This window comes from Actinomycetota bacterium (genome assembly GCA_016700055.1).
Lineage (GTDB): Bacteria > Actinomycetota > Acidimicrobiia > Acidimicrobiales > Ilumatobacteraceae > Kalu-18.
The window spans coordinates 3017423-3074593 of the sequence record CP064997.1 but is presented as its reverse complement, the minus strand read 5'-3'; the positions used below and the strand labels follow the sequence as shown (position 1 = coordinate 3074593).

General features: G+C 68.8%; 54 protein-coding genes, 1 tRNA gene and 1 pseudogene (2 of these 56 only partly in view). 17 read left to right on the top strand and 39 right to left on the bottom strand.

All coding sequences use genetic code 11. From position 1 onward, the window contains the following. The 6 genes in view from IPM43_14885 to IPM43_14860 are tightly spaced (at most 50 nt apart) and all read right to left on the bottom strand, a layout consistent with a single transcriptional unit that may run on beyond the window. Positions 1-1636 carry the 5' portion of a cobalamin-dependent protein gene (locus IPM43_14885; protein ID QQS24658.1) on the bottom strand. It extends 575 nt beyond the left edge of the window, so 1636 of the gene's 2211 nt are visible here — the first part of the coding sequence; it begins with the start codon at positions 1634-1636; its stop codon lies off the left edge, out of view. Continuing rightward, the gene (locus tag IPM43_14880) at positions 1633-1986 is read right to left on the bottom strand and encodes an ornithine aminomutase (protein QQS24657.1); all 354 of its coding nucleotides are present in this window, start codon (positions 1984-1986) and stop codon (positions 1633-1635) included. The genes IPM43_14885 and IPM43_14880 overlap by 4 nt, the downstream gene beginning before the upstream one ends. Continuing rightward, positions 1961-3376, bottom strand: a complete 1416-nt coding sequence (locus IPM43_14875; GenBank protein QQS24656.1) for a PLP-dependent lyase/thiolase — start codon at positions 3374-3376, stop codon at positions 1961-1963. The genes IPM43_14880 and IPM43_14875 overlap by 26 nt, the downstream gene beginning before the upstream one ends. Then, entirely contained in the window at positions 3373-3684 is a 312-nt protein-coding gene (locus IPM43_14870) for a 2-amino-4-ketopentanoate thiolase (protein ID QQS24655.1), read from the bottom strand. The genes IPM43_14875 and IPM43_14870 overlap by 4 nt, the downstream gene beginning before the upstream one ends. Continuing rightward, positions 3677-4759, bottom strand: coding sequence for an NADP-binding protein (locus IPM43_14865; GenBank protein QQS24654.1), 1083 nt, complete (start codon positions 4757-4759; stop codon positions 3677-3679). The genes IPM43_14870 and IPM43_14865 overlap by 8 nt, the downstream gene beginning before the upstream one ends. A 50-nt stretch (positions 4760-4809) precedes the next feature. Then, positions 4810-5052, bottom strand: coding sequence for a hypothetical protein (locus IPM43_14860; GenBank protein QQS24653.1), 243 nt, complete (start codon positions 5050-5052; stop codon positions 4810-4812). A 107-nt stretch (positions 5053-5159) separates the two neighbouring features. Between IPM43_14860 and IPM43_14855 the strand changes: the two are divergent. Next, positions 5160-6805, top strand: a pseudogene (locus tag IPM43_14855) (isovaleryl-CoA dehydrogenase). A 9-nt stretch (positions 6806-6814) separates the two neighbouring features. On the opposite strand, the gene IPM43_14850 reads toward IPM43_14855, so the two are convergent. Together IPM43_14850 and IPM43_14845 are read right to left on the bottom strand one after the other, a co-directional pair. After that, entirely contained in the window at positions 6815-8437 is a 1623-nt protein-coding gene (locus IPM43_14850; protein QQS24652.1) for a DUF1298 domain-containing protein, read from the bottom strand. A gap of 28 nt (positions 8438-8465) precedes the next feature. After that, on the bottom strand, positions 8466-9377 hold the full coding sequence (locus IPM43_14845) for a Dyp-type peroxidase (protein ID QQS24651.1): 912 nt from the start codon (positions 9375-9377) through the stop codon (positions 8466-8468). A gap of 84 nt (positions 9378-9461) precedes the next feature. Between IPM43_14845 and IPM43_14840 the strand changes: the two genes are divergently transcribed. The 8 genes from IPM43_14840 (at position 9462) to IPM43_14805 (ending at position 18554) form a co-directional block, all read left to right on the top strand. Continuing rightward, positions 9462-10034 carry a YdeI/OmpD-associated family protein gene (locus IPM43_14840; protein QQS24650.1) on the top strand — a complete coding sequence of 191 codons (573 nt, stop codon included), beginning with the start codon at positions 9462-9464 and terminating at the stop codon, positions 10032-10034. Positions 10035-10143: 109 nt separating this feature from the next. Further along, positions 10144-11397 (top strand): N-formylglutamate amidohydrolase, encoded by a 1254-nt coding sequence (locus tag IPM43_14835; GenBank protein ID QQS24649.1) that lies wholly within the window; start codon positions 10144-10146, stop codon positions 11395-11397. Beyond that, positions 11394-11840, top strand: coding sequence for a hypothetical protein (locus IPM43_14830; GenBank protein QQS24648.1), 447 nt, complete (start codon positions 11394-11396; stop codon positions 11838-11840). Before IPM43_14835 ends, IPM43_14830 begins: the two co-directional genes overlap by 4 nt. Beyond that, positions 11837-13177, top strand: a complete 1341-nt coding sequence (locus IPM43_14825) for an anaerobic C4-dicarboxylate transporter family protein (GenBank protein QQS24647.1) — start codon at positions 11837-11839, stop codon at positions 13175-13177. Before IPM43_14830 ends, IPM43_14825 begins: the two co-directional genes overlap by 4 nt. 4 nt (positions 13178-13181) lie before the next feature. Then, positions 13182-14279 carry a transporter substrate-binding domain-containing protein gene (locus IPM43_14820; GenBank protein QQS24646.1) on the top strand — a complete coding sequence of 366 codons (1098 nt, stop codon included), beginning with the start codon at positions 13182-13184 and terminating at the stop codon, positions 14277-14279. 38 nt (positions 14280-14317) lie between these two features. Further along, positions 14318-15754 (top strand): M20/M25/M40 family metallo-hydrolase, encoded by a 1437-nt coding sequence (locus tag IPM43_14815; GenBank protein QQS24645.1) that lies wholly within the window; start codon positions 14318-14320, stop codon positions 15752-15754. Positions 15755-15799: 45 nt separating this feature from the next. Further along, positions 15800-17761 (top strand): hypothetical protein, encoded by a 1962-nt coding sequence (locus IPM43_14810; protein ID QQS24644.1) that lies wholly within the window; start codon positions 15800-15802, stop codon positions 17759-17761. 37 nt (positions 17762-17798) lie between these two features. Next, positions 17799-18554: an MBL fold metallo-hydrolase gene (locus IPM43_14805; GenBank protein QQS24643.1), complete on the top strand. Its 756-nt coding sequence runs from the start codon at positions 17799-17801 to the stop codon at positions 18552-18554. Here IPM43_14805 and IPM43_14800 read toward each other — a convergent pair. Together IPM43_14800 and IPM43_14795 are read right to left on the bottom strand one after the other, a co-directional pair. Continuing rightward, the gene (locus tag IPM43_14800; GenBank protein QQS24642.1) at positions 18541-18921 is read right to left on the bottom strand and encodes a cupredoxin domain-containing protein; all 381 of its coding nucleotides are present in this window, start codon (positions 18919-18921) and stop codon (positions 18541-18543) included. The genes IPM43_14805 and IPM43_14800 overlap by 14 nt on opposite strands. Positions 18922-19049: 128 nt before the next feature. After that, positions 19050-20408 (bottom strand): copper amine oxidase, encoded by a 1359-nt coding sequence (locus tag IPM43_14795; protein ID QQS24641.1) that lies wholly within the window; start codon positions 20406-20408, stop codon positions 19050-19052. Between the two features lie 207 nt (positions 20409-20615). Here IPM43_14795 and IPM43_14790 point away from each other — a divergent pair, with 207 nt between their 5' ends. Both IPM43_14790 and IPM43_14785 read left to right on the top strand, forming a co-directional pair. Beyond that, positions 20616-21194 carry a sigma-70 family RNA polymerase sigma factor gene (locus tag IPM43_14790; protein QQS24640.1) on the top strand — a complete coding sequence of 193 codons (579 nt, stop codon included), beginning with the start codon at positions 20616-20618 and terminating at the stop codon, positions 21192-21194. Beyond that, a complete protein-coding gene (locus tag IPM43_14785; protein QQS26480.1) occupies positions 21191-21925 on the top strand; it encodes an anti-sigma factor in 735 nt (244 codons plus the stop codon). The genes IPM43_14790 and IPM43_14785 overlap by 4 nt, the downstream gene beginning before the upstream one ends. A gap of 30 nt (positions 21926-21955) precedes the next feature. Here the strand turns inward: IPM43_14785 and IPM43_14780 are convergent, their stop codons facing one another. Further along, positions 21956-23605: an MFS transporter gene (locus IPM43_14780; GenBank protein ID QQS24639.1), complete on the bottom strand. Its 1650-nt coding sequence runs from the start codon at positions 23603-23605 to the stop codon at positions 21956-21958. 107 nt (positions 23606-23712) lie between these two features. Between IPM43_14780 and IPM43_14775 the strand changes: the two genes are divergently transcribed. Both IPM43_14775 and IPM43_14770 read left to right on the top strand, forming a co-directional pair. Beyond that, positions 23713-25209, top strand: coding sequence for a leucyl aminopeptidase (locus IPM43_14775; protein QQS24638.1), 1497 nt, complete (start codon positions 23713-23715; stop codon positions 25207-25209). Positions 25210-25245: 36 nt separating this feature from the next. Next, the gene (locus IPM43_14770; GenBank protein ID QQS24637.1) at positions 25246-25593 is read left to right on the top strand and encodes a nuclear transport factor 2 family protein; all 348 of its coding nucleotides are present in this window, start codon (positions 25246-25248) and stop codon (positions 25591-25593) included. A 2-nt stretch (positions 25594-25595) separates the two neighbouring features. On the opposite strand, the gene IPM43_14765 is transcribed toward IPM43_14770, so the two are convergent. The 5 genes from IPM43_14765 to IPM43_14745 form a co-directional block, all read right to left on the bottom strand. Next, on the bottom strand, positions 25596-25892 hold the full coding sequence (locus IPM43_14765) for an antibiotic biosynthesis monooxygenase (protein QQS24636.1): 297 nt from the start codon (positions 25890-25892) through the stop codon (positions 25596-25598). 14 nt (positions 25893-25906) lie between these two features. Next, the gene (locus IPM43_14760; GenBank protein QQS24635.1) at positions 25907-26221 is read right to left on the bottom strand and encodes a type II toxin-antitoxin system PemK/MazF family toxin; all 315 of its coding nucleotides are present in this window, start codon (positions 26219-26221) and stop codon (positions 25907-25909) included. Beyond that, positions 26211-26441 carry a hypothetical protein gene (locus tag IPM43_14755; protein ID QQS24634.1) on the bottom strand — a complete coding sequence of 77 codons (231 nt, stop codon included), beginning with the start codon at positions 26439-26441 and terminating at the stop codon, positions 26211-26213. The genes IPM43_14760 and IPM43_14755 overlap by 11 nt, the downstream gene beginning before the upstream one ends. A gap of 50 nt (positions 26442-26491) precedes the next feature. After that, the gene (locus tag IPM43_14750; protein ID QQS24633.1) at positions 26492-27133 is read right to left on the bottom strand and encodes a dihydrofolate reductase family protein; all 642 of its coding nucleotides are present in this window, start codon (positions 27131-27133) and stop codon (positions 26492-26494) included. An 82-nt stretch (positions 27134-27215) separates the two neighbouring features. Beyond that, positions 27216-28682 (bottom strand): CotH kinase family protein, encoded by a 1467-nt coding sequence (locus IPM43_14745; protein ID QQS24632.1) that lies wholly within the window; start codon positions 28680-28682, stop codon positions 27216-27218. A gap of 287 nt (positions 28683-28969) precedes the next feature. On the opposite strand from IPM43_14745, the gene IPM43_14740 reads away from it, so the two are divergent. Continuing rightward, positions 28970-29281, top strand: a complete 312-nt coding sequence (locus tag IPM43_14740; GenBank protein ID QQS24631.1) for a hypothetical protein — start codon at positions 28970-28972, stop codon at positions 29279-29281. A 60-nt stretch (positions 29282-29341) separates the two neighbouring features. On the opposite strand, the gene IPM43_14735 is transcribed toward IPM43_14740, so the two are convergent. The 5 genes from IPM43_14735 to IPM43_14715 form a co-directional block, all read right to left on the bottom strand. Then, complete coding sequence (locus tag IPM43_14735) at positions 29342-30595, bottom strand: hypothetical protein (protein QQS24630.1); 1254 nt, start codon at positions 30593-30595, stop codon at positions 29342-29344. Between the two features lie 310 nt (positions 30596-30905). Further along, positions 30906-31361: a sigma-70 family RNA polymerase sigma factor gene (locus IPM43_14730; GenBank protein QQS24629.1), complete on the bottom strand. Its 456-nt coding sequence runs from the start codon at positions 31359-31361 to the stop codon at positions 30906-30908. 687 nt (positions 31362-32048) lie between these two features. After that, a complete protein-coding gene (locus IPM43_14725) occupies positions 32049-32810 on the bottom strand; it encodes an ABC transporter permease (GenBank protein QQS24628.1) in 762 nt (253 codons plus the stop codon). Then, on the bottom strand, positions 32807-33811 hold the full coding sequence (locus IPM43_14720; GenBank protein QQS24627.1) for an ATP-binding cassette domain-containing protein: 1005 nt from the start codon (positions 33809-33811) through the stop codon (positions 32807-32809). The genes IPM43_14725 and IPM43_14720 overlap by 4 nt, the downstream gene beginning before the upstream one ends. A gap of 18 nt (positions 33812-33829) precedes the next feature. Further along, positions 33830-34519, bottom strand: coding sequence for a hypothetical protein (locus IPM43_14715; GenBank protein QQS24626.1), 690 nt, complete (start codon positions 34517-34519; stop codon positions 33830-33832). Between the two features lie 157 nt (positions 34520-34676). Between IPM43_14715 and IPM43_14710 the strand changes: the two genes are divergently transcribed. The 3 genes from IPM43_14710 (at position 34677) to IPM43_14700 (ending at position 37937) form a co-directional block, all read left to right on the top strand. Next, entirely contained in the window at positions 34677-36713 is a 2037-nt protein-coding gene (locus IPM43_14710) for a hypothetical protein (protein QQS24625.1), read from the top strand. Next, complete coding sequence (locus IPM43_14705) at positions 36637-37284, top strand: response regulator transcription factor (protein ID QQS24624.1); 648 nt, start codon at positions 36637-36639, stop codon at positions 37282-37284. The genes IPM43_14710 and IPM43_14705 overlap by 77 nt, the downstream gene beginning before the upstream one ends. Positions 37285-37508: 224 nt before the next feature. Next, entirely contained in the window at positions 37509-37937 is a 429-nt protein-coding gene (locus tag IPM43_14700; protein ID QQS24623.1) for an amidohydrolase family protein, read from the top strand. Positions 37938-38117: 180 nt separating this feature from the next. On the opposite strand, the gene IPM43_14695 is transcribed toward IPM43_14700, so the two are convergent. From IPM43_14695 to uvrA, 18 genes are all read right to left on the bottom strand, one after another. Next, on the bottom strand, positions 38118-38846 hold the full coding sequence (locus tag IPM43_14695) for a hypothetical protein (GenBank protein ID QQS24622.1): 729 nt from the start codon (positions 38844-38846) through the stop codon (positions 38118-38120). Next, positions 38839-39447, bottom strand: a complete 609-nt coding sequence (locus tag IPM43_14690) for a helix-turn-helix domain-containing protein (GenBank protein ID QQS24621.1) — start codon at positions 39445-39447, stop codon at positions 38839-38841. Before IPM43_14690 ends, IPM43_14695 begins: the two co-directional genes overlap by 8 nt. Positions 39448-39741: 294 nt before the next feature. Then, a tRNA-Leu gene (locus tag IPM43_14685) sits at positions 39742-39826 on the bottom strand. Between the two features lie 34 nt (positions 39827-39860). Further along, positions 39861-40139, bottom strand: a complete 279-nt coding sequence (secG, locus tag IPM43_14680) for a preprotein translocase subunit SecG (GenBank protein ID QQS24620.1) — start codon at positions 40137-40139, stop codon at positions 39861-39863. After that, complete coding sequence (locus IPM43_14675) at positions 40112-40660, bottom strand: hypothetical protein (GenBank protein ID QQS24619.1); 549 nt, start codon at positions 40658-40660, stop codon at positions 40112-40114. Before IPM43_14675 ends, secG begins: the two co-directional genes overlap by 28 nt. 5 nt (positions 40661-40665) lie before the next feature. Beyond that, positions 40666-41766 (bottom strand): dipeptide ABC transporter ATP-binding protein, encoded by a 1101-nt coding sequence (locus IPM43_14670; GenBank protein QQS24618.1) that lies wholly within the window; start codon positions 41764-41766, stop codon positions 40666-40668. Further along, positions 41763-42770 (bottom strand): ABC transporter ATP-binding protein, encoded by a 1008-nt coding sequence (locus tag IPM43_14665; protein QQS24617.1) that lies wholly within the window; start codon positions 42768-42770, stop codon positions 41763-41765. Before IPM43_14665 ends, IPM43_14670 begins: the two co-directional genes overlap by 4 nt. Next, complete coding sequence (locus IPM43_14660) at positions 42770-43711, bottom strand: ABC transporter permease (protein ID QQS24616.1); 942 nt, start codon at positions 43709-43711, stop codon at positions 42770-42772. Before IPM43_14660 ends, IPM43_14665 begins: the two co-directional genes overlap by 1 nt. Next, entirely contained in the window at positions 43704-44660 is a 957-nt protein-coding gene (locus IPM43_14655) for an ABC transporter permease (GenBank protein QQS24615.1), read from the bottom strand. The genes IPM43_14660 and IPM43_14655 overlap by 8 nt, the downstream gene beginning before the upstream one ends. Before the next feature lie 92 nt (positions 44661-44752). Then, positions 44753-46678, bottom strand: a complete 1926-nt coding sequence (locus IPM43_14650) for a hypothetical protein (protein ID QQS24614.1) — start codon at positions 46676-46678, stop codon at positions 44753-44755. Between the two features lie 256 nt (positions 46679-46934). Further along, positions 46935-47723, bottom strand: a complete 789-nt coding sequence (locus IPM43_14645) for a triose-phosphate isomerase (protein QQS24613.1) — start codon at positions 47721-47723, stop codon at positions 46935-46937. Then, the gene (locus IPM43_14640) at positions 47713-48816 is read right to left on the bottom strand and encodes a phosphoglycerate kinase (protein ID QQS24612.1); all 1104 of its coding nucleotides are present in this window, start codon (positions 48814-48816) and stop codon (positions 47713-47715) included. The genes IPM43_14645 and IPM43_14640 overlap by 11 nt, the downstream gene beginning before the upstream one ends. A gap of 7 nt (positions 48817-48823) precedes the next feature. Then, the gene (gap, locus tag IPM43_14635; GenBank protein ID QQS24611.1) at positions 48824-49840 is read right to left on the bottom strand and encodes a type I glyceraldehyde-3-phosphate dehydrogenase; all 1017 of its coding nucleotides are present in this window, start codon (positions 49838-49840) and stop codon (positions 48824-48826) included. 73 nt (positions 49841-49913) lie between these two features. Beyond that, the gene (rapZ, locus tag IPM43_14630; protein ID QQS24610.1) at positions 49914-50759 is read right to left on the bottom strand and encodes an RNase adapter RapZ; all 846 of its coding nucleotides are present in this window, start codon (positions 50757-50759) and stop codon (positions 49914-49916) included. An 11-nt stretch (positions 50760-50770) separates the two neighbouring features. Further along, a complete protein-coding gene (locus IPM43_14625) occupies positions 50771-51508 on the bottom strand; it encodes a class I SAM-dependent methyltransferase (GenBank protein QQS24609.1) in 738 nt (245 codons plus the stop codon). Further along, positions 51505-53394 (bottom strand): excinuclease ABC subunit UvrC, encoded by a 1890-nt coding sequence (gene uvrC / locus IPM43_14620; protein QQS24608.1) that lies wholly within the window; start codon positions 53392-53394, stop codon positions 51505-51507. The genes IPM43_14625 and uvrC overlap by 4 nt, the downstream gene beginning before the upstream one ends. Continuing rightward, positions 53394-54653 (bottom strand): MFS transporter, encoded by a 1260-nt coding sequence (locus tag IPM43_14615; protein ID QQS24607.1) that lies wholly within the window; start codon positions 54651-54653, stop codon positions 53394-53396. Before IPM43_14615 ends, uvrC begins: the two co-directional genes overlap by 1 nt. A gap of 8 nt (positions 54654-54661) precedes the next feature. Further along, positions 54662-57171 carry the 3' portion of an excinuclease ABC subunit UvrA gene (uvrA, locus tag IPM43_14610; GenBank protein QQS24606.1) on the bottom strand. 346 nt of this gene lie beyond the right edge of the window, so 2510 of the gene's 2856 nt are visible here — the last part of the coding sequence; its start codon lies off the right edge, out of view; it ends in the stop codon at positions 54662-54664.

Sequence of the window (57171 nt, the reverse complement as noted above, 5' to 3'; positions counted from 1 at the left end):
GCGGCTCGTGCAGCCCGAGATGCCGGGCCATCTCCAGCGCCGCCGCCTCGGCCAGCTCCCGCGGCGCAGGCACGAAAACGGTCACGCACACGATGCCGTCCCCCGCTTGCTCCACCTCGGGACGCAGGATGCCCGCCGCACGCTCGGCGAGGGGTGCGGTGAGGCGATGTTCGACGTTGTCGTCGGGGTCGAGCTCGTCGACGTACACGATCTTCGTGTCGTCGCACAGGGTGCAGCCGCCGATCGCAGCACACGGACGACCGGGCGCGTGGTCGCCCGACTCGGCGTACACGTTGTCGCCGAAGTGGCTGCACACCGGCGCTCCGTAGCCGGGCTCTCGGCACACCACCGTCGCCGCGCCGACGCCGGCATGCTGGTCGCGCACGATGCCGTCGCCGGCGCGTTCGGGGAAGAGCCCGGCGTCCACGAAGTATCCGGCCTCGACCGCGGCGAAGTACCCGCCGATCTCGACGATCTCCTCCAGGAACAGCACCGCGCGCTCGACGATCTCCCGCACCTGTTCGCGCAGTGGGCCGTCGGTGCGGAGCTGCACCAGGTCGTGCAGCCCGTCGAGCCCGATCAGCGTCTGGCGAGCGGTCTCCACACCGGCGACGTTGTTGTAGTGCCACGGGCAGTTGCGGCCCTCGTCGGGGGTGATCGTGCTCTGCACGTCGGCCGACGTGAGCGCGGAGATCAGCGTGTCGAGCACGTGGGTGACCGTCGCCTCGCGGGTGTCGGACTCGATGTAGCGGGTGTTCTGCTGGGCGCGGAAGCGGCACCCGGCGAACACCTCGCGCAGCGCCACGGCATAGGGCAGGTCGAGGCGCAGCTTCGGTGCCGGAGGGGCGGTCGGCGGCACGGTCGACAGACCGATCTGCGCCGACGGCATGCCCACCGCCCGGCTGTACGCGGTGTTCACCGCATGCTGCACGAGCAGCTCCGGGGTCACCTTCCAGGCCTGCTTGGCAGTCGCGTTCGCGTTGTGGGCGCCGTCGATCTGGAAGATCCCGGCGTCGGCGAGCACACGCTTGGCCTCGGCGGCGTCGACGAACGAGCGGTGCATGTTGATCCCCCGGTACAACACGTTGTACTGCGGGTCCTGGTGCGCGCCGTTCACCCCCTCTTCCGCATACAGCACTGCCATCTCCGGGCCGGCGAGGCCGCTGACGTACGAGTGGAAGTTGATCGGGCGGCCGACCTCGTCTTCGATCGCGTCGAGGGCCTTGCGGGTCGCGCGGAGCTGCTTGCGGGTGATCGGGATGCCGCCGACGCCCTCGGGAGTGCCCTCGATCAGCCCGTCGATGTGGGATTGGCCGGTGGTGCGGATCACCATGATGTGGTCCGCCCCGTGCCATGCCGCCATCCGCATTCGGCGCAGGTCGTCCTCGAAGCGGCCCGACGCGATCTCGGTCGTGATCACCGGCGCCGGCTGAGGGTCGATGTCGCCGAAGTAGCGCGCGGCGGGCAGCGGGACCGAGCGGTCGACCCCCAGCGACATGTCGGCATACTCGAACGGCCCGATGCGCTGGCCGGGCACCGGCGTGCGCCATGTCCACCCGCGCCGTCGGGGGCGGTAGTGCTCCAGGTCGGCGAGCACCTCGCGCATGTCGAGAGGGCGGTCCGGTTCGAGCTTCACGGCTGCACCTCCTCCCACCAGCGGCCCTCCAGCAGCGCATGCGCGGCCTCGCGCGGGGTCACGGCGCGACGGGCGGCCAGCTGGGCGAGTAGCCGTCCGGCGCCGTGGCCGAGCAGCTTCGCTTCGGCCATGCGTTCGACGAGAGCCTTCGATTCGACGCTCGACAGCCCCATGCGCAACAGCACGGAGCGCTCGATGGCGGGCGTGGTGTGGGTGCGGGCCTCGGCCACGAGCGGGGCCACGATCCGGTCGGCCAGCGCCCAGAACCGGGCGCGAAGCTCCTCGTCGTCGAGCGTGGCCAGGTGCGCCCTTCTCGCCTCGAAGTCATCGGGTCGCGGTGAGACTCGCATCGATCTCCTCCTGGACGCGGGCCGCGCTCCAACGTGTCTCCTCGGCGAGGAAGGCGACGTCGGCTTCGGCCGGGGTGGTGCCCTCGGGCAGGGAGGCAAGGGCGTTGCGAACGTACGACGCCCGGACTCGCTCCAGGTCGACGTCGACGACGTGGAGCTGCGCCGGATGCTCGGGGATCACGATCACCTCGCCGGGGCTGTCGTCGGCAGGGTCGCCGCGCACGACGCGAATCCCCTCCTGCCGAGCCCGGTCGAGCTGGGCCAGCGGGTGCTTGCCGGCACCGGTGTATTCGGTCTCTTGCACCACCACCACCTGGTCGCGGCGTAGCTCGCGAGCGATCGCCATCGCCGCCGCGAGCGACGTGTTGCCGGCCGGGCCGCGCTCCAAGCCCTCGAGCTGGGCGAGGGCCTCGGTCACGTAGAACACCTCGCCCTGGGTGACGGTGACGAAGCGGTCGAGGTAGCGCAGCGGACGGGCCGCGTTGCGCGGCACGTCGGCCCTGTCGGGCCAGGTGGTGAACGGCAGCGAGAAGCCGGTGTGGCCCGTGGTGAACGACTTGCGGTTGAAGTCTCGGTCAGACGCCATGTGCAGGCCGCTCAGGTCGACGCTCGCGCCGACCACCTCGGTGGCACGCGCTCCAGCCCGGCGCAGTCCACGAGCGGTGCCGGTGACGTTTCCCCCTCCGGCGTGCGTCACGACGACCACGTCGGGGAACCGCCCGGTGCGCTCGAGGGAGTTCTCGGCCACCTCGAATCCGAGCGTCTCGATCCCCACCACCGAGTACGGGGTGTACAGCGAGGCGTCGAAGAACCCGGTCTCCTCGAGCACGGTCAAGAAGACCGAGAACAGCTCTGGCCCGACGGAGAGCCTCAGCACCTCGGCACCGAAGGCCTCACATGCGCGCGTCTTCTCGGCGATCTCGGGCTGCACCACTCCCCTGCTGTCGAAGGCCTCCTGCACGACGATGCACGCGAGGCCGGCCTTGGCGGCCTGCGACGCGACAGCCGCGCCGTAGTTCCCGCTCGTCGCCGCCGCGACTCCCGGATAGCCCTGGCGCGCCGCTTCGTACACCGACAGCGAGGCGCGCCGGTCCTTGAACGACCCGGAGGGATTCGCCGCCTCGTCCTTCACGAACAGCCTGGCGCCCATGCCGGGTGCCGCGATCCGCCTCACCACCTCTGTCAGGCGGTGCAACTCGACGAACGGCGTGCCTCCCACCCCGGTGGCGATCTGCACCTGCCTCGCGGCGTCGAGGTCGAAACCCGTGTCCGCCAGCAGGCGCTCGTAGTCGAACGCGAGGGCGCCGGTCTCATAGAGGGTGTAGTCGATGCCGACAGCGCGCTGCACGATTCCCGCACGCCGCTCCATCACCCGCGAGTAGGTGTTCATCGCGGGGCTTCCTCACGGAGCAGTTCGCGCAGTTCGTCCCCGATCACCGAGATCTCGGGAACCGACGGCCCGAAGGTGTGCGTGTGGCCGGGTCCGACGATCACGAGGGTCCCCGCCAGCCTTCGCCCGGCAGCCGTGCGCACCTCGGCCTCGTCTCCGAGGCGGGCAGGTTCGACCAGCCAGCCGCGCACGCGTTGCTCGAGCGGCACTGCCTGGGTCTCGGCCGGAACCTGGCTCGCGCGTGCGCCGGCCGTCAGCACCACGCGGTGCAGCTCCACCCAGGTGCCCGAAGCGACGGCGTCATCCACGACGGACTCCCCGCGCCGCGAGGAGCTGTCGCACGTCGCCTTGGATGGCGGCCGGCACCGGGAGATCGGCCATCGTCAGCAGTCCGGCTGGGGCGGCCACCACGCGCGGGATCATGTTGACGGCGAGCGCGGCGGTGGCGACACCGCCGGGGATCTCCGGCGAGCCGGCCAGCTTCACGCCGGGGGTGCCGGCGATCTCGATCGTGTCGCCGGTGTCGATGCCCTCGGCCTCCGGGTGCACCTGCTGGGGGTGGACGAGGGTGATCACCGCCAGCCCGCCGCAGTAGGCGGTGGCGGTGTGCCGGCAACCCGCCACAGCACCGGGTTCGACCACCACGAAGGGCGTCTCGCGCCGCACCGCGGACACGATCGGTTCCCGCGTCTGCTCGACCCGTTCGATCTCCCAGCCGAGCGCGCTCGCGATCATGGCGATCGACTCGGGGAAGCCGAAGTGCCCCACCACGGATCCGTCGGCGACGCCTTGCGCGAACGCCTGCGGTGACAGACCCACACCCTGGGTGCGCAGCACCGAGGGCCCGTAGGGCGCGAGGTCGTTGACCCGTGTCGCGGTGATTGAGCGCACGTCGGCGCACACCCCGGTGAGCGCGATCACGAGCAGGTCGAGGACGAACCCCGGGTTCACGCCGGTGCCCAGCACCGTCACCTCGTGCTCGCGGGCCAGCGCATCGACCGCCGAGGCCCAATCGGGCGATCCGGCTGCCGGGAACGCGAGCTCCTCGGCGATCGAGATCACGTCAACACCGTGTTCGATGCAGCAGCGCACGTCGGCGTCCGCGTCGACGACGCGTGAGCACGTCATGTGCAGCGCCACGTCGGGACGCTCCCGCTTCAGCACGGCGGCGAGGTGCGGCTCCATCAACACGCCGCTCGGCCCGCCGAGTCCGAGCACGATGCCGGCGTCCTCTCCCTCGTGCTCGACGCGGTGAGGCACCACACCGACGAGGCGCAGACCGGCCTTACCGTGCAGGATCCGCGCCGCCGCAGCACCCATCTGCCCGGTTCCGATCAGCACCACGCGCACCGGCTCTGCGGCCGCACGCACGAACGCCGTCATCACGGTTCACGATCGCGCAAGCGCTGCCCGGTGGGCAGGGCCAAGGGTCCCTAACGGCGCGTGACCTGGCGCAGCAGCGCCCACGCCTCGTCGACGGTGTCGGCGGTGGCCGACGCCACCACCAGCCGACGCCTGACCCGCTCGGCTTCGGCCTTCCACGACGCGCGCACCTCCAGCAGGGTGCCGTCGTCACGGCGGACGTGGTTCTCCCGGTATTCCAGCATCGTGCGCCACCCGGCGCGCTCGAGCGCCCGCCGGTCCGGTTGGTCGAGCATCATGCGCGTCCCCGTCATGTGCGTCACTTTGACCCATCGGTCCTGTGGATCGTCAGTGCCAACTGCCTGTGGGCGCGCTGTGGAAACTCCGACCCGTACCTACTTAGCCTTCAGCCATGACGACGGTGCTGCGTACCCACGAGGTCGAAAACCAAGTTCCCCTGCTCGCCGGCTACGACGTGTTCGGCGCCGACGTCGCCCTGACCGAAGCGGTCGAGCGAGAGAAGGCGCGGCATGGGCAACCGACGACCTGCATCAGCTCGGTCGCCTGGCCGGCACTGAGTCCGCGCAGGAGCTCGGCCGCCTGGCCGAGGCCAACCGGCCGGTGCTGCAGACCCACGACCGGTCCGGCAACCGCATCGACGTCGTCGAGTACCACCCCGCCTATCACGAGCTGATGTCGACTGCGATCGCCAACGGCCTGCATGCCGCCCCGTGGGGCGACGCGCGCGACGGCGCGCACGTCGCCCGAGCGGCGAAGGTGATCACCTGGTACCAGGTGGACGCCGGCCACATCTGCCCGATCTCGATGACGTACTCGGTGGTGCCCACCCTGCGCCACAACTCCGCGCTCGCGAACGAGTGGGAGCCGCGCATCTGCTCCAGCTCCTACGACCCGCGCAACCTTCCGGGCGAGCAGAAGTCGGGGATCACCTGCGGCATGGCGTTGACCGAGAAGCAGGGCGGCTCCGACGTCCGCGCCAACACCACCACCGCGCGCCCGCTCGCGGGCAGCGGCGAGTTCGCGCTCACCGGACACAAGTGGTTCTGCTCGGCGCCGATGTCGGACGGCTTCTTGATGACCGCCCAGGCCCCACGAGGGCTGTCGTGCTTCTGGGTGCCGCGCTGGTTGCCCGACGGCAGTCGCAACCTGATCGCGATCCAGCGGCTGAAGGACAAGCTCGGCGACCGCACCAACGCGTCGAGCGAGATCGAGCTGCTCGACACGTGGGGGGTCCTCGTCGGCGAAGAGGGCCGTGGCGTGCGGACGATCATCGAGATGATCAGCCACACCCGCCTCGACTGCACGCTCGGCTCCACCGCGATCATGCGTCATGGCGTGGCCCAAGCGGTGTGGCATGCGAGCCATCGCCGCGCATTCGGGAATCTGCTGGACGACCAGCCGCTGATGCGCAACGTGCTGGCCGACCTCGCCGTCGAGTCGGAGGCCGCGACCGCCGCCGCACTGCGCCTGGCGCGGGCGTACGACGCCGACCCCGCCGACGAGCACGAGTCCGCCCTGGCACGCCTGGTGACGCCCGTCGTCAAGTACTGGACGTGCAAGCGGGCTCCCCAGCATGCCGCTGAGGCGCTCGAGTGCCTCGGCGGCGCCGGCTTCGTCGAGGAGTCCGGCATGCCGCGCCTCTTCCGGCAAAGCCCGGTCAACGGGGTGTGGGAGGGATCGGGCAACGTGATCTGCCTCGACGTGCTGCGCGCCCTTGCTCGCGCTCCCGAGACCTTGGACGCCTACTGGGCCGAGGTGGAGCAGGCTTGCGGTGCGGACCCTCGCTTCGACCGAGCAGTTGTCGAGCTGCGCCGCGAGCTCGGCGACGAGCTCACCGACCTGGAGGCGCGGGCACGCCGGTTGGTGGAGCAGATGGCGCTCGTCTTCCAGGGCTCGCTGCTGCTGCGCCACGCGCCGGCCGCGGTCTCCGACGCGTTCTGCGCGTCTCGCCTCGCCGGCGACAAGGGGCACGCGTTCGGCACGCTGCCAGCAGGCCTCGACCTGCGCTCGATCGTCGACCGCGCCCGCCCGCTTCCTCTCAGCTGATCCGACCGGTCAGTGGGTGGCGACGGAGAGGCGGTGGAAGGCAGGCGCGAAGCCGTCGACGATCTGCTCGTGATCCGGCACGAGATCCATGTCGCAAGCAATGCCGACAAACACCATGTTGTTGTAGCTGTAGATCGTGAAGCACATCGGCTGGTTGCCCGACAGCGGGGCCCAGCCGACCATGCCTTCCACCTTCGTCCCCGCGACGAAGACGGGTATCGGAGGCCCCGGCACGTTGGTCAGCACCCCGATCGCACGGTTCGCGAGCAGATCGACCGACGCCTGGTACAAGGACTTGTTGAGTCCCGAGATCACCTCCTGGATACGGAACGCGATACCGGCCTCGTGACCGCTCTTGATCCGCGCCATCCGCCGCTGCACGACGTCGAGCACGACGAGCGGGTCACCGATGTCGGTCGGCAGCTCGAGCTGCACGATGGCGAAGCTGTTGCCGAGCTCGGTGGGCAACGTGGTGTCGAGCGCCTTCAGATTGACGGGGATCATCCAGTTGACGGACGAACACTGGGCCTCGTGGGCCTCCAAGTAGGCATGCAGCGTCCCTGCCACGCTCGTCACGAGCACGTCGTTGACGGTGGCGCCGTGGGTGCGGGCGACGGCTTTGACTTCGGCCAGCGGCAACGGCGGCGACCAGGCGACCGCCTTGCGATCGCCGACCATCCCGGTCCAGATGCTCGCGTCGTTGCGCGTACCGAGCAGCAGCTTGCGCGCGATGTCGGCGTCGCCGGGCGCCGCGGAGAACATGTCTACGAGTGGTCCGCTGCCGGGGATCCGCGGGCGCAGCGCGGACGTCAGCCACTCCGCGAATGCCGAAGCCGCAGCGGCTGATCTGGCGGCGGCCGTGTGGACCGCGCCGACCGGGTTGGTCAGCGCCATACCGGCGACCTCCCGCGACGCCTCCCGCGCCTCGGCGGCCGCGTGCCCGACCGCACGACCGGCCGCGCGCACCCCCTCGACGGTGGAGCCGATCGGGTCGCCGATCACCTCACCGACACGGCCCACCGCGTCGCTCGCGAGCTCGTTCAGCTCCCTTGCGACCGAAACGGCTCCAGCGGTGAGCTGCTCGCGCACCGAGCGTCCCTCGGGCTCGGGCGCCTCGGCAGATGCAGCGTGCAGCCTGACCGGTGGCGCGAGGATCGCGCCACCCTCGGGCGAGGCGTCGAACAGGCTCATCGCGAGCTGCACCATGCGGATCCCGTCGGCGATCGCATGGTGAGTGCGCACGACGATCGCGCTGCCACCCATGTAGTCCTCGATGAGGAACATCTTCCAGAGCGGCCGTTTGCGGTCGAGCGGGACGATTCGTTGGGCGCCGATGAACTCCCGCAGCGCTGCCTCGTCGGCCGGTGCCGGCAGCGTGATGCGCTCGAGGTGCTTCCTCCAACCGAGCCGGGGACGCTCCTCCCAGAACCAGGAGCCGTCCTCGTCGGCGACGGCGACGCTACGGAACACCTGATAGCGGTCCCACATTCGCTCCTGGACGACGGCACCGAAGCGCTTCCAGTCGACGGGTGTGGCCGTCCAGATCAGCGAGTCGACGACCATCAGGTTCGTAGGCCGGTCCATCTCCAGCCACAGCGCGTCCTGCACGCCGAGACGCTGACGTTCGCTCACCACGCCCTCCCTCGGGTAGAGCCCGACGCTAACTCACGCCGAGCTGGAGCAGCTCTTCGATGCTCGGCGCGAAGTAGTACGCGCCGGTGACGGCGACGCTGAAGTCCAGCAGGTGGTCGCGGATCTGGCGGCCCTCGGAGCCGTACATCTCAGCGACCATCACGTCGAAGCGGTCTCGTTCGCAACTGAAGGCCACGAAGAAGAGGCCGCGCTCGTTCACCGTCCCGTAAGGCGTGCTGCGCCTGTAGATCGGGCGCTCGTTGCCCTCGGCGTCGTGGATCTCGAGCAGCGCGACGTGGGCATCTGCGGGCAGTGCCTCGCCGGTCAAAGCGACGCTGTCCAACTTGGTCCGTCCGATCACGCCCTCCTGATCGGGCACGCTGAGCTCGCCGAAGGCTCCGAGGTCGTGCACCCAGCGCTGCGTCATCACGTGCGATCCCCCCTCGCCGGGCCGGCCGGCGGGAATGCACGCCGCCACCGCGGCCTCTGCGGGCGTCGGATTGGCGCTGCCGTCGATGAAGCCGGTCAGGTCACGGCTGTCGTGGTAGACGAACGTCGGGCAGTCCACCTCGAGGGTGGCAACGGTGGAGAGCGTGGACGCGACGTTGTTGGCGGTGTCGTACACCGCGTCCACGCTGCCTCCGTGGACCCATGCCCAGACGTCGTGCTGGGTGGCCGGGGCCACGTGGCCGTCCTTGCCGACGACCTCGGCGAACGGTCCCAACCCCGCTGGCTGCGGGCTGCCGGCGCGCACCTTCTCCCAGAGCGCCGACCCGAAGCCGACCACCAGATTCGTCGCACCGCCCGACACGTGGGGCTCACACAACGCCGCGAGGGACGCGAGCACCGAATCGTGCGACACGTCGGGGCGGATCGCGAACTCGAGGTGGTACTGGTAGGTGGTCCCGAGAGCGAAGATCCCGGACTGGGGAGTCGACATCGCGAGGAGAGTCCTTTCTCGGCCGGCAGCCGCGGCGACACTATGTGTCATGAGGTCGGGCTCCGAAACCCGCATGATCTCGTCATGAGCCAGGCTGACGCCCCGCGAGTGCTCTGCGAGAGCGTCGATCAGTGGCGTGACTGGCTGGCCGCGAACCATGACACCGAGACCGGAGTGTGGCTGATGACGTGGCGCAGCGCGACCGGTCGTCCGGCACCACCGTACGAGCAACAGATCGAGGAGGCGTTGCGCGTCGGCTGGATCGACAGCACGGCGAAGAAGCTCGACGAAGAGCGCGCGATGCTCTACTTCGCCCGCCGCCGCCCGGGCAGCCCGTGGGCCCGCACCAACAAGGCACGCATCGCCCGGCTGGAAGCGGAGGGGCGCATGCTCCCGGCCGGCCAGGCAGTCGTCGACAGGGCGCGGGCCGACGGCTCGTGGACCTTGCTCGATTCGGTGGAGGACCTCGTGGTCCCCGACGACCTAGCGGCTGCCCTCGACCGCCACGCGGGCGCGAGGGAGCACTGGAACGCCTTCCCCCCTTCGGCACGCAAGCAGATCCTCTGGTGGATCGCGCAAGCCAAGCGTCCGGAGACCCGCAGCATCAGGGTCGAGGCGAGCGCCCGCGAGGCATCACTCGGCAAGCGCGCTCGGTGAAGCCACGCCCTTGCCGATGCCAAGTTGCCGAAGTGGCTGGGGGTATGGTCGGCCACGAACGCGCTGCCTGCCGTGAGGGTGTCGAAGTGAATCCAAGGGTCGGGGGAAGATGAGCGGGGCCGGACCACAACGCGGGGACATCGCGCACATCGACTGGATCCCGGCCGGTACTCGCTTCGGTGCCGGCGACATGGCGTACTTCGTCGGACGCGGGGAGCGCGATGTCGACGACGCGCTCGGCGAGATCGATCTGATCGTCACCGGCCCTCACGCGTCTGCTGCCTTCCCGGCCGAGATGCAGCCGTTCGTCGAGAGCCGCTTCACGAAGCGGCTGCAGTACGACTTCACCGACGTCTCGACGAGCCCGGTCGCCCGCCGCTGGGCAGAGAACGACCCGCATGTGCTCTACATCGAGAACCCGCACCCACGCGCCGTTCGCGACGCCAACCGGCCGCGCCCCGCAGACGTGGCCGCCTCCTTGCGTGAGGCGTTCGATCGCCTAGAGGCTGCGGGCGAAGGAGAGCGCCCGTCGCTTGCCGGTGCCGACGCCATCCGCCCGGTGACGTTCGGCTACATGCCGGTGCTCCGACGTCCGGAGACCGACGCCGAATGGGATCAGCTCGTCTCGGCGCTGACGGTTGCTGGCACGCTCGGCGTCGACGAGTACGAGCGGGTCCGCCAGGCGCTGATCGAGCGCGTCGTCGAGGCCAAGCTGCGGCGCCTCGCCACACTCGACCCCGCCGAGACGACGGTGGCCGGCTGGAACTCGGCGACCACCCTCGACCTGCTCTCGATCCACGACACGATGAACCACACCGCTCAGCCCGACGGTGCGATATGTGTGGAGCGCAAGGTCGCCGATCGCCTTCCCAACTTGGTCGCGCTGTCGAACCGGGGCGATGCGTGGGGAGAGCTCACCGCCACCGACCAAGCGGGCCTGCGCGACGAGATCTCCATCCCCACGATCGACCCCGCGCGCCTGCGCAGCATCGCCGCTGCGTATCGCCTCGCGTTCGACGCATGGCAGGCCGACGACGTCGGCTTCAACCGCCCCTACCTCGGGGGCCACGAGACGCAACTCGCCGGGCCGATGCTGCGTGCTCTCGAGCCTCGCGCCGTCGTCCGTATGGCTGGCAGCCCACCGCGCTCTCTGCGGTTGGGCGCGTGGCAGAACGAGTTCCTTCGTGAGTTCCTCCTCGGCGAGGAGTCGACCGCCGCGCTGATGCAGCCGGGCACCGACTGGGTCGAACCTCCCGCCGACCGCATCGCCTGGCTGGCGGAGCGGCTCCAGCACGCCCACGACCTAGTCCGGCGCTGGGGCACCGCTCTCGCCACCACTTCGTCCGGAGGGAGTGCACCATGAGATACAGACCCGCGCTCGGCCTGATCGCCGGCGCTGCACTGGCACTGACGGCGTGCACCGGCGACGAGGAAGAGCTGTCGATGTGCACCGCCTACGCCGAGTTCGTGCAAGCGGCCGACAGCGCGATCGAATCCATACCGGAGACGGGCGCGACCGTCGCCGAGGCCACCGAGGCGGTTTCCGACGTCCGCGACGAAGCGGCACAGCTCCTCTCCGTCACCGATGCGCGCTACACCGCCCAGCTCACCACGTTGGTCGACGCGATCGACGAACTGCTGGCCACGCTCGAATCCGCGCCTGAGGACGCCGACTACGAAACCTGGTTGCCGCTCGTAGAGGACTCGGTCGACAACGCGCTCGACGCCGACGAAGTCGTGCGGGAACTGCTCGGACCCGAATGTGATCTCAGCCGTGTGCTGGACGAGGAGGACAACGGCTCATGAACGGATTGCTGTTCGCGCTCGAGGCAGTGGTCGTCGTTGCGGCGATCGTGATGGGCACTCGATCGAGCGGGGTGGCGCTCGGTATCTGGGGCGGCGTGGGTGTGACCGTGCTGGTGTTCGTCTTCCAGCTCGACCCCGGCAGTCCACCGGTGGACGCGATGCTCATCATCATCGCCGTCGTCACTACGGCGGCGATGATGCAGGTCGCGGGCGGGATCGACTGGATGGTCGCCGTCGCGGCACGAGCGATCGCCAATCACCCCAAACAGATAACCCTGATCGCGCCGATGATGGCGTTCCTCTTCTCCGTCGGCGCAGGTACCAGCAACGTGCTGTACCCGCTGCTCCCCGTCATCTACGACGTGTCGTACCGGAACAACATCCGCCCCTCGCGCCCGTTGTCGCTGTCGGTCGTCAGCACCGGCGTCGCGCTGGCCTGCAGCCCGGTGTCGGCGGCGATGGCCGCGATGGTGACGCTCACCGACGTCGCCCCCTACAACTTCGACTTGGTCAAGATCCTGTCGATCACGATCCCGGCGGCGATCATCGGCATCATCCTCACCTCGCTCGTCGTTCGCAAGCTGGGCGCCGAGCTCGAAGACGATCCGGAGTACAAGGCCAGGATCGCCGCCGGGACGCTCGCGCCACCAGGCGAAGGAGCGACGGTCGAGCTGAAGTCGACGAAGTCGGGCCGCAACGCCGCGCTGATCTTCCTGACGGCGGTCGTCTTGATCGTCGTGCTCGGCCTGTTCAAGGACCTTCGCCCGACGATCGACGGCGCCGACGGGAGCGTGCCGATCTCGATGACGGTCACCATCCAGCTGCTGATGCTCACTGCCGCGGCGGTGATCCTGCTCGTCGCCAAGCCCTCCGTCAGCGAGGTGCCGGGGGCGAGTGTGTTCAAGGCCGGCATCGTGTCGGCGATCGCCCTGTTCGGTCTTGCCTGGTTGACCGACACCTTCATCAGTGCCCACGAGGCCGAGATCGTCGACGCCCTCGGCGGCTGGGTGCAGAACGCCTCATGGGTCTTCTTCTTCGCGATCTTCCTGGTCGTCGCCCTCACGACCAGCCAATCGACGGCGACGCGGACCATCGTGCCGATCGGGCTCGCGGCCGGCCTCGCTCCGGGAATCATCACGGGAATGTGGGCGGGCGCGTTCGCAGGCGTGTACACGCTGCCGACGAACGGCTCGCAGATCGCGGCGGCCAACTTCGACCTCACCGGCTCGACCAAGCTCGGCACCAAGTTGGTCGACCACTCGTTCTTCATCCCGATGGCCGTCCTGGCTCTCACGACCGGCGCGTTCGGTTTCCTGTTCGGCTCACTCTTCTACTGAGCCGATGACGGTGCCTGCTGCCGTCTGGGGCAAGCGACTGTTCACCGCGCTCGTCCTCCCGCCGTTGGGCGCGCTCGCACTCACCCAACCGGTCGGAGCTCAAGAACCCCCCGACCCGGTTGTGGTCGCTGTACACGAGGTTGCACCGTTCGTCGAGGTGGACGCCGACGGTGATCTCGTCGGTTTCAGCATCGATCTCATGCGCGCGATCGCCGAAAAGGCCGGGGTCGGCGTCGAGTTCGTAGTGGTCGACAACGTCGGAGCGCAGCTCGACGCCGTCGAGTCGGGTGAGGTCGACGCCGGGATCGGAGCGATCAGCATCACCGCGGAGCGGGAGACGAGGGTCGACTTCAGCCAACCGATCTTCGACTCGGGCATCCAGATCGCGATCCGCGACACCTCGCATGTCTCCGTGCTCGACGGCTGGGCCAAGAAGCTGCGCGACCCGACTTTGCTCACACTCCTCCTCGCCGCTGTGATCGGCATGACCATCTTCGGGACGCTGATGTGGCGACTGGAGCGCCATCAGAACCCCGAGTTCGCACTCCCGGCAAAGCGGGGCGTCAGAGACGGGATGTGGTGGGCCACGGAGACGATGTTCTCGGCGACGTACGGGGACAAGGCTCCGCGTCGTGACCGGACACGGCTGTTGGCGGCGGCGTGGATGCTCACCAGCATGCTGCTCGTCGCCGGACTGATCGCCGAGCTGACCGCGAACACGACGGTCGAGCGGCTGGAGTCCGACATCCGGGGCGTGGGCGACCTGTTCGGGAAAGCGGTCGTCTCCGTGCCCGGAACGACGTCGGCGGAGTTTCTCGTTCAGAACGGCATCGAGGCCGAGTTGATGGTGAGCGCGACAGACGCCTTCGGGGCGGTTGTGGACGGTTCGGCCGACGCGTTCGTATATGACTCGGCCCTGTTGCGCTACCTGATCGCCCGCAGCGACAGCGCCGTGACCATCGCCGGACCCGTGTTACGCGCGGAGTCGTACGGGATCGCCGTAGCGGTAGGCAGTGGCCTGCTCGAGCCGATCAACCGCGGCCTTCTGCGCGTTCGCGAGACCGGCACGTACGACCGACTCGTCGCTGCATACTTCGGTTGATCCGACCACTGGGGCAGACGCAATTGACGGAGGCAGCCATGACGAACCTCGACGAAGTGAGCCGGTACGTCGATACGACCTGGGAGCGCGATGTGCTCCCGACGCTGCGCGACTACATCGCGATCCCCAATGTCTCCGCCGCGTACGAGCCCGAGTGGGAGCAGCTCGGCCACATGGAGCGCGCGGTGACGCTGCTCGCGGACTGGGCACGTGCTCGACCGATCGAGGGCATGACGTTGGAGGTTCACCGCCTGGAGGGCCGTTCGCCGCTGCTGTTCGTGGAGATCCCTGCCTCGAACGGCGGGCCCGCCGACGACACGGTGCTGCTGTACGGCCACCTCGACAAGCAACCCGAGTTCACCGGTTGGCGCGAGGACCTCGGGCCGTGGACGCCGGTCGTGGAGGACGACAAGCTCTACGGCCGCGGCGGCGCCGACGACGGGTACGCGATGTTCGCCGCTCTCACGGCGATCGAAGCGGCCCGTGCGGGCGGCTTCCCGCACGCCCGATGTGTGCTGCTGATCGAGGCCAGCGAGGAGAGCGGTAGCCCCGATCTCCCCTTCCACGTCGAAGCGCTCGCCGACCGGATCGGGTCGCCGAGCCTCATCGTCTGCCTCGACTCGGGCTGCCTCGACTACGACCGGCTATGGGTCACCACTTCGTTGCGCGGTCTCCTCGCCGGCCGACTCGTCGTGTCGATCACGTCCGAGGGCGTCCATTCGGGAGACGCCAGCGGGGTGATCCCGTCGACCTTCCGGATCGCTCGCCAGATCCTGTCCCGACTCGAGGACGAGACGACCGGTGAGATCCTGCTGCCCGAGGTTCGTGTCCCGATCCCGCCAGATCGGATCGCACAGGCTGTGGCCACCGCGGAGGAACTGTCAGGCACGCCCGCGGAGAAGTTCCCGTTCCTCCGCGGCGCGAGACCTGTCACCGACGATCCGACGGAGCAGTTGCTGAACCGCACGTTTCGAGCCCAGTTGGAGATCACGGGCGCAGACGGCCTGCCGCCGACGAATCGCGCCGGCAACGTGCTGCGCACGACCACGTCGCTCTACCTGTCGCTGCGCATTCCTCCGACAGCCGATGCAAGCGTCGCCGCCGAAGCCCTCGAACGGCTCCTCGTCGACGACGCGCCTTACGGCGCGACCGTCACCTTCCATGCCGACAAGAGCTCCGCGGGCTGGAACGCGCCGAGCTTCTCCCCGTGGTTGGACGACTCACTCGGACAAGCTTCGCTCGCTGCCTTCGGGCAGACGGTGCGGGCGATGGGCGAGGGTGGATCGATCCCGTTCATGGGAATGCTCGGGCAACAGTTCCCCGACGCGCAGTTCGTGGTGACCGGGGCGCTCGGTCCCGGCAGCAACGCCCACGGCCCGAACGAGTTCCTTCACCTTCCGACCGCGCGCAAGGTGACCACAGTGATCGCAGCTGTACTGCGCGACCACGCGCTGCACGCGGCGTCGTCTGGCTGATCATCCCCGCTCCGGGCGAGCTTGCCCGTGTGCGATCCTGGAGCGGTGTCGTCGATCGCGGAGGCCGAGCGCGCGCTGGAGGCTGCCGGTGATGCCTTCGCACGGATGGACGTCGACGGCGTGGTGGCCTACCTCTCCACTGCCATCCGCGACTTCACCGCCGGTGATCAGCCGTGCCGGGCGGCGATGGCGTGCGTCCAGCTCGGCGACACGTTCGCCAACCTGCTGGGCAACCTGACCGCGGCCCGAGCCTGGTTCACCCGGGCCAGCCGGCTGGTGGCCGACCAGCCACCATGCCTCGAACAGGGCTGGGTGGCGGTCGCCGCGATGGGCTGCGACGTCGCCGACCCCGACGAGCTGCTCGCCGCGTCCGAGCTGGCCCTGGACCGCGCGCGGCGCTTCGACGACGTGAACCTCGAGACCAAGGCCTTGGCCGACGGAGGCCTGGCCCACGTACAGGCCGGACGCATCGCGCATGGGATGGCGCTCCTTGACGAGGCGATGGCTCTGGCCTGCGGTCCCGCCGACGACACCGGCACAGCGGCGAAGTCGGTGTGTTCGTTCTTCACCGCCTGCTACTTCTCCACCGACTTCGAGCGGGCCGACACCTGGACGGAACTGCTGCGCAGACGCGGTCTGATCGGCCTCGAGCCCGGCGGCCCGGTGTTCCTGTCGAGCCACTGCGACCGGTTGAAGGCAAAGCTGCTCGTCGAGCTCGGCCGGTGGGGTGAAGCCGAGGCAGTCCTCACCAGGGCGCGGGCCGAGTTCGAGGCGGTGATGCGCATTCCCGGCTGGCATCCCGACATCGGCATGGCCGAGCTGCGCGTCCGTCAGGGCCGGCACACCGACGCCGAGCTGCTGCTGCTCGGCAAGGACCAGTTGCTCGAGGCGCTGCTGCCGGCGGCCCAGCTCCACCTGGACCGGGGCGATTACGCCCTGGCCCGAGCGGCCGCGCTGCGGGGGCTGCGCGGCGCGGGCGACGACCGCTTGCGGGCCGTCGAGCTGCTCGCGGTGCTGGTGGATGCCGAGCTGGCCGCCGACGACCTCGACGCCGCCAGGGCCGCCAGCGAGCGTCTGGTCGAGCGCGTCGCCGGCGTCGACGTGCCCTCGCTTCGGGCTCGCGGTGCCGATGCCCGCGCCCGAGTGCTCACCACCGCCGGCGATCTGCGCGGCGCGGTGAGCGTCCTCGAGCCAGCCCTCGACGACCTCGATCCGGCGCGCCTGCCGTGGATGCGCGCCTGCCTCCTGCTTCATCTCGCTCGGCTGCGGGAAGCGGCCGGCGACACCGCGGCCGCCACCCTCGACGCCGTCGCCGCGGCCGCCTCGCTCGACGGGCTCGACGTGGTGTTGGCGCCGGCCGATGCCGCGGTGCTGGGGAGGCTGGGCCCGGTCGCCGGCCGAACCCGATTCGGAAGCGCGGCCGTCGAGCCGTCGACCGCCACGCTGCGCCGCGACGGCAAGTGGTGGGTGGCCTCGTGCGAGGGAGTGACCGTCCGCCTGCGCGACACGTTGGGGTTGCGCTACCTAGCCGAACTCGTCGCCACCCCGGGTGTCGAGCGCCACGCGCTGGACTTGGTCGACCGGGTCGAGGGTGTCGACGCCGGCGGCCTCGCCCGCCGCAAGCTCGGCGACGCCGGGCCGCTGGTCGACTCCCAGGCCCGAGCCGCCTACCGCCGCCGCATCGAGGAACTGCGGGCTGAGATCGACGACGCGTTCGCCGCCGAGAACATCGAGAGGGCCGAAGCCATCCAGGGCGAGCTCGACCTGCTCGTGTTGCAGCTAACGCAGGCATTCGGCCTCGGCGGCAAGGAACGGCGGGCAGCCTCGGCAGCCGAGCGAGCCCGGCTCAACGTCACCCGGGCGCTGCGGTCGGCCGTCGCGAAGGTCGTGGAGGCGCTGCCAGGGCCGGGCGCGGTGCTCGACCGGCGGGTCCGTACGGGTCTGTACTGCGCCTACGAGTGTGCCGCTTCACCCGAGGACGAGGTGCGCTGGATCGTTCAGTGCTGAGTGAACGCCATCGCGTCCGGTTGAACGCCAAGAAGATGTGACCACACCCCAGACACCCTTCCAGCCGGCCGTCGACGAGATCGCCGACGGCATCTACCGCATCTCGACCCTCATCCCCGACGTGGGCCCCGAGGGTTTCACGTTCAACCAGTTCCTCGTGGATGCCGACGAGCCGCTGCTGTTCCACACCGGCATGCGGGTCTTGTTCCCGCTGGTGAGCGAAGCCGTGGCCACGGTGGTGCCGGTCGAATCGCTGCGCTGGATCAGCTTCGGCCATGTCGAGGCCGACGAGAGCGGCAGCATGAACATGTGGCTCGCCGCCGCGCCGAACAGCCAGGTGGCCTTCGGGGCGCTCGGCTGCGACGTGTCGCTCAACGACTTGTGCGACCGGCCGCCCCGCGTGCTCGAGGCCGGCGAGGTGATCGACCTCGGAGGCAAGCGCGTCCGGCAGATCTCCACTCCCCACGTGCCGCACGGGTGGGAAGCACAGGTGCTCTACGAGGAGACGACCGGCACCCTGCTGTGCGGCGACCTGCTCAGCCAGACAGGTGCACCGCCGGCGCTCGTGACCACCGACGTTCTGGAAGCCGCGCTCGCGGCCGAGGCGATGTTCGGATCGACGTGCCTGGCGCCGCACACCGGTCAGGTGCTGCGCGGCCTTGGTGACCTGCAGCCGACGACGCTCGCGATCATGCACGGCTCGTCGTTCCAGGGCGACTGCGCCACGGTCTTGTACGACATGGCCGGTGCTTACGAAGCCCTCATTGCGGGCGCGATGGTCACTCCACGGTGATGCTCGCGGTCATTCCCGGCCCTGGGTGGACCTGGCAGAAGTACTCGTAGGTGCCGGGTTCGTCGAGGGTGAGCTCGAAGGTCGCCCCCTGCTGCGCGAGCTGGCCGTCGAACACCTGGGGGGTGGGTTGCTCCCTGGTGCCGGCGGTGACGGTGTGGTCGATGGCGTCCTCGTTGACGAACGTGATCGTCGTACCGGCCGCGACCACGAGCGGGTCGGGCTGGAAGTTGAAGGTCGCGACCACTACGGAGGCCTCCTTGTCGTCGGACTGCTCCGTGTCGTCGGTGTCGTCGGCGCCGCCGCACGCCACGAGGGCGAGGGCAGCCACGGCGACGAGGCCAGTGGGAAGGCGGGGATGGTGATGCATGACGGTTGTTCGTTGCCGTTGCCCTCGCCGGATGTCATGTCCGAACTCGGACCTCGCCAAGCGGGCGGACGCGCCGCAGCCGCACCCGCTCCTGTAAGGCGCGGGTGCGGCTGCGAGTGGGGGGTCGATCAGCCCGGGAACTGCTCGGGCATCTGGGCGCTGATCGCCTGAGAGAGGGCCAGGGCCGTGCCGGGCATGTGCTGGGCGGCCTCACGCAGCAGCGGGAAGACGTCGGGGGTGCCGGCGAGGACGGCGTCGACTGCTGCGATCAGCGTGTCGACGTGGACCTGCAGGTTCTCGGCCACCGCATCCGCAGGCAACTCGCCACCGGTCGCGCTGTCCACGAACGCACCGAAGTCCGCCCGGTAGTCGTCCAGCTTCTGGCCGGCAGCTTCTTGCATCGCGGTGTCACCAGTCGCCCCGCCGAGCGTGTACTCGACGAAGAACCCGATGTGATTGCGCCACAGCTCCAAGAACTGCGCACCGGCCTCGTCGCCGTAGACACCACCGATCGCCTCCGACAACGCCACCGAGTTCGCGTCGAGCGTGTCGACGGCGTCCGCGGTCGCCGGCGCCTCGAGGTCACCACCGTCGGCGACGGCCTGGTTGATGGCGAGTCCGGCCTGGTAGACGTGCTCCTGGAGCAGGTGCGTCAGACCGGCGCGCAGCGAGGACGCCGCAGACTCGGGGTCACCGTCGAACACGTCGGGCATTTGCGTCGTGATCGCGCCTGCCAGAGCCGACGCGGTGCTGGGCATGTGGCCTGCCGCAGCCGCCAGCTTCGAATACACGTCGGGGGTGCCGGCGAGCACGGCGTCGACCGCTTCGATCAGCGTGTCGACGTGGACCTGCAGGTTCTCGGCCACCGCATCCGCAGGCAACTCGCCACCGGTCGCGCTGTCCACGAACGCACCGAAGTCCGCCCGGTAGTCGTCCAGCTTCTGGCCGGCAGCTTCTTGCATCGCGGTGTCACCAGTCGCCCCGCCGAGCGTGTACTCGACGAAGAACCCGATGTGATTGCGCCACAGCTCCAAGAACTGCGCACCGGCCTCGTCGCCGTAGACACCACCGATCGCCTCCGACAACGCCACCGAGTTCGCGTCGAGCGTGTCGACGGCCGAGGTCACCGCTGGTGCTTCCATGTCGCCGCCCGCCTGAACCGCGGTCGAGATCGCTGCACCGGCGAGGTAGACGTGCTCCTGCAGGAGCGAGGTCAGTCCAGCGCGCAGACCGGCCGCTCCGGTCTCGACCGGCGACGCGCCTTCCTCCTCGCCCATGTGCGCGCCGGTGTCGCTGGTGTGCTCGGTGGTCTCCGGTGACATGGGCGGTGCTGTGGTCTCGGGCGAGGTGGGCTGCTGGCTCGACTGCTCGGTGTTCTCCGGCGAGCCGCTGTCGTCGCCGTTGCCGTCGTCGCTGTCGCCGCAGGCCGCGCCGAGCAGCGATGCGATAGCCACCGCTGTGCCGAACTTGATGAGCTTGGAATGCATTCGGTTCCTCCGATGCTGTGGGGGGGGATTGCTCACGTATTCGGAGCCGGCCCACCGAGCGGATGTGCGAATGTCGAAGACCCGGCGGTTCGCGACAGGCCATGGCACGTCGATCGGTTCTGGATCAAGATGCGGAGAAGGCCGTCTGGATCGTCACCCACTCGGACGCGACATCCGAGCAGCGGATCTGTTTCGAAGACACATGCGATGAACACCTACGACCTCACCCAAGCGAGCGACGCCGCACTCGTCGTGGCCGTCGGCCGCTGGCGGGAGGACGCCCTCGCCGAGGTCTACCGGCGTCATGCGGGTTCGGTGTTCGCCCTCGCCGCCCGTGTCCTCGCCGACCGCACCCTGGCCGAGGAGATCGTCCAAGAGGTGTTCGTCCGCCTCTGGGATCACCCCGATCGCTTCGATCCCGAACGAGGCACGCTGCGCTCGTTCCTGCTCGCCCAGTGCCACCGGCGCGCGGTCGATCTGATCCGCTCGGAGGAGTCGCGCCGCGCACGTGAGGAGCGCCAGCACCGCCGACGAGCCGAGGCCGGATACGACCTCGAGCACGAAGTGGAGGACATGGCCGTCGCCGATCACGTGCGTGAGGCCGTCGACCAGCTTCCGCACGAGGAACGGCGCGCGATCGAGCTCGCGTACTTCGGCGGCAACACCTACCGTGAGGTCGCGGCCATCCTCGGCCAGCCGGAGGGCACCGTGAAGACCAGGATCCGAACCGGCCTACGCCGCCTCCGCAGCGAGCTCGCCACCGCCGGCCTGGGGGGAACGTCATGAACCACGACGAGATCGCCGAACTGCTCGGCGCGTACGCGCTCGACGCCGTCGACGACGCCGAGCGCGCCGAGATCGAGTCCCACCTCTCCGTGTGCGCCCGCTGCCGGGCAGAGGTGGAAGAGCACCGCGAGGTGGCCACCCTCCTCGCCTTCCGCGGCGGGCCGGCTCCCGACGGGGTCTGGCAGCGCATCGCCGGCGCCCTCGACGAGGCGCCCCCCAAGCTGCGCCTGGCTACGGTCGACGCAACCCCCCGGGCGCGACCGTCGCGGAGGTGGCTGCGCTCGGTCGCCACGATCGCGGCTGCCGCTGCCGCCGCCGCGATCGTCGTCTTCCTCGGGGTGCAGGCCCGTGACGGCGACCAGCTCGCCGAGATCGAGGAGGCCCTACGGGATCCCCTGGCTCAGGCGTTCGAGGCAGCCCTCGCCGCGCCCGACTCCCAGCTGTTCGAGCTCCGGTCTGCTGACGGGCAGCTCGCCGTGCCCGTCGCGGTGACCGGCGACGGCACCGGCTACATGCGCGCCACCGGACTCCCCGAACTCGACCCCGGCCGCACCTACCAGCTCTGGGGGGCGGCCGGCGACGAGCTCGTTTCCCTCGGGGTCCTCGGCGCCCGGCCCGACACCGTGTCGTTCCCGGCCGGGCCATACGCCGGCTTCGCCATCACCGAAGAAGCAGCACCAGGCGTGGTCACCTCGGCCAACCCGCCGGTCGTCGCCGGCGGCTCGACCTGAGGTCCATCGCCAGAGCGCGCGAGTTCGGCGTCAGGCCTTGCCGGTGCCGGAGGCGATGCCTTCCTCGTCGTCGACCGTGAGGTCGGGCTCACGGAAATCGGGGATGCCGCCGGCGGGAACGAGGGCGAGCAGGGCGAGGGCGGCGAGCAGCATCAGCGTCAGCTGCAGGGCGTCGAGGCGGGCGTCCGACAGCACCTCGACGGCGGCGTCTACCTCGGCCGGGCTGGCGCTCGTCCCCTCGAGCACGACCTTCAGCTGGTCGTTGGTGATGAAGTCGGCCCGGTCCAGGTTGACCTCCTGGACCAGCTCTTGGCTGAAGACGGGCGAAGCGGCAACGTCGCGGGCGACGAAGAACCCGAGCATCGAGACGGCGAGGGCGGTGGCGACGGCGATGCCGGCTGAGCCAGACATGTTGTGGGTCAGCCCACGGAACGCCCCGACATCGCCGGCGAGCTCCTTCGGCACCGACATCAGCAGCTTGTTGAACACGAGCGCCACGATGCAGCCCTGGGCGAGGCCGAGCGTGACGAGACCGACGACGATCGACACCTGACCCCAGCTGTTGCTGATCGTGAACGCGATCAGCGTGAGCGCGAGGAACACCACCAAGAACGCGACCCGCGCGATGCGCGCCGGGCTGAACCGGTCGTACAGCCGTGCCACCAAGGTGTTGGCGACGAAGATGGACAGGGTGTACGGCACGATCGTGAGCGAGGTCTTCCAGCCGCTGTAGCCCTGCACGACTTGCATGTAGAGGGGCAGCAGGAAGCTGGTGGCCGTGCCGATGAACAACATCAACGCCATGCACGCCACGATCGATCGCTCCTTGGACGAGCGCAGCACGTCGAGCGAGAAGAGCGGCGGTTTGCCCTCGTCCATCCGCTTGCGCGTCCAGCGGAAGAACGCCTGCAAGAAGACAGCGCCGCCGACGAGGAGGAAGATCACCGGCGAGATGCCGGCGATGTCGAACGGCGCGTCGTCGCTGGCGCCGATGAAGCCCCAGGCGTTGAGGAAGCTGAACCCGGCCGACAACAAGATGACGCCGATTGCCGAAAGGGCAGCACCAGTCCAGTCGATGACCACCTCCGGACGAGGGGCGATCGGCGCCAGCCGGAAGCTGAGGGCGATGTTGGCCGCGCCGAGCACTGCCAGGAGCACGAACGACCAGCGCCAACCGATGCTCGAGGCGAAGGCACCGGCGATCAAGAGCGACACGACCTGGGCGAGCGGGATGGCCGAGGCGAGGAAACCGATGGCCTGAGCTTGCTGCTTGCCGTGGTAGTTGCTGGCGATGATCACCGTCAACGACGGCGCCGCCAGGGCGACGGTGGCGCCAGACAAGGCCTGGGCGGCGAAGAGGCTCCACCCGACGTTGGTCAGCGAGATGACGATCGCCGCGACCGTCGGACCGATCATTCCGATCTGTAGCGCCTTGCGAACGCCGAGCCGCGCGGCAAGTCGGGCGCCGAGCAAGACGAACCCGGCCATCGCGAACGTGCCCGTGGTCAGTGCCAAGCCGACCGAGGTGGCCGGGATCCCGAGGTCTTCGACGATGCCCTGGATCGAAACGTTGAACGCGTTGAACGAGATCTGGATCTGGCACAGCATCACGATGGCAAGAGGCAGCCAGGAGGCGCGGGACGTAACGCCGGGGGTACTTGCAGTCGCGTGGGCCGTCATGTCGGTCAGCATGTCAGGCGCAGCCGTGCCGACCGTGATCCGCTGACCGGTTGTCCGACCCGAGGTCGGACTGCCATGCTCGGTGAGCGAAGCCAGGAGGCGATCAGATGACCCGCGCGATACCTGTCCCAGACGAGTTCGACCCGATCCCGTCACTCGGGACCATCGAATCCATCGACGTCCGTGTCGACGACGCCGCCTCCGACGCCGGCCTGCGCGCCGTTCTCGTCCGCGCTGACTCGGGAATGCCCGATCCATTCGACGCGGCGTCGCTGCGGTCGGCGGGCTTCACCGCCGAGCCCGGCCAAACCCATCTGCTCGCCGGGGCACCGCCCATGGTGCTCGTCGGTGTCGGCAGCGGCGCGGTCGACCTCAATGCCGCCCGTGGCGCCGGCGCGGCGATCGCCTCGTCGCTCCCGAGCGCGTCCGGGCTCTCGATCGACCTGGGCTCGGTCGAGGCCTCACCGGAAGTGGTGCGCGGTCTGGTCGAGGGCGTGATCTTGGCCAGGTACTCGTGGGACGCGCTCCGACGCGAGCCCTCGAAGACGCAGGTCGGCGCGATCACGATCGTGACTGCTGGCGGAGCGACGGAAGTGCTCATCGACGCTGCGCGGCGCGGTCATCTCGAGGCGTTGGCGCACTGTGTGTCTCGCGACCTCGCCAACTGTCCCCCGGCGCATCTGACCGCGGTGCGTTGGGCTGCCGTCGCCGAGCGCATCGGGCCGCAGCGGGGGCTGAGCGTCGAGACGCACGACCGCGCGTGGTTGCTCGAAGAACGATGCGGCGGGGTGATCGCCGTGAACGGGGGCAGCGACGAGGAACCCCGTCTGATCACGCTCGAGTACCAGCCGGACGCGTCGGTCGCCAACGGCCGGCACGTGGCGCTCGTCGGCAAGGGCCTCACGTACGACTCGGGTGGTCTCGCCATCAAGCCCGGCGATGCCGTGCACGCGATGATGAAGAACGACATGTCGGGCGGCGGCGCGGTCTTCGCCGCGATGCTCGTGCTCAAGCAGCTCGCTGTGCCCTCCCGGGTGACGGCCTACATCATGTGCACCGACAACATGCCGTCGGGCAGCGCCATGAAGATGGGCGACGTCATCACCCACCGTGACGGCACCACCGTCGAGGTGCTCAACACCGACGCCGAGGGTCGTCTCGTGATGGCCGATGCACTGGTGTTGGCGAGCGAGCTGCAACCGGACGCGATCATCGACATCGCGACGCTCACCGGAGCCTGCATGCGGGCACTCGGCACGGAGATCGCCGGCGTGATGGGCACCGACCAGGAGCTCGTCGACCTGCTGCGCGCCGCGGGCGAGACGACCGCCGAGCCGCTTTGGCAACTTCCGATGGGCGCCCACTTCCGAGAGGAGCTGGACTCCGACGTGGCCGACATGAAGAACCTCGGGCTCGCCGATGCCGGTGCATCCAGCGCCGCCGAGTTCCTCGCCCACTTCGTCCACGGCGTGCCGTTCGCGCACATCGACATCGCCGGTGTCGCAGCCGTCGCCAAGCCTGCGGGCTGGAAGACGCGTGGGATGAGCGGCTTCGGCGCCCGACTGCTCGTCGAGGCCCTCGAACGGTTCCCCGCCCAAGTGTGAACTGAGAGTGCTTTCCGCGACGTCGCCAGGATCGCCATGACCGAACCCGAACCCAGCCCCATCGATGTGGTGCAGCGGTACTTCGCCGCGATCCGCGCCGCCGACGGGCGCGTCGCGGAGCTCTTTCACCCTGACGCCGAACTGATCGGGCTTGGAACGGTGGTGCGCGGCCGGCCGGCGATCGACGAGTTCTACGCCGCCTCGATCGCCGCCGCCCGCCCGACGCCCCGGCCGCTCGGCCCCTACCTCGTCGCCGGCCACCGCGTCGCCGCCGAGATCGCCATCGAGTTGCAGGGCGCGCCCGCCCTACACGTGATGGACCTGTTCGAGATCGACGGCGGCCGGATCCGCCGGCTCACCTACTTCGTCGCCGATCGAGGCTGAGCTCAGAGGCCGCTCAGGGGCGCGTAGTGCTCAACGGTCGGGAACGGGTCGTAGAAGTGGTGGAGCAACTCTCGCCACCTCGAGTACTCGGGTGAGCCGCGGAAGCCCTCGGTGTGGCTCTCCAGCCGATCCCACTCCACCAGCAGCAGGTAGCGCTCGTCGCGCTCCACACAACGCGTAAGGCGCAGCGACAGGAACCCCGGCATCGAGGAGATGATGGCCTTGGCCTGTTTGAACGCCTCCTCGAACTCCTCCTGCTTACCCGGGATGACATCTAAGACGGCGTGCTCGAGGATCATGGGGTCTGATTCTGTCAATCGAGTTCGAGGACGAGACGCAGTCCATCATCTAGCGCTACCAGCTCCTCGTACGTCAGGCGCCCGACGAATTCGCCGAGCCGCTCGGGCGCAACGGCCGACGTCTGCTCGATCAAGACCTGAGTCTGTTCGTCGTTGACCGTGATCGTCGGACGAAAGATGCGTGGCGGTGCAGACCGGGATGTGGGCGCCACGAGCACGGTCGACAGCATCAGATCATCTGACTGCACGATGACGGCGTACCGACTGCCCCGTTGTTCGCTCTTGCGCGCTCCACGCGGGGCTCGGAGTCGATGGATGTCACCACGCACGAAGTTCATCCATCTCCGACAGCACCTTGCGGCTCTCAGCGCGGTCGGCTTCGTCGTTCATCAGTGCCAGTGACTCGAGGCGCATCTGCTCGCGCCGACGAAACCGCAAGGCGTCGACGAGTGCTTGGCGGATCGCGTCTGACGCAGTCGACCCGTCGGCCATCAGCTCAGCAAGGGCTCGTTCGGAGCGTTCGTCGGTTCGGAAGTTGACCACCGGCATATGACAACCATACGACGTACCGTAAGACATCTCAACTACGCACCGTGTGGTCATCGGGTGAACGTGAGGTGGGTGACGCCGCTCGGCGTCGAGACCGTCTCCACTTCGTAGTGCTGCTCCAACCCCTCCAAGCCGTCCCAGAGCCGAACCCCGCGGCCGAGCAGGATCGGCACCTGCACGACGTGCAGGTGGTCGACGAGACCGGCGGCGAGGAACGCGCGCACCACAGTCGGGCCCCCACCGATGCGGACGTCCTGACCGGCAGCTGCATCCCGCGCCACCTCGAGTGCATCCACCGGCGCGGCGTCGAGGAAGTGGAACGTCGTACCACCCGCCATCGGGAGCGACGGGCGCGGACGATGGGTCAGGACGTACGTCGGCGTGTGGAACGGCGGTTCGTCGCCCCACCACCCGCGCCAATCCGGGTCGTCCTGCCAGCCCGGAGGGCCGAACTTGCCGGCACCCATGATCTCCGCACCGATCCCCGGTCCATGACGGTCGGCCATCGCGTTGTCGAAACCCTCGGTGCCGCCCGGTTCGCCGAGGACTTCGCGGTGGGCGAACCGAGTGGCCAACAGCCACTCGTGGAGCCGATGCCCGGCGTGGCCGAACGGCGCGTCGAGAGCCTGCCCCTCACCAGTGGCGAACCCGTCGAGCGAGATCGAAAAGCTGTGAACGCGGACGCGCGACATGGCGGCTCCTTGGGGTTGTGGTTGTTCATCGAGGACAACCACTCACCCGCAAGCGTGCCGGATGATCGGGCTTTCCGGCGTTTCAGTCGGAAAGGAGAGAGCGAATGGTCTCGGCCTCGGCCGTGATCGTGTCGGCAGAGACCAAGTGAGTGGCGTGGGTGCTCAGCGTGTTCACCCAGTTCTGCAGGATCGTCTCGGCGGTGCCGCTCTCGAACAGCTCGGCACGTAGCTCGGTGAGGCGCTGCCGGTAAAGAGCAGCGAACTCCTCGTTGGCCTGGAAGCGCTCGACGAGGGGGTTCGACCGTCCACCGCGCATCCCTCCTGCGCCGCCAGGGAACCCACCCTCTGGTGGGGTACCTCCGGGAATCGCTCCATCGGGGAGCGTTCCATCGGGAAACGCTTCCGGTGCCGTGCCGGCGGGGAACTCGCCACGACCGCCGCCGGGGAAGCCACCGCCAGGTCCCATGCCGAACCCGCCGAAGGCGAGGTTCATGTCCCAGGGGACGACGGTGAACCGGCCGCTCGCGGCGTCCCACCACAAGTAGGAGTTGTTGCCCGGACCGTCGATGTCGTCGGTGTTCTCGATCAGGTCCATCATCGCGAGGTAGGTCGCGAAGGCGTCGACGTCGAGGTACTCGGACAGCTCGGCTGCGAAGGTGTCGTCGTCGCTGTTGTTGAGGAAGTCGAGGAACTCGATGAGCGGGGTCAAGTCGGTGAGATCGTCGCCACCCTCTTGATCGAACACGTCGGTGTAAGCGTCGGGGTCGTCGCCTCGGTAGCTCCAGTCGCCGGAGGCCTCCGCCTTGAAGAGCGCCCCGTCGGCCTCGAAGCTGGCGTCTTGCCAGGCGTCGTCGCCGGGGTGCTCCACGATCAGGCGCAGCACCGGGTCGCTGTTGTTCATCGACACGCTCGCCGGGGCGGCGGCCTGGGACGCAAGCCCTGCCTCGTCGAGCAGGGCGAGCGCGACCGCCTCGTTGAGCGAGGTCTCGGTGTTGTTCGACCGGATCACGATGTCGGAGTAACCGTGGTGGGTCTGGCCGTCGACGTTCCGGTCGAGTCGGATCAGCCACGGCAGCGTCTCGGGCGACCCGGCCGCCGACTCGGCGTTCGAGTCTCTCCCCAACGCCATGAGCGACGAGTTGCCCTTCAGGCGCATTCCGGTGTCCTCGTAGGTGGCCCCGTCGATCGTGACGGTGACCTGCATCCACTCCTTGTCACCGGTCGCCGAGTACGCCTCTAGAAGCGCGTCGTAGTCGGCTTCGTCGAAGGTCACCGAGATCTCGTGCACGACGGTGGGGTCGAACACGTCCGCGCCGGCCAGTGACACGGCCTGGTCGGCCGAAGTGGTCTCCGGGTTGGTCGTGACCGGTGGCGCCGTGGGATCGGCGGCGACGGCGTCGTCGTCGGTCGCGGCCGGTGCGTTCGTCGGTTCGGCCGATGCGGCGACGGCGAGCGACGAATCGTCGCCAGAGCTGCAGCCGGCCGCCGTCAAGGCGACGGCGACAAGGGTGGCCGCCCAGCGGCGAGCCGGACAGAAGTTGGGTGTCATCGAAGCACGTCTCACACAAGGTCGGCTCCTCGTTCACCGCCGAGGCAAACGAGGAGGAATGGGCGGTGACGTCCTGATGTACAACGCCCACCTGGCAATTCGCTGTGACCTGGCCATGAGTTGCACGGCACTCACCTGCAACGCCGCCCAGGATCCGCGGGACCTCCGAACTCATGGGCTACGCCAAGTTGCTCGGCCACTCCTGTTAGCCGGCGCTCACGCGTCCACAGCGTCGCTTTCGTGTGCCCCGGGTTTCGCGCGGTCAGCTCGCTTGATCGCGGGCGGCGGTGCCGGCGTGGCTGTTCCTCGCAACGAGCGGATGCCGTCGCGGCAAGTGCCTCGGGTTGCGGTGGAGCGACATCGACCTCGACCAGGCGACGGCCGTCATCTCGCGCCAGGTCGTCACGGTCCAGCAGCAGGTGATCGTGAAGGAGTTCCCGAAGACCAAGACGCCGCACAAGATCCACCTCGACACCGGCACGGTGACGATGCTCCGCCGACTGCGCGCTGAGCACGCCGAACGCAGGCTCCGTCTCGGTCGTGGCCAACACGACGACCACTACGTTCTACACACACGTGACTCCACCGATGCAGAGTGAGGCCGCCGAGACGGTGGCGCGCAGTGTGTTCGGAACCGATTCCAACTGACCCGCTGGCGGTCAATCCGTCATCGGCACGTCGCCAGTCGACGCGAGAACCTCGTCGCCCGTGATCGCGTTCAGCGAGACGGTGAAGCTGTCGCCGTACACCTCCGGATCGATCCTCGTGCCGAGCAGACTCCCCTGACGAGCTGTCGTCTGCGTGCGGAGACGTCCGTTGATCGACAGCGTCCAGAACTCTGCACCATCGGGAGGAACAGCCTCCCCGAGGTCGGCCTGGAGGAACCGCCCATCCGCGGCCTCGACGATCTGGAAGCCCGCGCTCGAGTTGGCAAGTGCGACATTGGCGGCCGGAATGATCCGCGCCGTGACGACATCGCCCGACTCGATGATCTCGGGTCGGTGGAACCTCGGATCAGTCGCCGCGTCCGCCACGACCTGGGTGTAGTACCGGTTGCCGTCGGGAGTGAGATGGATGCCGTCCTCGAATAGACAGTCACCCTCGCAGTCGGCCACGAGCGCACCCCAGTCGAGGAGCTCGACGTTGGGGTGAGCGGCAGCAGCTTGCCGGAACAGCTCGGTGTTCGGCGCGGTCCAATCCCGGTCGGCGGTCGACGTCACCAGAATGACCTGCGGCACCGTCGCCAGCGCGTCGAGCACCGCGTCGAGATCGTCGCTCATCACGGTTCCATTGGTGCCGAGGTGGAGAACGACCACGGAGGCGTCGTCGAGCTGACGCCGCCGCACCATCTCGTCAACCAAGTAGTTGACCTCGTGGAACTGGCGGCTTACGACCGCGTCGACGACGAAGCCCTCCTCGGCAAGTGAGGGCGCGGCACCCAACATCACCTGGTCGCCGATCGCGAGCCGGTCGATGGACCCGCTTGTCGGGGCGCGCTCACCCGGCACCGTCACGGCCGTAGTCGTCGTGGCTGCCGATTCCACCGTCAGGTCCACCGCCACGGTGCCTCGCGGCCCAGTGATCGTCAAGCTCTCGATGTCGGCCGGGAGCCATGTCCACCAGAAGCCGGACGCGTCCGGGCTCACCGTCACATCGCCGGCTACCACGTCGTAGCCGTTGCTGTCGGGAGGAACCAGCCCGTATGCGAAGCGGTCGGGCACCTCGCCGAAAACACCCCACGCGCCGTCCTCGATCTCCGCAGCGGAATACTCGGCGACCGCCCTGCTTCCGTTGATCGGTTCCGCGTCACCATCAACGACGACCCAGGTCGTCTCGGAAGCGGCATGGTCATAGATCTTGAACACACCGATGTCGGTGTCGACCGATGCCCGCAGCACCGCATCCGCGGGCATGCCGTCGACCGGGGGATCAGGAAGCGCCGAACCACTTGTGACGGCCGAATCGTCCGGGAGCGTCGTACGGGGCACGCCCGAGCCCACGGGCACCACGGCGGGCGACCCCGAGTCACGCCATCCCATGGACCACGCCAGCCCCCCGAGCAACACCACAACCAGAGTCGCTGCAACGGCACCGAGCAACATCCTCGACCGAGGGCGAGGGGTCGTCACGGACGCCTCGGCGGCCCACTGGCCCGAACCCGTCCTGTCGAGCTGATCGTCGAGCCAACCGAAGTAGTCGGCCACCCGAGTAGCCACGTCATCGTCAGTCAGCATGGACCTCGACCTCCAAAGCTCTGCGAAGAGCGCTCAACGCACGCGCGAGATGCGTGCGCACCGTGGAATGAGACACCTCGAGCAACGCTGCGACCTCCACCATCGACCAGCCGTAGCCATGCACCAGGACGAGCGACACCCGCTGCGGCTCTGACAGCTCGGCGATCGCCGGGAGCATCGCCGGCTCGAATGCTGGCAACTCTCCACTCGGCGGTTCTGGGAAGAACGGTCTCCGCTTCGCCGCTCTGCGACCCGCGTTCTGACCCACCCGGAACAGATAGCCCGCCGGATTCTCCATCGCGCCGACCCGCTCCCAATGCTCCCAGCCGTACGCCAACGCCTCTGCGCACGCGTCGGCGCCGACATCAACCCCGAACGCAGCCACCAACGCCGCGCGCAACCGTCGACCGTGCGCATCAACGAACACCTCGAAGGTCACACCCATCAAGTCATCCCCAAGCGCGAAATCGTGACACGGTTCGCACCGGGACTTGCGGGCACAGAACATCGCGACGCGCGACTGCTGACAAATTGCGGACAACAGGCCCCGAGCCACCACCCGACCAACCCGAAAAGCACAATGACCAGGGCGTTTGCCCTGGTCATCTGGTGTCGGAGGGGCGACACCGCAGGCGACTACACGGGCGGCGAGCCGAAAGGACTCGATCCACAAGCGGTTGGCGCCGCTTGCGCGGTGGCTGATCGCGATGTCGCCGAATGCCGCTCAACCATCCTCGCCTAATGGGAGCAGACCAGGTCGAGTAGGACTTGGTTCCGGGCCCGCCGGCCAGCCGGTGAGCACTTCCCTCGCCTGAGATCCGATCTCTGGTGTCAGAGCGCGCCCCGGCTGGTAGGTGAGGACTGGTCCGTAGCACCGATGGGGTGTCGTGCCTCGAGCACTGATCCATTAGGCCGTGCGGGAGGTCCTCCGGGTTCGAGTCCAGGACCGACAACACCGGGAGGCGATCAGCACGTGATCTTCGTAGGAGACGACTGGGCGGAGGCCCACCACGACATCTACATCTGCGATGAGTCCGGCGGCCGGATAGCCAGCCGGCGCCTGAGCGAGGGCATCGACGACAGCTTCGGCCGATTCCGAGATGGGACGGTGGATCTGCGTGGCGGCGCGTCGCTAGAGGACGTCTCTGCGTGGCGCGACGACGAGCGCGAGGGCCGCTGCGGCGGCGGTGTATCCGACGAGGAGCAAGCCACCGATGGGTGCGTCTAACAGCGTTCCACTCGTGGCGACTGTCGGGCCGAGCTGCAGCAGCCCAAAGGTGGCTCCTCCCGGTGTCCACCGTCCGATTGCCGGGAGTGCGTCGATGAGCAAACGCTCAGCGGCGAGCATCCAGATCAGCGAGGCGACCACGGCGACGATCTGGTTGCGGAGCAGGGCGCCGACGGCGAGACCGATGACGCCGTAGAGCGCCATGACGACGAACGCCGCTGCGACCACCTGCCAGACCTCGGCGTCGAACGTCGCGTTGCCGCCGCGAGTTCGGATCAACGTCGTCGTGGCGACGATCGAGACGACGAGTGCGCCTGCCGTGAGCACGACGCTGGAGAGGACGAGAGTCAGGCCCTTGGAGACGAGGGCCCGGGTGCGGCGCGGCTCGACCAGGAACGTAGAGGTGATGGTGCCGTAGCGGATCTCCTGGGTGAACGCGAGCACCCCCAGGAGCAGCATTGTCACCTGGGGCACGCCGAAGCTGTCGCCGACGATGCGGGCCAGGAGGGCGGGGTCGTCGAGGGAGAGCGCGTTGTTCGTCGCGCCGGCTGAGGGGACGGTGAAGATCACCGTCAGCAACACGAAGCCCAGGGTGGCGACCAGCAGCCCGGCAAGAATGCGGGTGCTGCGCAGCTTGAGAAGCTCGGCGCGAACAAGCGCGTTCACGCCGACGCCCCTTCCAGCGACACCGCGTCGTTGACCCGCCCGGGTTGCTCGGTGAGACGGAAGAAGGCCTCCTCCAGCCCGGCCGTTGCGGTGAGGCGGTGCAGCACGACTCCGTGTGCTGCGGCGAGCTCGCCCACCTGCTCGGCGGCGGCGTCGACAGCGAGCTCCCCGTCGATGTGGCGGTGGCGGTGGCCGGTGGCGTCGAGCAGAGTGGACAGTCGCTCCGGCTGCGGTGTGCGGACGCGGCAGCCGACGCCAGCCTCGGCGCGCAGGGCGGTGAGGGTCGATGACCGGACGAGGCGCCCCTTGGCGATCAGGAGCACGTGGTCGGCGGTCTGTTCGACCTCGCTCAACGCGTGGCTGGAGACGAGCACGGTGCGCCCCTCGCCCGCGAGCTGGCGAAGGTACCCGCGCAGCCATCGGATGCCCTGCGGGTCGAGACCGTTCGTCGGCTCGTCCAGGATGAGCACTGCCGGGTCGCCGAGCAACGCCGCCGCGAGGCCGAGACGCTGCCGCATGCCGAGGGAGAATTCGCCGACCCTTCGTCGCGCGTCCTCGGCGAGCCCGGTGGCAGCCAGGACACGCATGGGCGCGTCCGCGTCCAGCTTCGCCGCGGTGGTGAGAACGCGCAGGTGGTCGAGCGCGGTGCGACCGGGGTGGTAGCCGGAGGCTTCGAGCATTGCGCCGACGTGACGGAGCGGGTCAGGCAACTCGTCGTAGCGCCTGCCGCCGAAGGTCGCGGTGCCGCTGGTCGGCATGACGAGCCCGAGCAGCATCCGTAGGGTGGTCGTCTTGCCGGCGCCGTTGGGCCCGAGGAAGGCAGTCACCTCTCCGGACTCGATCACGGCGTTGATGTCGTCGACGGCCCGAACGTCTCCGAAGGACTTGGTGAGCCCGGACAGCTCGATGGCCGCCGTCACCGCCGCTCTCCGTTGTCGCAACACCGCATCAGTCGCTCCTCGCTGCCGTGAGTCGGGAGGGCTCTCCTCGCCGGTGATCATCTCGACGCACGCTCGTGCTCATGCGCGCTCCAGATGTGGCTCGACGCCTGGGATCGCTGCGGCCGCGGGATCGGAGGTGACGGTGGGCGTGGGCGCGGTGTAGAGGGCGACGGCCATGGCGAGGAGGCACAGCCCGTAGACGCCCACGCCGCCGTGCAGAAGCGTCGGCGCGGCGAGGGTGACCGGGGTGAGGATGACGAGCCAGAGGCCGACGGCGAGCGGGGTGAAGCGGCGCCAGCCGTTCCACACGCCGGCCCGCAGCGTCGCCCACCCGGTGAGCAGGAACCCGATGGTCGACGCGGTGCCGCCGATACCGAAGATGGCGCCGACGATCCCGGCGCTGGTGTCGTCGACCTCGGCGTCGCGGATGGGGATGGACGCCAGCTCGCCCACCTGTAGCAGCGCGGTACCGGCGATCGCGAGTGCGACGCCGATCGTCGCGGTTCGGGATCGGCCGGCAGCGCCGCTGTGGCCGAACGCGACGAGGCCGGCGATGACCAGGCCGTGGAGGGCCGCGCTGAACAGCGAGAACGCGACGAAGGCGCCGCTGTTGGACCAGGGGTAGCGCCACATGTCGTCAGAGACATCGGTGACGGGCTGGAGGCCGAACAGGAGCACCGCACCGGCGACGGCGGTGCACGCTCCAGCGGCAATGAACCCGACATTCGCCGGGCCTCGACGGGCCTGGACGATGCTGGTGGTAGCCATGAGATCCTCCTGGGTGGTTCGCGTGGTGCCGTTGTACGCACCGCGTGTGCGTCCGGTCATCAGGGCAGGGACGCATCTTCACTACGCGCCAGCGCGTACTCGTCGTTGCGCGCCGGCACGATTGCCGGTAAAGCGGGCTGCTGGGACAATCACTCCTGTGAGCGGCCTGCCCGTGCGTGGCCTTCCGGCGTTGCTGTTCGTGGTGACGCTGGCGGTAGAGGTCGTTGCGGTCGCGTTGTCGTGGGGCTTGGAGCCCACCTACGACACGGTGCTGTACGGGTTCTACGCGGTGGCCATGGCCGGCGCGGGCGCCCTGATCGTGTCCCGCTACCCGGGCCACCGGATCGGCTGGCTGTTCCTGGCCGACGCGCTGTTCACCGCGTTCGCGGCGGATCTGGCGCAGGGTTGGGGGTTGCGGGCCGCCGAGCAGGGGTGGCCGGCGGGACCCTTCGCCGAATGGGTCGCGCTGTCAAGCTGGATCGTCGGCGTCCCGGCGGGCGTCTTGACCTTCCTGCTGTTCCCCGACGGGCACCTGATCCGGCGGGGCTGGGCGGTCGTCGCCTGGGCCAACCTGGTCGGCGTCGCGTTAGTCCTGCCCGGCTGGGCCCTGTCCCCGGACATCGGCGACCTTTTCGTCGGCGGCCGCAACCCGTACGCCATCGAGGGTGCACCGACGGATGTGCTGCAAGCGTTGGGCATGCCGTTGCTCCTCGGCTCGTTCGTGGTGGCGATCCTGCCGCTGGTGCAGCGCCTCCGCCGCTCATCCGGTGTCGAACGGCTCCAGCTGCGATGGTTCGTGTTCGCCTCCATGTGCGCCGCTGTGATCCTGCCGATGGTTGCGTTGCTGTGGAGCGTGGCTCCGGTCGTGAGGCCGCTGACCGCACTGGCGCTGACCGCCATGCCAGTTGCGGCCGCGATCGGGATCCTGCGCTACCGCCTCTACGACATCGACTTGGTCATCAGCCGCACCCTGGCCTACGGCGCGCTGAGCGTGCTGCTCGCCGCCACCTACGCGGTGACGGTCGTCGTGATCGGCGCGGCCGTCGGTCACGGCTCGACGTGGAGCACCGCTGGCGCCACGCTGGCCGTGGCCGCGATGTTCGGGCCCCTCCGCCGTCGGCTCCAGGACGCGGTCGACCGTCGATTCAACCGGGCCAGGTTCGACGCCCTCCAACGGATGGCCGCTTTCCTTGACGACCTCCGAGCCGGCCGCGCCGTCCCCGAGGACATCGAGCACGTCCTGCGCGAAGCCCTCGACGTCGAGGACCTCCACCTCCGCCTGTTCCTGCCCGACAGCGAACTCGCTGTCGATCTCACCGGAGCGCCCGTGGCCGACGATCTCGACGACGGGCGACGGCGCTGGCCGATCCGGCACGCCGGCACGACCCTGGGCACCGTCGTCGCCCCCGCCGAGCTTGCCGAACGCGGCTCGACGGTCCCCAAGGTGCTCGACGTCGGCGTCCTCGCCATCGAGATCGCCCGGTTACGGGTCGGGCTGCGCCGCCAGCTCGAAGAGGTCGAAGCCTCACGGGCGCGGATCGTCGCGGCCGGCGACGAAGAGCGACGACGGCTCGAACGCGACCTGCACGACGGCGCCCAACAGCGGCTGGTGTCCATCGGGCTGGCGCTCCGCCACGCCCAGCACGCGCTCGGCTCAGGCGTCGATCCCGACGTCAACCGGACCCTCGACGACGCCGTCGCCGAGATCACCGTGGCGATCGACGAGCTGCGCGAGCTCGCCCGCGGCCTACGACCCGCCCAGCTCGACGGTGGTCTGGGCCCCGCGCTGCGGGACCTCGCCCGGCGGGCGCCGTTGCCCGTCGAGGTCGTCGCCAACGGCGATCGCTACCCGACCGAGGTCGAGCCGCCGCCTACTTCACCGCCTGCGAAGGGCTCACCAACGCCGTCAAGCACGCCCGGGCCACCAAGGTCCAGCTCCGCGCTATCCACCAAGACAGCAGGCTCGTCGTCGCCGTGGTCGACGACGGCGTCGGAGGCGCCATCGCCCAGCAGGGCTCCGGACTCGCCGGCCTCGCCGATCGGGTGGCGGCCCGCGGTGGCAGCCTCACGATCGACAGCGACGCAGGCCAAGGCACCACCCTCATCGCGGAGTTCCCGTGCGCGTCGTGATCGCCGAGGACCAGGCGCTGCTGCGCGAAGGCCTCGCCCGCCTCTTCCGCGACGGCGGCCATAACGTCCTCGCCACCCTCCGCGACGCCGACCAGCTGCTCGCCACCATCGCACGCGAGCAACCCGAGCTCGCCGTCATCGACATTCGCATGCCGCCCACCTTCACCGACGAAGGCGCCCGCGCCGCCCGCTCGATCAAGCAGCAGCATCCCGGCGTAGGCGTGCTGCTGCTGTCCCAGCACATCGAGACCGCCCAGGCCGTGAACCTGGTCGCACTCGGCGGGTTCGGCTACCTCCTCAAAGACCGCGTGCTCGAAGTCGGCGAGTTCCTCGCCACCGCCGAGCGCATCGCCGCGGGAGGGTCAGCCCTTGACCCGATGGTGGTCGCCAACCTCGTCGCGCCCGCCGACAGCGGACCCGTCAGCCGGCTCTCCGAGCGCGAGCGGGGCGTGCTCGAACTCATGGCCCAAGGACTCACCAACGCCGCCATCGCCGACCGGCTCGTGGTCAGCGAACGCACCGTCGAAGCCCACATCCGCCACATCCTCACCAAGCTCGACATCGCCGACAGCGAAGACTCCCATCGCCGTGTGCTCGCTGTCCTCGCCTACCTCGACGGCGTACACCACACCTGAGAGCTGACCGGGTGGCTCATGGAGCTCGTGCACGATCGGGGTTGGGCCGCCGAGCTCTCGAGTCGCGACTTCGTGCAGGCGAAGCCCGCTGCCGCTGCGGGCCCCGTCGATCGAACCGAGCTCTCCCATGTATCGGTGACATTGACCACGCTCACTGCGAAGCCTCCTTCCCCCGACCGGCCCGATCGCGCACGATCGCGAACGAACCGACCGACGAAGGAGGCATGACGTTGCTGCCGGGTCTCATCAACGTCCACCAGCACCTCGCCTTCGACGCGTCGACCAACCCCGTGGCCCAGCTGGACACTGACGATGACGGCGCGCTGCTGCTCCGCATGCGGCTCTCCTCACAGCGGGCGCTTGCCGTCGGCATCACGACCATCCGCGACCTCGGCGACCGCAACTACCTCTCCCTCACCGGCGACTGGTTCCACGACAGGAGGCAGGCCGTGGCCGACGCGCTCGCCGTCGGTGCGGACTCGATCGAGCACTGCAGCTTCTTCAGCGCCGACGGTGTCGATGGTGAGCCAGCCCTTCTTCAACGGCTCGCCGCCAGTCACGGGCACCGCCTGCTGGCCGCGTGCGCTGCTCGCGGGAATGGGGGCGACTCGTCACCTCCGGTGGGCGACGCCGAGCGAGGGTCCCCACGGTGATCGGTCGCACTACCATCGAGTGTCGAACAGCTGTTCGAGTGTCGGCGGGGCGACACGAGAATCGACTACACGCATGGCCATGAAGAGCGGCGACCAGCCCTCGCCCGTGTTCCAGCGGTGGCTGCTGGTGGCATGACATGGTCGAGTCCACCGCGCACGAGAGCTCTCATCACCACCGCATCAGTCGGGATGAGCTGGCGAGCCTGCGAGCAAGCGGATCGAGCGTTGTGCGAGCGCGCTGAGGTCGGAGGATTCTGCCAATCGTTCAAGCGCGGCCCGTTCTTTCCGAGTGAGGCCTGCCTGTTCGCGATCCGTCGGGCCGAGCAAGCGCGACAGCGAGTCGACATCGCGCATGTGCTTTGCTCGTTCTGCCGAAGTCTGGGACACGATCTGCGTCACGGCGGCGACCTTGCCCAGGAGCGCGCCCACCAAGGTCGGACGACGCACACGAGCGGTCGAGCCGTCGGTGAGCTCGACGTTGATGACGGTGCTGCGCACGAGTGCCTGGCTGCCACCGGGTGCTTCGATCGTGCGGCCGCTGCCGAGTGCCAAACGCGCACGGGTTCCGAGCCTGTCCGGCGCCAGCACATCGATCGTCGCACCGGCACGCGTGTAGCGATGAGCAATGCCGTCAGCGCTGGGAAGCACCTGACCGAAGCCAGCGTCGATGAGTGTCTGGTGAACTCGGGCGAGGCCTGCCGGTTCGACCCGCAGATCGACGACAACGTCGACATCATCAGTGGGACGCGTGTCGAGCGATGCTCGTTCGACCTCGAGCAGGAAGACCATCTGCCCACCGACCAGCAGACAATGGTCGCCGAGATGTGGTGCCAGCTCGATGAAGGCGCGCCACGACTCCTGTTGTCGACCGGCGATTGGTGGCAGTCTCACCACGGCGTCGTCAGGCATCGGCAGCCAGGCCCTCGGCTGCAATCCAGCGCCGTGGATCAGCTGAGTCGAGAAGGTCCAGGGCGACCGCACCACGCGGCGCGAGCTCGCCGCCAGCGATGATCTCCCACGCGTCGTCATCGACGACCCGCAGACGGATGCGGCCGAGCGAATCGGGAACGGCCGCCACGAGAGAATCCAGCTGACCGAGTGCGCTCCGCGAGAGATAGAGGTCGCGGTCGTCAGCGGCGACCAGAGAGGCCCCGAACTCGATGGCCGCACGAACGCCGCTGATCAGCGCTCCCACGGCATCGGGAAGTGACTCGACGTCGGCCTGACTCATCTCGCAGCGCACGACCTCGGCCCGTCGCTGGTAGCGGCCCGGCCGACCCAGATCGATGGCGCCATGAACGATCTCGCGCCACGCCCGAACAGCACCGAGGGGCCGGCCACCAGGCCGAGCCGAGTGCCGACGAGCAACGAGGGCGTCCATCGGAACGGCCCATGCGTTGCCGACTCGCTGAGCCGGCAGATCGCCGGCAACGACGAGCTGACGGACACGCTCGGGCGACACCCCCAGGATGCTCGACGCATCCGCAAGTGACAGCAGGTCCGATGGCACGTCTGAAATCTATTGGATATATCCAATAGATTCCAACCCCTCGGGGTGAACCTTCCTGATCAGGTGCTCGACCACTCCGCCTGAGGTCAACGGGGCGGCCTTCGGGTGGATTCCACTACCCCGCCACTATCGCCGCCATCCCGGCAGGCATCTCCCGTGGGGGTTCAAGTCGCCGACGCAGGTCGGCCACCGCCCACAACGCTCTCATCAGGTGCGATACCGGAGGCGGTGGGGATTCAACTCGGTTTCTGACGTTATCCACATGCGGTGAGCAGGGGAAACACCGTGTAGTTGTGTCGGAGGGGGGACTTGAACCCCCACGGGATTATCTCCCACTAGGCCCTCAACCTAGCGCGTCTGCCTATTCCGCCACTCCGACGAGTGTGTGGGCAACCGACGATACAGCGGCTGTTTCAGTCGACCAACAAGAAGCCCAGCGCGAGCACCGTGAGCACCCAGACCAGGGCGAACACGAACGTGATCCGCGTCAGGTTGCGTTCGGCAGCAGCCGAGCCGAGCGCCGTGGTACCGCCTCCGCCGAACATGTCCGACAGGCCACCACCACGACCGCTATGCATGAGGACGCCACCGATCATCCCCACCATCGCCAAGATGTTGACGAGCAGCACGACGTACATCACGAGGTCACGCACGGTCCGCAACTCTACCCCGAGCCGTCGGGCGTTCCCCATCGCTTGCGCCGGTAGAGCCACGTCGGCGGTATATCCCCAGGCGGTGCGTCCAGGGTGTCGGCCAGCGCGTCTGACTCCGAGCGCACCACTGCCACCAGGGCCGCATGCTCGGCGAGGCTCTCGCACTGGTTGACGAGCATGTACCTGCGCCGCCCGACCGAGGCCACCAACCCACCGGGGCGGGTCCGCGTCAGGCGTCCGTCGCTCGACCCGCGCCGACCGAACAGCCGGTTCGGCGCCGTGCGAGTGAAGCGATCGACCACATCCCAGTCGAGCGTGCTACGGCGCAGAGGCGCGCGGCGGTGCACGCCTCGTTCGTCGAACGTCGTCGCTACGGGGTAGTCGGCCAGCACGATCCCGCCCAGCACGACACCGACCGCGAGCACCACCGTGTTCACCGGACGCAGGCCGCGCGTCGCCGCGCTCGCCGCTGCGAACCCCACCAGCACCGCGGCACCTGCCAGCGCCAGCGCCAGCCCGCGCCACGACGAGTGAAGCGTCACCGCTCGGCGGTGATCCACGGCTGCTAGCTGAGCGGAATCGGGTTCCGCTCGGCGAGGGTCACCGTGCGGCCGAGCGCTTGGACGCGCTCCACCAGGGTCTCGCCCGGCTCGATCGCGAAGTGGCAGGCGACCCGCTGGCCCGGGGCCACCTCACGCAGCTCTGGCACCTCCTGCGAGCACAGCTCCTGCGCGATCGGGCAACGCGTGTGGAACGTGCACCCCGGGGGCGGTGAAGCGGGGCTCGGGACGTCACCTTGGAGGATGATCCGCTGACGGGACCGCTCCCGGCGCGGGTCGGGCAACGGCACCGCCGAGAGCAAGGAGTGCGTGTAGGGGTGCGCCGGCGAGCCGTACAGATGCTCGCTGTCCGCGACCTCCATCACCTTGCCGAGGTACATCACCGCGACCCGGTCGCTGATGTGGCGCACCACCGCGAGATCGTGGGCGATGAAGATCATGCTCAGGCGGAGCCGGGCCTTCAGATCTTCCAGCAGGTTGAGCACCTGCGCCTGGATGCTGACGTCGAGCGCCGACACCGGCTCGTCGAGCACCACCACGTTCGGGTCGAGGGCCAAGGCGCGAGCGATTCCGATGCGCTGCCGCTGCCCGCCGGAGAACTCGTGCGGGTACCTGTTGCCGTGCTCGGGAAGCAGGCCGACAGCCCGCAGCAGGTCGCCGACGCGCTTCGCGCGCTCCTTCTTGTGCACGCCGTGTACGGAGAGTGGCTCGCCGACGATGTCACGGATCGGCATCCTCGGGTTCAGCGATGCATACGGATCCTGGAAGACGATCTGCAACTCCTTGCGCAGCTCCCGCATCCGCTTCTTGTTGGCCTCGGTGATGTCCTCACCGCAGTAGACGATCTGCCCGGAGTCGGGCTCGATCAGGCGCAGCAGGGTGCGCCCCAGGGTGGTCTTGCCGCAGCCCGACTCACCGACGACGCCGAGCGTCTCGTTGTCGTACAGATCGAGGCTGACGTCGGTGACCGCGTGAACATGTCCGATGGTGCGTCGCAGCAGGCCGGCCTTGATCGGGAACCGCTTCGTCAGGTTCACGAGCCGCAGGATCGGCTCGCCGCGGTCGGTGGTGCCGGCGGCGGGGGTTTCGGACGTCGTGGCGGTCATCGGGCCACCCCGCCGGCGCCGGCCAGGCGGAACTCCTCGGCACGGATGCAGCGGCTGAAGTGCGCCGGCGCGACCTCGACCGATGCCGGGATGCCGTCGTCACAGCCCTCGATCGCCATCGAGCAGCGCGGCATGAACGGACAGCCCGGTGGTGGCTTGAGCAGGCTCGGCGGGTTGCCGGGAATGGACGCGAGGCGCTGGTGGGTCCGCGTCGTGACCGCCGGGATCGAGGCCATCAGTGCCTGCGTGTATGGATTGCTCGACGAATAGAAGATGTCCTCCAGGGAGCCGCTCTCGAAGATCCGGCTGGCGTACATGACCTGGACCCGGTCGGCGGAACCGGCCACCAGGCCGAGGTCGTGGGTGATCAGCAGCACGGCGGCACCCGTCGCCTTCTGCACGTCGGCGATCACCTCCATCACCTGGGCCTGCACCGTGACGTCGAGCGCGGTGGTCGGTTCGTCGGCGATGAGCAGCTTCGGGTCGTTCGCGATCGCCATCGCGATCATCGCCCGCTGGCGCATGCCACCGGAGAACTCGTGCGGGTACTGCGCCGCGCGGCGCTTGGGCTCCGGTACGCCGACGAGGGCCAACAGGTCGACCGCTCGACTCCACGCGAGGTCTTTGCTGACGTTCTGGTGAATGCGGATCGCCTCGACGATCTGCGAGCCGACGGTGAACACCGGGTTGAGCGCAGTCATCGGGTCTTGGAAGATCATCGAGATGTCGTTGCCGCGCACCTCGCGCATCTCGTCGTCGCTCATCGCGAGCAGGTCCTTGCCGAGCAATCTCGCCCGACCCGCGATTCGCGCAGTTTTCGGATGGAGGCGCATGATCGCGAGCGCGGTGACGGACTTGCCCGAACCGGACTCCCCCACCATCGCCAGCGTCTCGCCGCTGCGGATGTAGAAGTTGATGTCGCTCGCCGCCATCAAGATGCCGTCGTCGGTCTTGAAGCCGACGTTCAGGCCCTCGACTTCGAGCAGTGCTCCGTTCGACTCCATCAGTCTTTCCCACCCCTGCTCTTCGGGTCGAGCGCGTCACGCAGGCCGTCACCGAGGAAGTTCACGCACAGCACGAAGAACACCACGAAGAACCCGGGCAGCAGCACGCGCAGCGGCGAGTCGTCGATCGCGCCCTTCGACTGCTGGATGAGGTTGCCGAGCGTCGGCACCGGAGGCCGCACGCCGAGGCCGAGGAACGAAAGCGTGCTCTCGAGCACGATCGCCGTGCCGAGCAGCAAGGTGACCTCGACGAGCACCGGCCCGACGACGTTGGGGAGGATGTGACGGAAGATGATCCGCGTCGAGCGCGCCCCCGCGGCCCTGGCCGCCTGGACGAACTCCTGCTCCTTGAACTGCATCACCACCCCGCGCACGACGCGGGCGATCCGGGTCCACAGCAGGAAGGCCAACACGAAGGCGATGCCGTTCGGCTGGGCCCCGAACTTCAGCGAGAACACCGCGAGCACGATCAGCGCCGGCACGATCAGGAACAGGTTGATCACCTGCGATACCACCGTGTCGACCGACTTGCCGAAGAAGCCGGCGAGCGCCCCCATGATGGTGCCGATGACCGTGGCAGTGACCGCGACCAGCACGGCGATGCGCACCGAGTAGCGCCCGCCGAGGGTGGTGCGCACGAAAAGGTCGCGACCGATCTCGTCGGTGCCGAACGGATGGCTCCACGAAGGCCCGGCCAACCGGTTGACGACGTCGGTCGAGTCGAACTCGTGAGAGCTGACTATCGGACCGGCGATGAACACCGCGACCACGAGCACGATGCCGATGGCCCCGAAGATCGCCAGGCGGTGGTGGAGGAACCGCTTCAGGGCGAGCTGCGCGAACGTGCGCGGCTTGTCGCTCAGGCCTTCGGCGGCGTCGACCGACACCTCAGGATGGACCCCGGTAGTCGCCAGGCTCGGCGTGGTGGTGAGCTCAGTCATAACGGATCCTCGGATCGAGCACGCCGTAGAGGATGTCGGCGACGAGGTTGAACAAGATCGTCAGCGTGGCGGCGAAGATCGTGACGCCCATGACGAGATCGAGGTCGGGCTTGGACAGCGCCGACAAGAAGGCAGGCCCGAGACCGGGCCAGGAGAAGATCGATTCGGTGATCACCGAGCCAGACAGCAACGCCGCGAAGTCGAGCGCCCAGAGGGTCACGAGTGGGATCAGTGCGTTGCGCAGGGCGTGCTTCCAGATCACGCGGCGTTCCGGCAGCCCTTTCGCTCGCGCCGTGCGTATGTACTCGGAGTTGACCACGTCGAGCATTGCCGCGCGGCCGAAGCGACTCTCGGAGGCGATGCTGACGAACGCGAGCGTGATCACCGGCAACGTCGCACTGGCCAGGAACTCCGCGATCGAGCCGTCGTGCTTGGTGCCGGTGTAGAAGGGCTTCCATCCGGTCCACTGCGGGAACCAAACGCCCCAGAACACCTGCAGGACGAGACCGACGAAGAACGTCGGCAGGGCAAGGCCGATGAAGCTCAGCCCGGTGAAGAAGTAGTCGCCCTTGCTGTACTGGCGCCGCGCGGAGTACACCGACAGCAGCACGGCGATGATCGCCGCCAGCAAGAAGGCCGGAATCGCGAGCTGGGCGGTGTTCCAACCGCGCTCGCGCAGCACGGTCGTGACCGGCTCACCGATCACTTCGCTCTGGCCGAGATCGCCGCTGAGCGCGTTGCCCAGCCAGGAGAACGGCCGCAGCCAGATGCTCTTGTCGAGCTCGTAGCGCTCGACGATCATGTCGTACCCCGCCTGGCAGCGCGGCAGGCACAGCCGGAACTGGGCCAGCGGATCGGTGGTGTACGAGACGCCGACGTGTACGAGGTAGAGCGCGGCGAACAGCAGCGGAATCGTCGACAGCACTCGCCGAACCGAGTACACGAGCACCTCAGGGCCACCTTTCCGACGAACTATCGGTCAGACGACAACGGGGTCCCGGCAACTTGCCGGGACCCCGATGCGTCAGATTGGCATTGAAATCAGCCGTTCAGCGTGTAGTCAACGACGTTGACCAGCGGGCCAGCGGAGTTGGCGTCAGGTGACACCGCGGCCGCAGCCAGACGGGTCTTGCTGTATGCGTAGAACGACGGCTTCTGCGTGATCGGCAGCATGAACAGGCCCTGCTCGGGGTCGACCTCGAGCGTGGTGACGAACCTGTCGAGCTCGTTGTAGCAGTCGGCGCGCTCGGCGTCGTCGACGGTGGCGTCGCACTCGTCGGCCATGGCGTCGAACTCGGCGCTCGCGTACCCGTACGCGTTGTTGCCGCTACCGGTGCGGTAGGCGGGCGACATGCCGCCCGGCCACGGGCCACCGACCCAGGCGAACTGAACGATGTCCCAGATCTCGCAGTTGCCTTCGGTGCCGCCGGAGTTGGCGCAGGCCAACGCGTCGGGGTGGAAGGGCTGCTCGTCGAAGAACGCCGCACCCTGGGGGTTGTTGATGACGATGTCGAAGCCGGCCTCGCCGAGCTTGGCCTGCAGCAGCTGCTGCTGGAGCTCACGGAGCATGTTGCCGCCGGTGGTGCCCACCCGCAGCGTCAGCGCGCCGTCCTCGGGATGGGTGGCGATGCCGTCACTGCCGATCGTGTAACCGGCCTCTTCCAGCTTGGCGATCGCGCCCTCGGTGTCGCCCTGGCCGTAACCGGCCTCGCCGGCGTGATCGACATAGTTGCTCTGGTTGCTCAGCCAGTAGGTGTTGCCGAGACCCTCTGCGGGCAGGGCGTCACCGAACAGCGGGGTGTACAGACCGGCCATGACCTCGGCCTTGTCCATCGCCAGCGCAAGCGCCTCACGCACCTCGGGCTTCATCAGGTGCTTGTTGTAGAGGTTGAGGCCCCAGTGCTCGAACACCGGGCCTGCAGCGGATGCGACCCCGAAGTCCTCGCTCTCGGCGAGCTCTTCGAACGCGAGCTGCGGCTGGGTGAAGATGAAGTCAGCCTCGCCGGCCTTCAGCGCGTTGATCTGCGCGTCGGTGTCGGTGACGAAGTTGATCTGCACGCCGTCCACCGAAGCGACGCCGGTGTTGGTGACGTCGGGGCTGGCCGAACCGTGGTAAGCGTCGTTGCGCACGAGCGTCATGCTGACGCCCTTCTCCCAGCTGTCGAACACGAGCGGGCCCGAGGAGGGCAGCACCGTGCCGTCGATCATCCACTCGCGCAGCGCCTCGTTCTCGGCCGTGGCGGCCTCGGCCGGATCGGCGGGGAACACGTGCGACGGATGGATCTCGCTGAAGATCGCCGGCCAGCCGGCGAAGAACGCCGACCAGGTGATCGAGAACTCGGTTGCCGAGTTCACCGTGAAGTCGGTGATCGTGTCGTAACCGGTGCGGTCGCCGAGCAAGTAGATGAAGTCGGGATCGGTGTCCTCGTCGTCACCGTCCTCGGTGGTCGCCATGATCATGTCGAAGGTGTACTTGACGTCATCGGCGGTCAGGTCGTCGCCGTCGCTCCACACCAGGCCGTCGCGCAGCACGAAGTCGATGGTGACGGTGCCGTCGCCGTTGTCGACGACCTCAGGATCAGCGGCGAGCAGCTCGGGGAAGAACTCGGTCTCCGAGGTGATGCCGAACAGGCCCTCCCACATGCCCTGGCGGATCCACGAGGCGATCGACAGGTTGTTCTCGGGATCGTCGAGGTGCAGGTCCGGGGGTTCCTGCTCGTGCGCCCACACCAGGGTGCCGCCTCCGCCCGACGGCGGGGCTGTGGTGTCGCCGCCTCCGGTGGTGTCGGGGGCGTCGGTGTCGGGGGCGTCGGTGTCGGGCGTGGTCTCAGGGCCGCCCGTTGCGTCGGTGGTGTCTTCCGTACCGCTGGTGTCGGTGCTGCCGCCGTCGTCGCCGCCACATGCGGTGAACAACAGGGCCGAGCCAGCGAGCACCGCGAAGAACTTCGTGCTCTTGGTCCGCTTCACTCATGACCTCCTAGGTCAGTCTGGTCTGATGCTCGGGAGGTGGTACCACCTGGTGGTGGATCGTGATCATCCGGCTCGCCGGCGCTTCGACTGCCCGTGCTTTCGTTGTTCACGCAGCCGTCTCAGAGCTCCTCCCCGGTTCCGAGACGGGGCCAAGGTAGCACCTCTGTCAGTGGGGGGTGGTCACCCCACGTTTCAGAACGCGATCGATCCGGAGCGTTCGTTCCGCACTGCGGACCGCTCGGCCGCCGCCTCGCTATGAACCGTGCGAGCGGAACTGCACGATGCGGGCGAACTCGTCTGGGTCCAGGCTCGCTCCACCGACGAGCGCGCCGTCGATGTCGGGTTGCGCCATCAGCTCGGCGATGTTGGCCGCCTTGACCGAGCCCCCGTACTGGATGCGCACGCGCGCCCCGGCGTCGCCGCCGGCCAGCCCGCCGACCGCGGCGCGGATCGCCGCACAGACCGTCTGGGCGTCCTCCGACGTGGCCGTGCGCCCCGTGCCGATCGCCCAGATCGGCTCGTACGCGATCACGAGCGACGCGATCTGCTCCGGCGTTCGCCCGGCCAGCCCGGCACGGACCTGACCGATCACCTTCGCCTCGGTCGAACCGGACTCACGCTCGTCGAGCGTCTCGCCGACGCACATGATCGGCGTCATCTGGTGCTGCAGGATCGCGGCCACCTTCTTCGCCACCATCTCGTCGGTCTCGCCGAACAGCTCCCGGCGCTCGCTGTGCCCGCAGATCACGTAATGCACACCGAGCTTCGCGAGGAACGCCGGCGAAACCTCGCCGGTGTAAGCCCCCTTGTCCTCGAAGTGGCAGTGCTGAGCGCCCAGGGCCAAGGGGATGTCGTCGGCCTCGAGCAGGGTCTGGACGCTGCGCAGGTCGGTGAACGGCGGGTGCACGCTCACGTCGACCGCGGCGACGTCGTCCTTGCCGACCAGGTAGGCGAGCTTCTGGACGGTCTGGATGGCCTCGAAGTGGTTGAGGTGCATCTTCCAGTTGCCAGAGATCAGCGGCCGGCGGTCGTCAGTGGGCATTCGGGGCCTCCCGTAGGGCGGCGAGCCCGGGCAGGTCGCCGAGCTCGAGCAGCTCGAGCGACGCTCCGCCGCCCGTGGAAACGTGGTCGACGTCGTCGTCGAGGCCGAACTGGGCGAGCGCGGCGGCCGAGTCGCCGCCGCCCACCACGGTGAACGCCTTGGTGTCGGCCATCGCCTGGGCGACCGTGCGGGTGCCCGCCGCGAAGCGCTCGTCCTCGAACATCCCCATCGGGCCGTTCCAGAACACGGTGCGCGCCTCCATGATCACGTCACTGAACGCTGCCGCGGTGCCGGGGCCGATGTCGAAGCCCTTCGCACCGTCGGGCAGGCGAGTGCCGAACGTGGCGTAGTCGCCGTTCGCATCCACCCCGACGATGTCCTCCGGGAGGTGGATCGTCTTGCCGAGCCCGAGCAAGCGCCGGCACGTGTCCACCTGGTCCGGCTCGAACAACGAGTCGCCGATCGGGTTGCCCTGCGCGGCCAAGAAGGTGAAGCACATCGCCCCACCGATGACGAGCGCGTCGACCACCTCGAGCAGCGCCTCGACGACGCCGAGCTTGTCGGAGATCTTCGCCCCGCCGAGCACGGCGACGAACGGGTGCTTGGGGTCGTCGCGCAGGCTGAGCAGCACCTCGACCTCTCGCTGCATCAGGCGGCCCATCGCCGAGGGCAGCGTCTTCGGCGGCCCGACGATCGAGGCGTGGGCACGGTGCGCGGCACCGAACGCGTCGTCGACGTAGGCGTCGACACCTTCGACCAGCTTGGCCGCGAACGCCGGGTCGTTGCGCTCCTCACCGGGATCGAAGCGCAGGTTCTCGAGTAGCTCCACCCCAGGGGCGAGCTCGGCCAACCGGGCGCGCACCGGATCCATCGAGTACTTCGGATTGGCCTCGCCCTTCGGGCGCCCGAGGTGCGAAGCGCAGACCACCTGGGCTCCCCTTTCGGTGAGCCAGGTGATCGTCGGCAGGGCAGCGCGGATACGGAAGTCGTCGGTGATCTCGCCGTCGTGCAGCGGCACGTTGAAGTCGGTGCGCACGAGCACGCGCCGACCGACGACGTCACCCAGGTCCTCGAGGACCGGGATGCTGGTCATCGCGCCCTCACCGGCGCTTGCGCAGCTTCGACGCCACGTATGTGGTCAGGTCGATCAGCCGGTTCGAGTAGCCCCATTCGTTGTCGTACCAGCCGAGCACCTTCACGAGCTTGCCGAGGCTCATCGTGAGCCCGGCGTCGAAGATGCAGCTGTGCGGGTCGGTGACGATGTCGCTCGACACGATCGGGTCCTCGGTGTACCGCAGCACGCCCTTCAAGCTGGTGCGCGAGGCCTTGCGGAAGGCGGCGTTGATCTCGTCGACGGTGGCCGACTTCTTCAGCAACGCGTTGAAGTCGGTGATCGAGCCGGTCGGCACCGGCACGCGCAGCGCGGTGCCGTCGAGCTTGCCCTTCATCGACTCCATCACCAGGGCCGTCGCGCGCGCCGCGCCGGTGGACGTGGGGGTGATGTTGATCGCTGCACCCCTTGCCCGGCGCAGGTCGTCGTGCGGGCCGTCGACCAGCATCTGGTCGCCGGTGTACGCGTGCACGGTGGTCATCAGGCCCTGCTCCAGGCCGAAGGCGTCGTCGAGCACCTTCACCAGCGGCACGAAGCAGTTGGTGGTGCAGGAGGCGTTGGAGATCACCTTGTGCACCTTCGGGTCGAAGTCCTTGTGGTTGACCCCGTAAACGAACGTCGCGTCGGCGCCGTTCGACGGAGCAGAGACGATCACGAGCGGCGCGCCGGCCTCGAGATGCAGCGCCGCCTTGTCCCGCGACGTGAAGATGCCGGTCGACTCAATGACGACGTCGACGCCCAGGTCACCCCACGGAAGCTCCTTCGGGTCGCGCACGGAGAGCACGCGCAGCTCGTCACCGTCGACGCTGATCCCGTTCTTCGACGCCTTGATGTCGTTCGGCAGCACGCCGAGCACCGAGTCGTACTTCAACAGGTGCGCCATCGTGTCGAGTGAGCCGAGGTCGTTGACGGCGACGAAGTCGATGTCGGCGCCGGCCTGCTTCGCCGCTCGGAACAGATTGCGGCCGATGCGGCCGAAGCCGTTGATGCCTACGCGAACGGTCATGGTGGGATGCCTTTCATAGAGGGGTTCGAAGAAAATCGGTCTAGCCGTTGACTCGAACCTAGTTGCGCGAGGGTCAGCGGGCCAGATCCCGGTGACCCGTGCGCACCACCTGGCCCCGCTCACGCAGCCGGCGGGCGAGCTCCTCGGCAACGACGACGGACCGGTGACGTCCACCTGTGCAGCCGATGGCCACGGTCAGGTAGCTCTTGCCCTCCGCGGCGTAAGCGGGCAGCAAGTCGGCGATCAGCACCTCGAAGCGGTCGATGAACGAAGTGGCCGCCGGCTGGCCGAGCACGTAGTCGCGCACCGGTGCGTCGTGGCCGGTCAGCGGACGCAACGCCTCGTCCCAATGCGGGTTGGGCAGGAAGCGCACGTCCATCACCACGTCGGCGTCGAGCGGCAGGCCGTGCTTGAACCCGAACGACTCGACCGCGACCTGCATGCGCGTGCTCGTCTCGTCGTCGAAGACGTCGAGTATGCGCGCCTTCAGCTGGTGCACGTTCAGCTCGGTGGTGTCGATCACCAGGTCGGCGGCCGCCTTGACCGGTTCCAGCAGCTCGCGCTCCAGCTCGATCGACTCGACCAGACCATCGGCCTCGTCGACCAACGGGTGACGCCGTCGGGTGGCGTCGTAACGCCTGACCAGCTCCGGCGTTGCCGCGTCGAGGAACACCAGGCGCACCCGGTGCCCGGCAGCACGCAGCGCGCCCACCTTGGGCAGCAACTCGACGTGCTGGCGCCCGGAGACGAGGGCGAGGCGCCCGATGGTCGACGCCGGCTGGTTGACCAGCTCGACGATCTTGTCGACGAGAGACGTCGGCAGGTTGTCGACCACGTACCAACCGAGGTCTTCCATCACCGCCGCGGCTCCGGAGCGTCCTGCCCCGGACAGCCCGGTGATCACGAGGATGTCGGTCATCGCCGCCGAGGCTAGTAATCCACCGTCCGCCTGGCGCGGAGGTACAGCAGCCGCGGGATCGTCGCCGCCGCGGCGTACTCCGCAGCTCGGGCGAGGAATCCGGGCGGTGGAGCGGGCTCCTCCATCCGTTCGAGCACCAACCCGTTCGCCGCCAGCGCGTTCACGTAGCGACTGAGCGGACGGTGGATGAACGGGATGAACACCCCGCGCTCCACCTCCTCGAGCGTCTCGTCCTCGACCAGGTACGGCCCGATGCGCCAGTACTGCTCCGGCGGGTCGAGCACCTGGTCGTCGATCCACCCGCTGTTCGGCGTCTGCAGCAGGGGGTGGTTGAGGAAGAAGCAGAACCGCCCGCCCGGCGCAAGCACCCGCGCCACCTCGGCGATCGCCTCATCGACATCACGGATGTGCTCGAACACGAGGCAGGCGACGACGGCGTCGAAGCTGGCCTTGCGGAACGGCAGCGCGGCGGCGGCTGCCCGCGCGAACTGCGCTCCCCCACCGCGGCCCGCCGCCACCTGCACCATGTTCCACGTGGGGTCGACGCCGACCACGTGCTCGGCGCCACGTTCGACGGCAAGCCGGCTGAGCTGGCCGTCGCCGCACCCCACGTCGAGCACCCGTCTTGCCCCGGCGAGCTCCCGTGCGGCCAGGGGCAGGATCTGCTCCTCGTACTCGGGATCTGCGCCTGCGGTGAATCCGTCCACCCACCACTGCGTGTTCTGCTCCCACATCGCTGGCTCGCTCATCCGTCGGGATGGAACTTGGCGTAGACGGCCTGGGCGACCGGGTCGGGCAGCCAGCTGAGGGCGCGCAGGTCGTCGAGGCTCGCCCGCTTGACGGCGTTGACCCCGCCCATCGCCTGGACGAGCTTCTTCTTCCGCGTCTCGCCGAGTCCGGCGATGCCGTCGAGCGAGCTGGCCGTCATCCGCTTGCCGCGCAGCTCGCGGTGGAACATGTTCGCGAACCGGTGGGCCTCGTCGCGCACACGTTGCAGCAGGAACAGCGCCTCGCTGCCGCGGGGCACCTCGACCGGCTCCGCACGCCCGGGCACGAACACCTCTTCGAACCGCTTCGCGAGGGAGGCGACCGGGATCTCGTCTTCCAGGCCGAGCGAGCGCAGCACGCGCTCGGCGACCGCGAGCTGGCCCTTGCCGCCGTCGACGAGCAGCAGCTGCGGTGGGTAGGCGAAGCGCTTCGGGCGCGGCCGCGAGCCGTCGGCGAGCGACTCGACGTCGAGGGGCTGATCGCGCTCCTGCAAGTACGCCGAAAGACGCCTGGTGAGCACCTCGTCCATCGCTGCGAAGTCGTCGTTGCCGTCCACGGTGCGCACCTTGAACCGGCGGTACTCACGCTTCGCGGGCAGGCCGTCCTCGAGCACGACCATCGAGCCGACGTAGTCGGTGCCGTGCAGGTGGGCCATGTCGTAGCACTCGATCCGCAGTGGCGCCTCCGGCAGGCCGAGCAGGTCCTGCAGCTCGGTAAGTGCCCGGCTCCGCGCGTTGTGGTCGCTCGCGCGGCGCAGCCGGTGGCGGGTGAACTCCTCCTTCGCGTTGCGGGTGACGGTTTCGAGCAGGCTGCGCTTGTCCCCACGCTGAGGGACACGCACCTGCACCCGGGACCCGCGCTGGTGGCAGAGCCACTCCTCGTACGTGCCCAGGTCGTCGGGCTCGACCGGCACGAGCACCTGCTTGGGGAAGCCGTTCGACGGCTCGTCGCCGTACAACGCCTCGAGGATGCGGTCGACCAGGCCGCCGGGGCTGAGCTCTTCGACCTTGTCGACGACGAACCCCTTGCGCCCGACGACGCGTCCCCTGCGCACGTAGAACACCTGCACCGCGGCCTCGAAGTCGTCGTCGGCGATGCCGATCACGTCGAGGTCCTCGTTGCGTTCGGCGACCATCTGCTGCTTCTCGACGGCGCGCAGCACTGCGGCCAGCCGGTCGCGCAGGCGCGCCGCTCGCTCGTACTCCAGCTCCCCTGCCGCCGAGGCCATGTCGGACTGCAGGCGCCCGATGATCTCGTCGGTGTCGCCTTCCAAGAACTGGCAGAGCTCGACGACGAGCTGGCGGTACGCGACCTCGTCGATCTCGTCGACGCAGGGCCCGCTGCACTTCTCGATGTGGAACAGCAGGCACGGCCGCCCGAGCCGCGCGTGCTGGTTGAACTTGCCCGGGCTGCAGGTGCGGATGGGGAACGTGCGCAACAGCAGATCGAGCGTGTCGCGGATCGCGTACGCATGCGCGTACGGGCCGAAGTAGCGCACGCCCTTGCGCTTGCGGCCCCGCATCACGAGTGCCCGCGGCCACTGCTCGTCGACGGTGACCGCGAGGAAGGGATAGCTCTTGTCGTCACGCAGGCGCACGTTGAAGCGGGGGTGGTGCTCCTTGATCAAGGAGTACTCGAGCATCAGCGCCTCGACCTCGTTGCGCACCTCGATCCACTCCACCGACTCGGCCGTGGCCACCATCTGGGCGGTGCGCGGGTGCAGCCCGCGGACGTCCTGGAAGTAGTTGGAAAGGCGCTGACGCAAGCTCGATGCCTTGCCGACGTAGATCACCCGGCCCGCCGCGTCCTTGAACTGGTAAGAGCCCGGCGCGTCGGGGATCGTGCCGACAGGCGGGCGCTTCACCATCACGCGGGAGGATACGCGGGCCGCGACGGGACCGCGCGGGCACGCAGCCACCACGTGGCGACGATCAGCAACGCCGCCGCGGCGGTGGCTGCGTTGGCGAGCAGGTGATAACCCCATGCTTGCTTGACGAACCCGCTCGCGAACGCAGCGGCGCCGCCGCAGAGGCTCATGGTCAGGTCGGCCGTGCCCTGCACCTCTACCCGGCCATCGGCGTCGACGGACTCGGTCAGCAGAGCACTGCCCGCGATCAGGCCGAAGCTCCACCCCACGCCGAGCAGCAGCAGGCCGACGAACACGAGCGCCGGCACGTACCCGCCGACGACGGTGGTGACCGTGCCGATTCCGAGAACTGCTGCACCGGCGCCGATCGCCCTTACGCGCCCGATGCGGTCCGAGATGCGCCCGACCAGCGGTGCGAACCCGTACATCCCGACGATGTGCAGCGCGATCACGTAGGCCGACATGTCGGCATGGCCGTGATCCTTCATGTGCGGCGGGGTCATCGTCATGACCGCGACCATCGCGGTCTGCGACACGACCATCGCCGTCAACCCCAGCACCGCCGCCCGGCTGGCGGAGATCGTCCGGTAAGAGGAACGGACGTGGTGCAGTGGGTGGACGCGCTCGGCCTCGGGGTCGAGGGCCCCGGCCGCGGCGAGCGGGTCGGGGCGCAGGCGCCACCACGCGACCAGGGCCGCGATTGCGAACAGCGCCGCAGCGAACGCCACGGGGCCGACGAGACGGTCGAGCCCGACGGCCTCGGCGACGTCCTTCTCGAACGGCGTCAGCAGGGGGCCGAACACCGCGCCGAGCGTCCCGATCCAGACGACGGCGGCGATCGCCCGCGCCCGGTGCTCGGGCTCGGCGAGGTCAGCCGCGGCGTAGCGGCTCTGCAGCGTCGCCGCCTGCCCGGCGCCGAACAGCACCATGCCGGCCAGGTAGAGCCCGAACAGGCGGGTTTGCCCGCCGGCGACGGCGACGAGCGCCCCCACCGCGCCGATCGAGAACGCCCGCACCAGCCCCGGGCGCCGGCCGCGCCGGCGCATGAACGCAGAAAGCGGGACGGCCGTGAGCGCGCTTCCGATCGTGAAGCTCGCCCCGGCCGACCCGGCGAGCGCGTCGGATCCGAGCAGATCGGAGGCGAGCAGCGCGGACACCGCGACCACCCCGGCCACCGCCGCCTGCCCGGGAACCTGCACCATCCGCAGCGCGGTGATCGTCCGATGCTGGAGATGAGCGCGCTCGCCAGGCGTCGCCACCGGAAGTGTCAACGGTTGCCTGCCAGCACGCCGCGCAGGAAGCGGCCGGTGTGGCTGGCCTCCACCGAAGCGATGTGCTCCGGCGGCCCTGCGGCGACCACCATGCCGCCGCCGTTGCCGCCCTCGGGGCCGAGGTCGATCAGCCAGTCGGCGGACTTGACCACGTCGAGGCTGTGCTCGATGACGAGCACCGTGTTGCCCTGATCGACGAGACGGGAGAGCACCGTGAGCAGCTTGCGCACGTCGTCGAAGTGCAGCCCCGTGGTGGGCTCGTCGAGCAGGTAGATGGTGTGGCCGGTGGAGCGCTTGGCCAGCTCGCTCGCCAGCTTCACGCGCTGGGCCTCGCCGCCCGACAGCGTCGGTGCCGGCTGACCGAGGCGCACGTAGCCGAGGCCGACGTCGACCAGGGTCTGCATGTGGCGGGCGATGGCCGGCTGGTTCGCGAAGAAGTGCACCGCCTCTTCGATCGGCATGTCGAGCACGTCGGCGATGTTCTTGCCCTTGAACGTGATGTCGAGGGTGTCGCGGTTGTACCGCGCTCCCTTGCACACCTCGCACGGCACGTACACGTCGGGCAGGAAGTGCATCTCGATCTTCAGCGTGCCGTCGCCCGCGCAGGCGTCGCAGCGGCCACCTTGCACGTTGAAGCTGAACCGGCCGGGCAGGTAGCCGCGCACCTTGGCCTCGGCGGTGGTCGCGAACAACTTGCGGACGTGGTCGAACACGCCGGTGTAGGTGGCCGGGTTGGACCGCGGCGTGCGCCCGATCGGCGACTGGTCCATGTCGATCACCTTGTCGAGCAGCTCGACGCCGGTGACGCGCTTGTGCTTGCCGGGAGCGTCCTTGGACTTGTAGATGCGCTGCATCAGCACCGGCAGCAAGATGTCGCGCACGAGGGTGCTCTTGCCGCTGCCGGACACGCCGGTGACGCCGACGAAGCACCCGAGCGGGATGCTCACGTCGATGTCCTGCAGGTTGTGCTCGCGGGCGCCGACCACGTGCAGCCAGTCGTCGCCGGGCTCGCGCCGCACGGCCGGCACGGGGATCGACTTCTTGCCGGCCAGGTACTGGCCGGTGACCGAGTCCTTGACCCGCGTGATGCCCTTCACCGGGCCGCTGTACACGACGGCGCCGCCGTGTTCGCCGGCGCCGGGCCCGATGTCGACGATCCAGTCGCTCTCGCGGATGGTCTCCTCGTCGTGCTCCACGACGAGCACCGTGTTGCCCAGGTCGCGTAGACGCAGCAAGGTGTCGATCAGGCGCCGGTTGTCGCGCTGGTGCAGCCCGATCGAGGGCTCGTCGAGCACGTACAGCGTGCCGACCAGGCCGGAGCCGATCTGCGACGCGAGCCTGATGCGCTGTGCTTCGCCTCCGGCGAGGGTGGCCGCCGCGCGGCTGAGCGTGAGGTAGTCGAGCCCGACGTCGAGCAGGAAGCCGAGCCGGGCGTTGACCTCTTTCGTCACCCGCTCGGCGATGAGCCGGTCGCGCTCGGACAGCTCGAGCGCAGCGAGGAACTTGGCCGACTCCCCGATCGACATGTCGCACACCTGCGAGATGTTCTGGCCGCTGACCGTGACCGCGAGCGAGGCCGGCTTCAGCCGCGCCCCGTCGCATGCCGAGCACGGCACCTCGCGCATGTAGCCCTCGTACTGCTCGCGGCTCCAATCGCTCTCCGCTCCCTCGTGGCGGCGCTTGATCCACGGGATCACGCCCTCGTAGGCGGTGGAGTACTGGCGAGTACGGCCGTAGCGGTTGCGGTACTTGACCTGCAGGTTGCCCTCGACGCCGTGCAGGATCACCCGCTGCTGCTTGGCGCTGAGCTTGCCCCAGGGCTTCGCGAGGTCGATCCCCTCGGCCTCGGCGACGGCCTCGATCATCCGCGTGAAGTACTGGGTGTGGGCACTTCGCCACGGGGCGATGGCGCCGTCGGCGATCGACTGGTCGGGGTCGGGGACGATGAGCTCGGGGTCGACCTCGAACGTGGTGCCCAGCCCGTCGCACGCCTCACACGCCCCGTAGGGGCTGTTGAACGAGAAGTTGCGCGGTGCGGGCTCGCCGTAGCTCGTCGAGCACTTCGGGCAGGCCAGGTGCTGGCTGAACGTGAGCGTCTCGCTCTCGGCCTCGCCCTCGCGGGCGACGAGTTCGACCTCGGCCACGCCCTCGGCCAGCTTCAAGGCCGTCTCCAGGCTGTCGGTGAGGCGCCGCTCGATGCCGTCGCGGCGCACGAGCCGGTCGACGACCACCTCGATCGTGTGCTGCTCGTAGCGCGCGAGGCGTTCGTCGCGCTTCAAGAACTCGTCGATGTCGACGACTTCACCGTCGATGCGGGCGCGCACGAAGCCCTGTCCGGCGAGGTCGGCGAGCAGGGTGTCGTACTCGCCCTTGCGCCCGTGAACCACCGGGGCGAGCACCTGGAAGCGAGTGCCCTCGGGCAGCTCGAGGATGCGATCGACGATCTGCTGGGGCGTCTGGCGCTGCAGCCTGGTGCCGTCGTTCGGGCAGTGCTGCACACCGATGC

What these genes read in the sequence shown, in the direction of transcription:
- IPM43_14750 (QQS24633.1), bottom strand. Translation starts at nt 27,133, where the DNA reads ATGTCGCGCGTCCGCGTTCACAGCTTTTCGATCTCGCTCGACGGGTTC.
- IPM43_14660 (QQS24616.1), bottom strand. Translation starts at nt 43,711, where the DNA reads ATGACTGAGCTCACCACCACGCCGAGCCTGGCGACTACCGGGGTCCAT.
- rapZ (QQS24610.1), bottom strand. Translation starts at nt 50,759, where the DNA reads ATGACCGACATCCTCGTGATCACCGGGCTGTCCGGGGCAGGACGCTCC.
- IPM43_14695 (QQS24622.1), bottom strand. Translation starts at nt 38,846, where the DNA reads ATGCCTGACGACGCCGTGGTGAGACTGCCACCAATCGCCGGTCGACAA.
- IPM43_14670 (QQS24618.1), bottom strand. Translation starts at nt 41,766, where the DNA reads ATGACCGCCACGACGTCCGAAACCCCCGCCGCCGGCACCACCGACCGC.
- IPM43_14875 (QQS24656.1), bottom strand. Translation starts at nt 3,376, where the DNA reads ATGAACACCTACTCGCGGGTGATGGAGCGGCGTGCGGGAATCGTGCAG.
- IPM43_14800 (QQS24642.1), bottom strand. Translation starts at nt 18,921, where the DNA reads ATGCATCACCATCCCCGCCTTCCCACTGGCCTCGTCGCCGTGGCTGCC.
- IPM43_14715 (QQS24626.1), bottom strand. Translation starts at nt 34,519, where the DNA reads ATGGCTACCACCAGCATCGTCCAGGCCCGTCGAGGCCCGGCGAATGTC.
- IPM43_14780 (QQS24639.1), bottom strand. Translation starts at nt 23,605, where the DNA reads ATGACGGCCCACGCGACTGCAAGTACCCCCGGCGTTACGTCCCGCGCC.
- IPM43_14845 (QQS24651.1), bottom strand. Translation starts at nt 9,377, where the DNA reads ATGTCGACTCCCCAGTCCGGGATCTTCGCTCTCGGGACCACCTACCAG.
- IPM43_14795 (QQS24641.1), bottom strand. Translation starts at nt 20,408, where the DNA reads ATGCATTCCAAGCTCATCAAGTTCGGCACAGCGGTGGCTATCGCATCG.
- IPM43_14785 (QQS26480.1), top strand. Translation starts at nt 21,191, where the DNA reads ATGAACCACGACGAGATCGCCGAACTGCTCGGCGCGTACGCGCTCGAC.
- IPM43_14700 (QQS24623.1), top strand. Translation starts at nt 37,509, where the DNA reads ATGACGTTGCTGCCGGGTCTCATCAACGTCCACCAGCACCTCGCCTTC.
- IPM43_14860 (QQS24653.1), bottom strand. Translation starts at nt 5,052, where the DNA reads ATGACGGGGACGCGCATGATGCTCGACCAACCGGACCGGCGGGCGCTC.
- IPM43_14880 (QQS24657.1), bottom strand. Translation starts at nt 1,986, where the DNA reads ATGCGAGTCTCACCGCGACCCGATGACTTCGAGGCGAGAAGGGCGCAC.
- IPM43_14830 (QQS24648.1), top strand. Translation starts at nt 11,394, where the DNA reads ATGAGATACAGACCCGCGCTCGGCCTGATCGCCGGCGCTGCACTGGCA.
- uvrC (QQS24608.1), bottom strand. Translation starts at nt 53,394, where the DNA reads ATGGTGAAGCGCCCGCCTGTCGGCACGATCCCCGACGCGCCGGGCTCT.
- secG (QQS24620.1), bottom strand. Translation starts at nt 40,139, where the DNA reads ATGGGGAACGCCCGACGGCTCGGGGTAGAGTTGCGGACCGTGCGTGAC.
- IPM43_14625 (QQS24609.1), bottom strand. Translation starts at nt 51,508, where the DNA reads ATGAGCGAGCCAGCGATGTGGGAGCAGAACACGCAGTGGTGGGTGGAC.
- IPM43_14825 (QQS24647.1), top strand. Translation starts at nt 11,837, where the DNA reads ATGAACGGATTGCTGTTCGCGCTCGAGGCAGTGGTCGTCGTTGCGGCG.
- IPM43_14755 (QQS24634.1), bottom strand. Translation starts at nt 26,441, where the DNA reads ATGCCGGTGGTCAACTTCCGAACCGACGAACGCTCCGAACGAGCCCTT.
- IPM43_14720 (QQS24627.1), bottom strand. Translation starts at nt 33,811, where the DNA reads ATGATCACCGGCGAGGAGAGCCCTCCCGACTCACGGCAGCGAGGAGCG.
- gap (QQS24611.1), bottom strand. Translation starts at nt 49,840, where the DNA reads ATGACCGTTCGCGTAGGCATCAACGGCTTCGGCCGCATCGGCCGCAAT.
- IPM43_14645 (QQS24613.1), bottom strand. Translation starts at nt 47,723, where the DNA reads ATGCCCACTGACGACCGCCGGCCGCTGATCTCTGGCAACTGGAAGATG.
- IPM43_14745 (QQS24632.1), bottom strand. Translation starts at nt 28,682, where the DNA reads ATGACACCCAACTTCTGTCCGGCTCGCCGCTGGGCGGCCACCCTTGTC.
- IPM43_14835 (QQS24649.1), top strand. Translation starts at nt 10,144, where the DNA reads ATGAGCGGGGCCGGACCACAACGCGGGGACATCGCGCACATCGACTGG.
- IPM43_14770 (QQS24637.1), top strand. Translation starts at nt 25,246, where the DNA reads ATGACCGAACCCGAACCCAGCCCCATCGATGTGGTGCAGCGGTACTTC.
- IPM43_14865 (QQS24654.1), bottom strand. Translation starts at nt 4,759, where the DNA reads ATGACGGCGTTCGTGCGTGCGGCCGCAGAGCCGGTGCGCGTGGTGCTG.
- IPM43_14820 (QQS24646.1), top strand. Translation starts at nt 13,182, where the DNA reads ATGACGGTGCCTGCTGCCGTCTGGGGCAAGCGACTGTTCACCGCGCTC.
- IPM43_14815 (QQS24645.1), top strand. Translation starts at nt 14,318, where the DNA reads ATGACGAACCTCGACGAAGTGAGCCGGTACGTCGATACGACCTGGGAG.
- IPM43_14840 (QQS24650.1), top strand. Translation starts at nt 9,462, where the DNA reads ATGAGCCAGGCTGACGCCCCGCGAGTGCTCTGCGAGAGCGTCGATCAG.
- IPM43_14665 (QQS24617.1), bottom strand. Translation starts at nt 42,770, where the DNA reads ATGGAGTCGAACGGAGCACTGCTCGAAGTCGAGGGCCTGAACGTCGGC.
- IPM43_14735 (QQS24630.1), bottom strand. Translation starts at nt 30,595, where the DNA reads ATGCCCGCGGATGCGGTGCTGCGGGCATCGGTCGACACCGACATCGGT.
- IPM43_14730 (QQS24629.1), bottom strand. Translation starts at nt 31,361, where the DNA reads ATGGGTGTGACCTTCGAGGTGTTCGTTGATGCGCACGGTCGACGGTTG.
- IPM43_14765 (QQS24636.1), bottom strand. Translation starts at nt 25,892, where the DNA reads ATGATCCTCGAGCACGCCGTCTTAGATGTCATCCCGGGTAAGCAGGAG.
- IPM43_14790 (QQS24640.1), top strand. Translation starts at nt 20,616, where the DNA reads ATGAACACCTACGACCTCACCCAAGCGAGCGACGCCGCACTCGTCGTG.
- IPM43_14640 (QQS24612.1), bottom strand. Translation starts at nt 48,816, where the DNA reads ATGACCAGCATCCCGGTCCTCGAGGACCTGGGTGACGTCGTCGGTCGG.
- IPM43_14775 (QQS24638.1), top strand. Translation starts at nt 23,713, where the DNA reads ATGACCCGCGCGATACCTGTCCCAGACGAGTTCGACCCGATCCCGTCA.